The organism is Streptosporangium sp. NPDC020145 (assembly GCF_040631275.1).
In the GTDB taxonomy this organism is placed as follows: Bacteria; Actinomycetota; Actinomycetes; order Streptosporangiales; family Streptosporangiaceae; genus Streptosporangium.
Window position 1 is genome coordinate 1 of the sequence record NZ_JBEXZT010000033.1, and the last position, 56,790, is coordinate 56,790.

General features: G+C 71.0%; 50 protein-coding genes (1 of these 50 only partly in view). 27 read left to right on the forward strand and 23 right to left on the reverse strand.

From position 1 onward, the window contains the following. Positions 1 to 144 precede the first annotated feature (144 nt). Positions 145 to 813 (reverse strand): hypothetical protein, encoded by a 669-nt coding sequence (locus ABZ463_RS36150; protein ID WP_362783548.1) that lies wholly within the window; start codon positions 811 to 813, stop codon positions 145 to 147. Between the two features lie 198 nt (positions 814 to 1,011). Here ABZ463_RS36150 and ABZ463_RS36155 point away from each other — a divergent pair, with 198 nt between their 5' ends. Next, positions 1,012 to 2,325, forward strand: a complete 1,314-nt coding sequence (locus ABZ463_RS36155; protein WP_352008442.1) for an FAD-dependent oxidoreductase — start codon at positions 1,012 to 1,014, stop codon at positions 2,323 to 2,325. A 57-nt stretch (positions 2,326 to 2,382) separates the two neighbouring features. Here the strand turns inward: ABZ463_RS36155 and ABZ463_RS36160 are convergent, their stop codons facing one another. From ABZ463_RS36160 to ABZ463_RS36170, 3 genes are all read right to left on the reverse strand, one after another. Continuing rightward, positions 2,383 to 3,057, reverse strand: coding sequence for a copper homeostasis protein CutC (locus tag ABZ463_RS36160; RefSeq protein ID WP_362783552.1), 675 nt, complete (start codon positions 3,055 to 3,057; stop codon positions 2,383 to 2,385). Positions 3,058 to 3,100: 43 nt separating this feature from the next. Continuing rightward, positions 3,101 to 3,742 carry a GNAT family N-acetyltransferase gene (locus ABZ463_RS36165; RefSeq protein ID WP_352008440.1) on the reverse strand — a complete coding sequence of 214 codons (642 nt, stop codon included), beginning with the start codon at positions 3,740 to 3,742 and terminating at the stop codon, positions 3,101 to 3,103. A gap of 212 nt (positions 3,743 to 3,954) precedes the next feature. After that, positions 3,955 to 4,701 carry a GntR family transcriptional regulator gene (locus ABZ463_RS36170; protein ID WP_352008439.1) on the reverse strand — a complete coding sequence of 249 codons (747 nt, stop codon included), beginning with the start codon at positions 4,699 to 4,701 and terminating at the stop codon, positions 3,955 to 3,957. 596 nt (positions 4,702 to 5,297) lie between these two features. Between ABZ463_RS36170 and ABZ463_RS36175 the strand changes: the two genes are divergently transcribed. The 4 genes from ABZ463_RS36175 to ABZ463_RS36190 all read left to right on the forward strand — a co-directional run bounded on the left by ABZ463_RS36175 (position 5,298) and on the right by ABZ463_RS36190 (position 8,303). Next, positions 5,298 to 6,179, forward strand: coding sequence for a histidine kinase (locus tag ABZ463_RS36175; RefSeq protein ID WP_362783557.1), 882 nt, complete (start codon positions 5,298 to 5,300; stop codon positions 6,177 to 6,179). Continuing rightward, on the forward strand, positions 6,176 to 6,589 hold the full coding sequence (locus ABZ463_RS36180; RefSeq protein WP_362783560.1) for a response regulator transcription factor: 414 nt from the start codon (positions 6,176 to 6,178) through the stop codon (positions 6,587 to 6,589). Before ABZ463_RS36175 ends, ABZ463_RS36180 begins: the two co-directional genes overlap by 4 nt. An 80-nt stretch (positions 6,590 to 6,669) precedes the next feature. After that, complete coding sequence (locus tag ABZ463_RS36185) at positions 6,670 to 7,560, forward strand: ATP-binding cassette domain-containing protein (protein ID WP_362783563.1); 891 nt, start codon at positions 6,670 to 6,672, stop codon at positions 7,558 to 7,560. Further along, the gene (locus tag ABZ463_RS36190; protein WP_362783567.1) at positions 7,557 to 8,303 is read left to right on the forward strand and encodes an ABC transporter permease; all 747 of its coding nucleotides are present in this window, start codon (positions 7,557 to 7,559) and stop codon (positions 8,301 to 8,303) included. The genes ABZ463_RS36185 and ABZ463_RS36190 overlap by 4 nt, the downstream gene beginning before the upstream one ends. Positions 8,304 to 8,388: 85 nt before the next feature. Here ABZ463_RS36190 and ABZ463_RS36195 read toward each other — a convergent pair whose 3' ends face one another. After that, positions 8,389 to 10,956: a glycosyl hydrolase family 18 protein gene (locus ABZ463_RS36195; protein ID WP_362783570.1), complete on the reverse strand. Its 2,568-nt coding sequence runs from the start codon at positions 10,954 to 10,956 to the stop codon at positions 8,389 to 8,391. A 171-nt stretch (positions 10,957 to 11,127) separates the two neighbouring features. Further along, a complete protein-coding gene (locus ABZ463_RS36200; protein WP_362783573.1) occupies positions 11,128 to 12,600 on the reverse strand; it encodes an MFS transporter in 1,473 nt (490 codons plus the stop codon). A gap of 197 nt (positions 12,601 to 12,797) precedes the next feature. Between ABZ463_RS36200 and ABZ463_RS36205 the strand changes: the two genes are divergently transcribed. Then, positions 12,798 to 14,099 (forward strand): DUF2252 domain-containing protein, encoded by a 1,302-nt coding sequence (locus tag ABZ463_RS36205; RefSeq protein ID WP_352008432.1) that lies wholly within the window; start codon positions 12,798 to 12,800, stop codon positions 14,097 to 14,099. Between the two features lie 47 nt (positions 14,100 to 14,146). Here the strand turns inward: ABZ463_RS36205 and ABZ463_RS36210 are convergent, their stop codons facing one another. Further along, on the reverse strand, positions 14,147 to 15,652 hold the full coding sequence (locus ABZ463_RS36210; protein ID WP_352008431.1) for a glycoside hydrolase family 3 N-terminal domain-containing protein: 1,506 nt from the start codon (positions 15,650 to 15,652) through the stop codon (positions 14,147 to 14,149). A 598-nt stretch (positions 15,653 to 16,250) separates the two neighbouring features. Between ABZ463_RS36210 and ABZ463_RS36215 the strand changes: the two genes are divergently transcribed. Continuing rightward, entirely contained in the window at positions 16,251 to 16,925 is a 675-nt protein-coding gene (locus ABZ463_RS36215; protein WP_352008430.1) for a TetR/AcrR family transcriptional regulator, read from the forward strand. Between the two features lie 9 nt (positions 16,926 to 16,934). Here the strand turns inward: ABZ463_RS36215 and ABZ463_RS36220 are convergent, their stop codons facing one another. From ABZ463_RS36220 to ngcE, 4 genes are all read right to left on the reverse strand, one after another. Continuing rightward, complete coding sequence (locus tag ABZ463_RS36220) at positions 16,935 to 17,810, reverse strand: chitosanase (RefSeq protein WP_362783577.1); 876 nt, start codon at positions 17,808 to 17,810, stop codon at positions 16,935 to 16,937. A gap of 80 nt (positions 17,811 to 17,890) precedes the next feature. After that, positions 17,891 to 18,757 carry a carbohydrate ABC transporter permease gene (locus tag ABZ463_RS36225; protein ID WP_352008428.1) on the reverse strand — a complete coding sequence of 289 codons (867 nt, stop codon included), beginning with the start codon at positions 18,755 to 18,757 and terminating at the stop codon, positions 17,891 to 17,893. Beyond that, on the reverse strand, positions 18,754 to 19,668 hold the full coding sequence (locus ABZ463_RS36230; RefSeq protein ID WP_352008427.1) for a sugar ABC transporter permease: 915 nt from the start codon (positions 19,666 to 19,668) through the stop codon (positions 18,754 to 18,756). The genes ABZ463_RS36225 and ABZ463_RS36230 overlap by 4 nt, the downstream gene beginning before the upstream one ends. A gap of 6 nt (positions 19,669 to 19,674) precedes the next feature. Continuing rightward, positions 19,675 to 21,042 (reverse strand): N-acetylglucosamine/diacetylchitobiose ABC transporter substrate-binding protein, encoded by a 1,368-nt coding sequence (gene ngcE, locus ABZ463_RS36235; RefSeq protein WP_352008426.1) that lies wholly within the window; start codon positions 21,040 to 21,042, stop codon positions 19,675 to 19,677. Positions 21,043 to 21,196: 154 nt separating this feature from the next. On the opposite strand from ngcE, the gene ABZ463_RS36240 reads away from it, so the two are divergent. From ABZ463_RS36240 to ABZ463_RS36260, 5 genes are all read left to right on the forward strand, one after another. Beyond that, positions 21,197 to 21,865, forward strand: coding sequence for a MerR family transcriptional regulator (locus ABZ463_RS36240; RefSeq protein WP_362783581.1), 669 nt, complete (start codon positions 21,197 to 21,199; stop codon positions 21,863 to 21,865). Positions 21,866 to 22,031: 166 nt separating this feature from the next. Then, complete coding sequence (glnII, locus tag ABZ463_RS36245; RefSeq protein WP_352008424.1) at positions 22,032 to 23,045, forward strand: glutamine synthetase; 1,014 nt, start codon at positions 22,032 to 22,034, stop codon at positions 23,043 to 23,045. A 282-nt stretch (positions 23,046 to 23,327) separates the two neighbouring features. Then, complete coding sequence (locus ABZ463_RS36250) at positions 23,328 to 24,179, forward strand: helix-turn-helix domain-containing protein (RefSeq protein ID WP_352008423.1); 852 nt, start codon at positions 23,328 to 23,330, stop codon at positions 24,177 to 24,179. Positions 24,180 to 24,256: 77 nt separating this feature from the next. Further along, positions 24,257 to 25,942 (forward strand): FAD-dependent oxidoreductase, encoded by a 1,686-nt coding sequence (locus ABZ463_RS36255; protein ID WP_352008422.1) that lies wholly within the window; start codon positions 24,257 to 24,259, stop codon positions 25,940 to 25,942. A gap of 10 nt (positions 25,943 to 25,952) precedes the next feature. Next, on the forward strand, positions 25,953 to 27,371 hold the full coding sequence (locus tag ABZ463_RS36260; RefSeq protein WP_362783586.1) for an ATP-binding protein: 1,419 nt from the start codon (positions 25,953 to 25,955) through the stop codon (positions 27,369 to 27,371). A gap of 4 nt (positions 27,372 to 27,375) precedes the next feature. Here the strand turns inward: ABZ463_RS36260 and ABZ463_RS36265 are convergent, their stop codons facing one another. After that, positions 27,376 to 28,698 carry an alpha/beta fold hydrolase gene (locus ABZ463_RS36265; RefSeq protein WP_362783589.1) on the reverse strand — a complete coding sequence of 441 codons (1,323 nt, stop codon included), beginning with the start codon at positions 28,696 to 28,698 and terminating at the stop codon, positions 27,376 to 27,378. A 254-nt stretch (positions 28,699 to 28,952) separates the two neighbouring features. Between ABZ463_RS36265 and ABZ463_RS36270 the strand changes: the two genes are divergently transcribed. From ABZ463_RS36270 to ABZ463_RS36295, 6 genes are all read left to right on the forward strand, one after another. Beyond that, complete coding sequence (locus ABZ463_RS36270; protein ID WP_362783592.1) at positions 28,953 to 30,407, forward strand: BTAD domain-containing putative transcriptional regulator; 1,455 nt, start codon at positions 28,953 to 28,955, stop codon at positions 30,405 to 30,407. 215 nt (positions 30,408 to 30,622) lie between these two features. After that, positions 30,623 to 31,249, forward strand: coding sequence for a 5,6-dimethylbenzimidazole synthase (bluB, locus tag ABZ463_RS36275; protein ID WP_362783595.1), 627 nt, complete (start codon positions 30,623 to 30,625; stop codon positions 31,247 to 31,249). An 81-nt stretch (positions 31,250 to 31,330) separates the two neighbouring features. Continuing rightward, entirely contained in the window at positions 31,331 to 31,600 is a 270-nt protein-coding gene (locus tag ABZ463_RS36280) for a GntR family transcriptional regulator (RefSeq protein WP_352008417.1), read from the forward strand. An 84-nt stretch (positions 31,601 to 31,684) separates the two neighbouring features. Next, positions 31,685 to 32,941 carry a serine hydrolase domain-containing protein gene (locus ABZ463_RS36285; RefSeq protein ID WP_362783599.1) on the forward strand — a complete coding sequence of 419 codons (1,257 nt, stop codon included), beginning with the start codon at positions 31,685 to 31,687 and terminating at the stop codon, positions 32,939 to 32,941. A gap of 105 nt (positions 32,942 to 33,046) precedes the next feature. Further along, positions 33,047 to 35,350, forward strand: coding sequence for a serine/threonine-protein kinase (locus tag ABZ463_RS36290; protein WP_362783602.1), 2,304 nt, complete (start codon positions 33,047 to 33,049; stop codon positions 35,348 to 35,350). Then, complete coding sequence (locus ABZ463_RS36295) at positions 35,347 to 35,712, forward strand: VOC family protein (protein WP_362783605.1); 366 nt, start codon at positions 35,347 to 35,349, stop codon at positions 35,710 to 35,712. Before ABZ463_RS36290 ends, ABZ463_RS36295 begins: the two co-directional genes overlap by 4 nt. Here ABZ463_RS36295 and ABZ463_RS36300 read toward each other — a convergent pair. Then, positions 35,697 to 36,635 (reverse strand): zinc-binding dehydrogenase, encoded by a 939-nt coding sequence (locus ABZ463_RS36300; RefSeq protein WP_352008413.1) that lies wholly within the window; start codon positions 36,633 to 36,635, stop codon positions 35,697 to 35,699. The genes ABZ463_RS36295 and ABZ463_RS36300 overlap by 16 nt on opposite strands. A 100-nt stretch (positions 36,636 to 36,735) precedes the next feature. On the opposite strand from ABZ463_RS36300, the gene ABZ463_RS36305 reads away from it, so the two are divergent. Together ABZ463_RS36305 and ABZ463_RS36310 are read left to right on the forward strand one after the other, a co-directional pair. Then, complete coding sequence (locus ABZ463_RS36305) at positions 36,736 to 37,338, forward strand: helix-turn-helix domain-containing protein (protein ID WP_362783609.1); 603 nt, start codon at positions 36,736 to 36,738, stop codon at positions 37,336 to 37,338. Between the two features lie 315 nt (positions 37,339 to 37,653). After that, entirely contained in the window at positions 37,654 to 39,351 is a 1,698-nt protein-coding gene (locus tag ABZ463_RS36310; RefSeq protein WP_362783612.1) for a CHAP domain-containing protein, read from the forward strand. Positions 39,352 to 39,359: 8 nt separating this feature from the next. On the opposite strand, the gene ABZ463_RS36315 is transcribed toward ABZ463_RS36310, so the two are convergent. Then, positions 39,360 to 41,156, reverse strand: a complete 1,797-nt coding sequence (locus ABZ463_RS36315) for a trypsin-like peptidase domain-containing protein (protein ID WP_362783615.1) — start codon at positions 41,154 to 41,156, stop codon at positions 39,360 to 39,362. 154 nt (positions 41,157 to 41,310) lie between these two features. Here ABZ463_RS36315 and ABZ463_RS36320 point away from each other — a divergent pair, with 154 nt between their 5' ends. Both ABZ463_RS36320 and ABZ463_RS36325 read left to right on the forward strand, forming a co-directional pair. Next, complete coding sequence (locus ABZ463_RS36320; RefSeq protein ID WP_362783618.1) at positions 41,311 to 42,132, forward strand: HipA family kinase; 822 nt, start codon at positions 41,311 to 41,313, stop codon at positions 42,130 to 42,132. After that, a complete protein-coding gene (locus tag ABZ463_RS36325; protein ID WP_352008408.1) occupies positions 42,129 to 42,506 on the forward strand; it encodes a DUF3037 domain-containing protein in 378 nt (125 codons plus the stop codon). The genes ABZ463_RS36320 and ABZ463_RS36325 overlap by 4 nt, the downstream gene beginning before the upstream one ends. A 9-nt stretch (positions 42,507 to 42,515) precedes the next feature. On the opposite strand, the gene ABZ463_RS36330 is transcribed toward ABZ463_RS36325, so the two are convergent. Next, positions 42,516 to 43,358 (reverse strand): DUF4081 domain-containing protein, encoded by an 843-nt coding sequence (locus ABZ463_RS36330; protein WP_352009434.1) that lies wholly within the window; start codon positions 43,356 to 43,358, stop codon positions 42,516 to 42,518. Positions 43,359 to 43,440: 82 nt separating this feature from the next. Beyond that, positions 43,441 to 45,000, reverse strand: a complete 1,560-nt coding sequence (locus ABZ463_RS36335) for an alpha/beta hydrolase (protein WP_362783622.1) — start codon at positions 44,998 to 45,000, stop codon at positions 43,441 to 43,443. Between the two features lie 132 nt (positions 45,001 to 45,132). Between ABZ463_RS36335 and ABZ463_RS36340 the strand changes: the two genes are divergently transcribed. Further along, positions 45,133 to 45,516, forward strand: coding sequence for a RidA family protein (locus tag ABZ463_RS36340; protein WP_352008406.1), 384 nt, complete (start codon positions 45,133 to 45,135; stop codon positions 45,514 to 45,516). A gap of 83 nt (positions 45,517 to 45,599) precedes the next feature. Here the strand turns inward: ABZ463_RS36340 and ABZ463_RS36345 are convergent, their stop codons facing one another. From ABZ463_RS36345 to dxr, 4 genes are all read right to left on the reverse strand, one after another. Then, a complete protein-coding gene (locus ABZ463_RS36345; RefSeq protein ID WP_352008405.1) occupies positions 45,600 to 46,061 on the reverse strand; it encodes a hypothetical protein in 462 nt (153 codons plus the stop codon). Positions 46,062 to 46,262: 201 nt separating this feature from the next. Beyond that, entirely contained in the window at positions 46,263 to 46,766 is a 504-nt protein-coding gene (locus ABZ463_RS36350) for a GNAT family N-acetyltransferase (RefSeq protein ID WP_362783626.1), read from the reverse strand. A gap of 40 nt (positions 46,767 to 46,806) precedes the next feature. Then, positions 46,807 to 47,976, reverse strand: coding sequence for a flavodoxin-dependent (E)-4-hydroxy-3-methylbut-2-enyl-diphosphate synthase (ispG, locus tag ABZ463_RS36355; RefSeq protein WP_352008403.1), 1,170 nt, complete (start codon positions 47,974 to 47,976; stop codon positions 46,807 to 46,809). A gap of 34 nt (positions 47,977 to 48,010) precedes the next feature. Then, positions 48,011 to 49,195 (reverse strand): 1-deoxy-D-xylulose-5-phosphate reductoisomerase, encoded by a 1,185-nt coding sequence (dxr, locus tag ABZ463_RS36360; RefSeq protein ID WP_352008402.1) that lies wholly within the window; start codon positions 49,193 to 49,195, stop codon positions 48,011 to 48,013. A 124-nt stretch (positions 49,196 to 49,319) separates the two neighbouring features. Here dxr and ABZ463_RS36365 point away from each other — a divergent pair, with 124 nt between their 5' ends. Next, positions 49,320 to 50,438, forward strand: coding sequence for a hypothetical protein (locus tag ABZ463_RS36365; protein ID WP_352008401.1), 1,119 nt, complete (start codon positions 49,320 to 49,322; stop codon positions 50,436 to 50,438). A gap of 45 nt (positions 50,439 to 50,483) precedes the next feature. On the opposite strand, the gene ABZ463_RS36370 is transcribed toward ABZ463_RS36365, so the two are convergent. Then, a complete protein-coding gene (locus ABZ463_RS36370) occupies positions 50,484 to 51,911 on the reverse strand; it encodes an aldehyde dehydrogenase family protein (RefSeq protein WP_362783630.1) in 1,428 nt (475 codons plus the stop codon). 214 nt (positions 51,912 to 52,125) lie between these two features. On the opposite strand from ABZ463_RS36370, the gene ABZ463_RS36375 reads away from it, so the two are divergent. Next, positions 52,126 to 52,752 (forward strand): TetR/AcrR family transcriptional regulator, encoded by a 627-nt coding sequence (locus tag ABZ463_RS36375; RefSeq protein ID WP_352008399.1) that lies wholly within the window; start codon positions 52,126 to 52,128, stop codon positions 52,750 to 52,752. Between the two features lie 16 nt (positions 52,753 to 52,768). Here ABZ463_RS36375 and ABZ463_RS36380 read toward each other — a convergent pair whose 3' ends face one another. After that, complete coding sequence (locus ABZ463_RS36380) at positions 52,769 to 54,256, reverse strand: PucR family transcriptional regulator (RefSeq protein WP_362783634.1); 1,488 nt, start codon at positions 54,254 to 54,256, stop codon at positions 52,769 to 52,771. A 92-nt stretch (positions 54,257 to 54,348) separates the two neighbouring features. Here ABZ463_RS36380 and gabT point away from each other — a divergent pair, with 92 nt between their 5' ends. Both gabT and ABZ463_RS36390 read left to right on the forward strand, forming a co-directional pair. Continuing rightward, positions 54,349 to 55,701, forward strand: coding sequence for a 4-aminobutyrate--2-oxoglutarate transaminase (gene gabT / locus ABZ463_RS36385; RefSeq protein ID WP_352008397.1), 1,353 nt, complete (start codon positions 54,349 to 54,351; stop codon positions 55,699 to 55,701). A 179-nt stretch (positions 55,702 to 55,880) separates the two neighbouring features. Further along, the gene (locus tag ABZ463_RS36390) at positions 55,881 to 56,126 is read left to right on the forward strand and encodes a hypothetical protein (RefSeq protein ID WP_352008396.1); all 246 of its coding nucleotides are present in this window, start codon (positions 55,881 to 55,883) and stop codon (positions 56,124 to 56,126) included. Positions 56,127 to 56,145: 19 nt separating this feature from the next. Here ABZ463_RS36390 and ABZ463_RS36395 read toward each other — a convergent pair whose 3' ends face one another. Continuing rightward, positions 56,146 to 56,790 carry the 3' portion of a saccharopine dehydrogenase C-terminal domain-containing protein gene (locus ABZ463_RS36395; protein WP_362783638.1) on the reverse strand. The gene runs 582 nt beyond the window's last position, so the window shows 645 of its 1,227 coding nt (coding positions 583-1,227); its start codon lies off the right edge, out of view; it ends in the stop codon at positions 56,146 to 56,148.

Genomic DNA, 56,790 nt, shown 5'->3' on the forward strand with positions numbered 1-56,790 from the left:
CGGTGCCGTGCGTGAGGGGTTTCGGCTTGGGCGCGTCGGTGTCTGGACTGAGGAGTGAGGGAGCGAAGCGGACGAACGACGAGGGAAGACACCGACGCGCCCAAGCCCGCGCCGCCGCAGGCGGCGCAAAAAGGCACAGCACAACTACATACCGATCGCGAACACGAACGCCGCTGAGAGGACGGTCAGGGCCACCACGGCGCAGCGGCTCAGGGAGCGGCCCCTGCGTAGTGCCAGGAGCAGTCCGATCACGAACACGGCCACGAGGAGGGTGTCCCAGGGCCAGAATCCCCGGATGTACTCGGGGCCGCCCCGGAGGGTTTTGTCGAGCCCGTCGATCGCGACGATTCCAACGAGCGCGCCGCTGGCCAGGTCGCCCCACACGTCACGTCGTCCGCTGAAGTAGGCGAGTACTCCGAAGGTCGCGAGGGTGGCGACGGTGAGGTTCACCGTCGGGCCGTTGCTGCCGAGGACCATTCCCGGCCCTCTGGCGGTGAAGTTGAGCAGGTTCGCGCCCGACTCGAAGATCGTGGCGGCCAGCAGTGCGATGAGGGGGCCGAAGCTCGCCAGCGCGCTGGTCAGGGCGGCCCAGCCGAATCCCGCGGCGGTGCGTCCCACGATCACGACGAACAGGACGTACGCGTACGGCTCGTAGAGCGAGTGGATCAGTTGTGGCCCGTAGGAGAGCAGCGCTCCGGCCGCGCCGAGGATCATGCCGACCAGGAGGGAGAGCACCATGTGCAGAAGGATTGCCCGCTCCTGCCGGTCTCCGGCGAGGTAGTCGTATTCGAGCGTATGGTCCGATCCCGCCAAGGTCAGTGATCCCCCGATCGCATTGCCCCCATAACCATGCAAAGCATATCTGACCTGCAAGAATGACCCAAATACCCCAAGAGATGGTCAAGAGGAGCGCCGGGAACCCGGCCCGCGCAACGGCCGCGTCACCCTGGCCGCCCGGCGCCGTGGTGGGACAGAATCACCCTCAGGGGCGGTCACCGCTTGGGAGGCGACATGGCACCGGAGAACAGGCCGTTGAGGGTCGCGGTCGTCGGCTCGGGACCGGCCGGTCTCTACACGGCGGAGGCCCTGACGAGGCAGGCCCCCGGAGCCGTCGAGGTGGACGTGCTCGAACGGCTGCCGACGCCGTACGGGCTGGTGCGCTACGGCGTCGCCCCGGACCACACCTCGATCAGGTCGATCGCCGACTACCTGCGACGGGTCCTCGAACTGCCGAACGTCCGCTTCCTCGGCGGTGTGGAACTCGGCCGGGACGTCTCGGTCGCCGACCTGCTGGCCTGCTACGACGCCGTGGTCTACTGCACCGGTGCGCCGGTTGACCGGCGGATGGGCGTGCCGGGCGAGGACCTGCCGGGAAGCGCGGCGGCCACGGACTTCGTGAACTGGTACTGCGGCCATCCCGAGGTGCCGGCCGACCGGTTCACCCTCGACAGTCCCGAGGTCGCGGTGGTCGGCGTCGGCAACGTCGCGGTGGACGTGGTGCGTGTCCTGGCCAAGTCCGCGCGGGAGCTGCGCGCCACGGACGTGCCCGAGGAGGTGCTCGCCCGCCTGGCGGCCAGCCGGGTGCGGGTCATCCACATGATCGGCCGCCGGGGGCCGGAGCACGCCAAGTTCACCCTGAAGGAGCTGCGGGAGCTCGGCGAGCTGACGAACGCGGACGTGCACGTGCGTCCGGACGAGTCGGCGGCCGACCTGTCCCGGGCTTCGCGCCAGGTCAGGGGGAACGTCGAGGTGCTACGCGGCTGGGCGGCCCGCACCCCCGCCGGTCGTCCCCGGCGGCTTGAGGTCCGGTTCTGGATGCGGCCCGTGGAGATCGTCGGCCGGGACCGGGTCGAGGGGCTCAGGCTCGAACGGACCAGGCGGACCGAGGACGGGATCGTCGGGACGGGCGAGTTCGAGACCCTTCCCGTCGGGATGGTGCTGCGCTCGGTCGGCTACCGCAGCCTCCCGCTGCCCGGCGTGCCCTTCTCCGAGCGGACCTCGACCGTGCCGAACGAGGCCGGCCGGGTCCGTGACCGCGAGTACGTCGCGGGCTGGCTCAAGCGCGGCCCGACCGGTGTGATCGGCACCAACAAGTCCGACGCCGCGGAGACCGTCCGCACGCTTCTGGCCGATCTCGCCGGCCGTGCGCCCGTACCGCGCGGCGGCCTGGACGCCCTGCTCGCCTCACGGGGCGTCTCCCCCGTCACCTACGACCGCTGGCTGGCCATCGAGGCCGCGGAGATCGCCCTGGCCAGGACGCTGGGCCGGGGCGAACGCGTCAAACTCCTGGGCCTGGACGCCATGCTCGACGCCGGCGGCCGGTGACCTCACCCGGCTCGGCGGGCCCTCCCCGACGCGTGGGCCGCGACGAGGAGGGCGACGTCAGTCGATCAGGGCCCGCCACTCACGGACCCTGCGCGCCTCGACCGGGTGTGCCCACGAGGCCCGTACGGCACCTCCGACGTGGAAGGCGCGTACGCCGTATTCGAGCAGCGCCGGGACGTGTGTGGGCTTGAGCCCGCCACCGGCCATGATCAGTGGCCCGTCCCCCGCCTCGCAGCGGGTCTTGAGCACCCGCAGGCCGTCCCCGACGCCGCTGGGCGCGCCCGAGGTGAGCACGGTCGCGAGGTTGGGCAGCAGCCGTACGGCCCGCCACCCCGCCTGGACGTCGGCCGCGTGGTCGACGGCCCGGTGGAAGGTCCAGGGCAGCGGGGCGACGGCGTGGATGAGCGCCTCGGTCGCGGCGAGGTCGACCGTCCCCGCCTGGTCGAGGAAGCCGAAGACGAACCCGGCCGCGCCCGCCTCCGCGAGGGCCTTGGCGTCACGCCGCAGGCTCTCCAGAGTCTCGGGCCCGGCCAGGAAGGAGGCCTCGCCGCGCAGCATCACCATCTGCGGCAGCGCGCACTCCTTGGAGATCGCCGCGACCGTCTCCACCGCCGGGGTGAGCCCGTCGGACGCGATGTCGGCGACGACCTCAAGACGGTCGGCACCGCCCTCCTCAGCCGCGACGGCGTCGCGGACGTCGAGCGCGATCACCTCAAGCAAGGAACCGGTCATGGGGTGAGGCTATCGGATGACTTTGTCCTGGGATCGCCGTGGTTCAGACATGTTCGGCGAGGGAGGAGTCGTGGCTGCTCACAAGCGGTCCACGGCGTCCGCCGAGCCCGCGCCGGTCGGTGAACGGCAGCGCCGTGCCGAGGCCGCCGCGCACGCCTCCGGGCCGCTGGAACAGCGCTCCCGAGGCGCGGTGCGGGAGGTCCACGGTGCGCAGGTGGGTGAAGCGCTGGCCCCGGTAGTAGTCCTGGAGCCTCATGTTGTCCTTGGAGCAGTCGAGCCTGAGCCAGCGCCCTCCGGCGGCCACCACCCGCAGGCCCGCCCAGTCGAGCAGGGCCCGCCCCAGACCGAGACCGGAGCAGGAGCGGGCGACCGACAGCTTGTGGACGTACAGCGCGGCGCCGGGGAGGTCCTCCGCCTGCCAGAACTCGGGGTCGGCGTTGCCGTCGAGGGCGATGGTGGCTACCACGCCCCGCTCGCCCTCCACCAGATACATGTCACCCGTCTCGATCAGCGGGGCTATGCGCGCGGCGGGGAAGCCTCCGGCGGGCCACTGCCGTACGCCTCTGCCGTTCAGCCAGTCGGCGGTCTCCGCCAGGAGGGTGAGGACCTCCCCGAGGTCGGCGGCGGTCGCGGTGCGCAGCGCGAGCGGACGCGCGGTGACGGTACCGACGGTGTTGGAGTGCATGATTGATCCCTTCGTTGCACAGGGTGCGTGAAGAGGCACGGAGAGTAACCGTTCGATGACGCACGGTGTCCATGCCGGCCCAGGCGAATGCCTAGGGGTCCAGGGAGGGCGGGGGCAACGGCCCGCGCCCTGCCGCCTTGGGCGGGCGGCCCGGCAGGCGCCCGCGGCGCGGGCGTGCTGGGAGCCGGCCCGGCCGGGCGGTCACGGAGATGTCAGCGGCTTTCCAGCTCGTACCTGATCAGGTGCTTGTCCGCGGGGAGCACGGAGACGGCGACCCGGACGGGGGTGTCTCCCTCGTCGTAGCCGACCCTGATGTAGACGACGACCGGCGTGCCCGACTGGAGCTGCAGGCGGTGGGTCTCCGAGGTGTTCGGCATCCTGGCCCAGATGTCGTCGACCATGCGGACCTGACGGTGGCCCAGCTCGGTCAGCACCCTGTTGGCGCCGCGCGTGATGTCGCCGGGACGGGCGATCTCGGAGTCGGCGACCAGGGACAGCGGGAAGTAGGAGTCGTTGGTGTTGTACGGCTGGCCGTCGACGAAACGCAGCCTGCGGCGGACCACGGCGAACTCGTCGTCGGCCAGTTCCAGCCTGCTGGCGATCTCCTCGGCGGGCTGCACGATCGCGACCTCGATGTGCTGGCTCGGCACGCGCCCCTCCTGGGAGACCGCCCAGGCGAAGGCCTCCTTGGTCTCCTCCGGCTGCGGCTGGAGCTCCCGCTGGGGGTGGATGAGCAGCGGCCTGCGTTCCCTGACGACGGTTCCCCTGCGGGGGGTGCGGGTGATCAGGCCCTCGTTGACCAGCTCTCCGAGGGCGAGCCGTACGGTGTTGCGGCTCACCTGGTGGATGCCCATGAGCTCGACCTCGGTCGGCAGCTGATCGCCCGGCCGGAGCGCACCGGAGTAGATGGCCCTCCGGAGTTCGGAGGCCACCAGCTGATACAGCGTTGACCGCGGCATTAAGTCCCCTTTGTGCCAACAAAACTAGACGATTTGGTTTTACCGGGGAACAGCCTCTTGACCCAACCTCTCGTTACCCGCATCATCCAATCGTTGGTACAAATCCATCGAAAGGTCGGCAAGGGGGTGAACGCCGGTGCCATCGGTCCGCGTGGGCGCGCCACGCCCGTCCCGGCGCGACCTCGGCGGTCCGACGCGCCTACTGCGCTGCGCGTCGCCCCGCCACGGATTCCCCCACACCTACCAGAGCGATGGGGACGGCACACGAGTGCTTTCGGTACCGACAGATCTGACCCTTTGGTGGAGAAATAGGTTTTTTGTCCGAAATGAGAAAGGCGGCATCCGCCCTCTCTTCCGGCGCCACCAGGGTCCGGTCTTCGGCGACACCCCCTCCGGGGAGGCGCGGGTTCCTCAGGTCCGCGTCTCCCCTGTCACCGGCCCCCGGCGCGGGTAACCGGTTCGAGGACCCCAACCCTCGCCGGGGTCCTCGCATCGCCGCGCCGGGCAGGAGCGCGTCCTGGCGGGTCCCCCACGCCCGCCAGGACGCGTCTCCGCTCTCCCGCCCGTCCGGCGGCTCCGGCGACTAAGATCACCCCATGCGGTCGGGGCGGAAAGTCGGGCTGCTCCTGGGTCGTCCCCAGATCTTCGACGTGACGCTGGTCGTGCTCCTCTGCCTGCCCTCGCTGATCGTCCTGCCCTTCACCCTGCTGGACGACGATCCGGACACGGCCATGAGGGCGGGGCTGTTCCTGCTCGCCGTCCCGCCCCTTCTGGCGCGGCGCCGCCACCCGGTCCCGGTCGCCGTCGTGATCGCGGCGCTCGACATCGCGGGGCGCCTGACGATCACTCCTTCCCTCTCGATCCTCGCGGCGATCGCCCTGTACGGCCTCGGCCGCCACACCACGACCAGGAGGGCGTTGGCCGCCTCCCTCCTCCCGGTGACGGCCGCCTACGCCGTCACGTCCTCCGCGTCCCTCACGGCGGGCCCCCAGTCCTCCGGCGCGTTCGCCTTCGGTGCCCTCTTCCCGCTGGTCCTCACCGGCGCCGGTCTGCTGGCGCGATCGAGGGCGGAGACACGACGGCTCAAGGAGAGCATCCGGACCGAGGAGGCGGTGCAGGCCGAACGCCGCCGCATCGCCCGTGAACTGCACGACGTCGTCGCCCACCACATCACCGTGGTCAGCGCGCTGGTCGGCGGGGCCAGAGTGAACCTGCCCACGGAGCCGCCCGAGGCCACGCAGGCGCTGCTGGCCGCCGAGCAGAGCGCCAGGCAGGCCCTCACCGAGATGCGGCACCTGCTGAAAGTGCTACGGGCCGACGGCTCCGGAGGCGACGACGGGCCCGTGACCGTCCCGTCCTCCCCCGGCGGCTTCGGCCTGGTGGGGATGGCCGAGCGGGTCGCGCTGTGCGGGGGAAGCCTGGACGCCGGACCGGGACCGGCGGGCGGCTTCCGGGTCCACGCGAGGCTGCCGCTGTGATCACCGTGCTGCTGGCCGACGACCACACCCTGGTCAGGACCGGATACCGGCTCATGCTGAACGCCCAGCCGGGCATCACCGTGGTCGGCGAGGCCGCCGACGGCCTGGAGGCCGTGGCGCCGCGTCTGCTCCTCGGCCTCATCCGCACCCACGTCAGAGGCGCCCCGTCCCAGGCGCCCGCCCGGATCCGGGGCCGGACCCCTCTCGACGGGCTCACCGCGAGGGAGCTGGAGGTGCTGACGCTCATCGGCGGGGGCCGCTCGAACGCCGAGATCGCCGACGCGCTCGCGATCTCACCGAACACCGTGAAGAACCACGTGACGGCGTTGTTCGCCAAGATCGGCGCACGGGACCGGGCGCAGGCCGTGATCGTCGCCTACGAACGGGGCCTGGTCAGACCAGGAGAGTAGGACCCGGCTCCCTGTCCGGGCCGCCGCGGACGGTCCCGTGGCAGGAGGAAACGCCCGCCCCTGCCGGAGAGCCTTGGGGCATGACAGCGATACGGGCCATCGGCCTCACCAAGGAGTACGGCGGAACCACGGCCGTCGCGGGCCTGTCCTTCGACGTCAGACCCGGTCTGGTGACCGGTTTCCTGGGGCCGAACGGAGCGGGCAAGTCGACCACGATGCGCATGACCCTCGGCCTCGACCGGCCGACCTCGGGGACGGTGACGGTCGGCGGGGTGCCGTACGGCGAGCTCAGGCACCCGCTGCGCAAGGTCGGCGCGCTGCTGGACGCCAAGGCCGTGCACGGCGGGCGCAGCGCCCGCGACCACCTGCTGGCCATCGCGCGGAGCAACGCGATCCCCGCCTCCCGGGTCGGGGAGGTGCTGGAGACGGTCGGGCTCGGCGGGGTGGCCGGGCGGCGGATCGGAGGGTTCTCGCTGGGCATGTCGCAGCGGCTCGGGATCGCCGCGGCGCTGCTGGGAGACCCGGAGATCCTGCTGTTCGACGAGCCGGTCAACGGGCTCGACCCCGACGGGATCCTGTGGATCCGCACGCTGATGCGTGACCTGGCCGCCGAGGGGCGCACCGCCTTCGTCTCCAGCCACCTCATGAGCGAGATGGCCCAGACCGCCGACCGTCTCGTCGTCATCGGCAGGGGGAGGCTGATCGCCGACGCCGGGATGGAGGAGTTCATCGGGCGCAGCTCGCAGGGGTACGTCCGGGTGCGCTCGCCGTACCTGGCGGAGGTGGCCGGGTTGCTGCCCGGTGCCGAGACGCACGGGGACCACCTGCGCGTCACCGGGCGCTCTCCCCTTGAGGTCGGGACCGTCGTCGCCGCGCGGGGGCTGGCGGTCGAGGAACTGACCCTCGTCAGGCCGACCCTGGAGGCCGCCTACATGGAACTGACCAAGGACAGTCTGGAGTACTCCTCATGATCGACGTGATGCGGTCCGAGTGGACCAAGGTGCGCTCGGTGCGCTCGACCGTGTGGACCCTGGGCGCCGTGACGGCGCTGATGGTCGCGCTCGGCTCGGCCGGGGCGCTGGTCGCCGTGAGCGCCGGGGACGGCGGGCGCCTGTCCGACCCGGTCTCCGTCAGCCTGATGGGCATCATGCTCGCGGCGCCGGTGACGGCGACGCTGGGGGTGATCGTCGTCTGCGGCGAGTACCGCACGGGCTCGATCCGCGCCTCCCTGGTCGCGGTGCCGGACAGGCTGAGGTTCCTGGCCGCCAAGGCCGCCGTGCTCACCGGGGTCACGTTCGTCGTGGGCGTCGTCGCCTCCTTCGCCGCCTTCCTCGCCGGTCAGGCCGTGTTCGCCGGGCGGGCGGCGGCGGTCTCCCTGGCCGATCCCGGCGTGTTGCGGGCCATCGTCGGCGCCGGGCTCTACCTGGCCGCGGGCGGGCTGCTCGGGCTGGCGCTCGGCACGTTGATCAGGCACACCCCGGGCGCGATCGTGGCGGCCTGCGCGCTGCTCATGGTGCTGCCGACGCTGGTCGCGTTCGTGCCCGGCGAGCTGGGCAGGAGGCTGGTGGAGCTCACCCCCTCGAACGCGGGCAGCCGGATCGCCCTGGTCAGTCCCGTCGGGATGGGGCCCTGGACCGGCTTCGCCGTCTACCTGGCCTGGATCGCGCTCCCGCTCGTCGTCGCCGTTCCCCTGTTCAGGCGCCGTGACGCCTGAACAGGCCGGCACGCGAAACGGGCTGTCCTCGCGGCGTCGCAGGTCGCGGGGACAGCCCGTTCTGATGGGGATTACCCCCGATCGATTACTTCAGGCCCGCGTCCACGGCGTTGGTCAGGGTGCCGGGGTCACCGGACATCTCCCAGATCATCACGCCGAGCAGGTTCTTGCTGCGGAGCCATGCGGTCTTCTTCGCGATCGTCCACGTGTCGTCGAAGGTCCACCACTGGCCGCCGTTGCCGGTGTAGCAGTAGGTCGCGACCGACTGCTCGTCGTGCTTGATGGTGCACCCGGGGACGCTGGCCAGCAGGTTGCTGTATCCACGGGTACCGGCCTCGTCTTGGAACTGGCCGGGCGCGGCGCCGGTCGCCGACTGCCACTCACCGGACTTGCCGCCGTCGGCGACCCCCTGCCAGCCACGCCCGTAGTAGGCGAGACCGATGGCGATCTTGCGGGGGTTCACCCCGGCCTGCAGGTAGGCGTTGACGGCGTTCTCCACGCTGAAGTGGAAGTTGTACGGGTCGTCGTTGTCGGCGTACAGGTTGGCCTGGTGGCCGGCGACGTTGGGCTCCCACGAGTTGTCGCTGCCCGATCCGTGGAAGTCGTAGCCCTGGACGTTGAAGATGTCCAGCGACTTGGCGACCTCGGCGAGCTCCCAGCCGGCCTCGATCTTGGCGGGGTCGGCGGGGGTGAAGGCGGTGAGCTGGTAGCGCTTACCGGTCTCGACGGTCAGGGCGTCGAGCTGCTTGCGGAACTCGGCGATCAGCAGGGTGTTGTTCTGCTTGTCGTTGGCGCCGATGTGGTTGCCCGGGTGGCCCTCCGCGCCCGGCCACTCCCAGTCGAGGTCGATGCCGTCGAAGATCCCGGCAGCGCTGCCCGGGCCGCCGGCGGCGTTGTAGGTGGGCAGGTTGCCCTTGATGTAGGTGTCGATGCAGGAGGAGACGAACTTCTTCCTGGCGGCGTCGGTGGCGGCCACGTCCGAGAAGTACTTGGAGTAGGTCCAGCCGCCGAGCGAGATCAGGATCTTCAGGTTCGGGTACTTCGCCTTGAGCTTCTTGAGCTGGTTGAAGTTGCCGCGCAGCTTCTCCCAGCCGGTGTCGCCGACACCGTCGACCGACTGACCGGCGCTCATCGGCCTGGCGTAGTCGGCGTCCGCGTCGCCGGAGCCGTCACCCTGGTTCGGGTCCTGCGGGTTGCCGCTGGTGCCCTTGGTCACACCCTGCAGACAGGTCAGGTTGACCGGGTCGATGTTGCCGAAGGCGTAGTTGAGGTGGGTCAGCTTCGCCGCGACGCCGGTGGTGTCGAGGTTGCGGACGAAGTACTGACGGCCGTAGATGCCCCACTGCACGAAGTAGCCGACCCGGGCGTAGCCACTGCCGATGATGTCGTCGGTGGTGACCTTCACCGCGTTGCTGGCGTCGGAGACGTTGTCGTAGGTGTCGCGGGCCTTGACCGTGAAGGTGTACTCGGTGGACGGCGAGAGGCCGGTCACCGTGGTCGAGGTCGAGGTCGAGGTGGTCAGCAGGGTCGAGCCGCTGTAGATCTCGTAGTTCGCGACCTCCTCGTTGTCCGTGGAGGCACCCCAGGTGAGGTTCACGGTCGAGGAGGACTTGCCGGTGCTGCGCAGGTTGGTGGGCGCGGTGGGCGGCTGGGTGTCGTCACCGGCGTTGTTGGTCGTGACCTTCAGCGGAGGAGTGGCCGCGGAGAGCGTGCCCTTCCTGTCCTTGGTCTTGACGGTGAAGGTGTACTCGGTGTTCGGGGTCAGGCCCGAGACGGTCGCGGTCGTCCCGGTGACCGTGGCCGCCACGTCGCTGCCCTTGTAGACCTGGTAGCCGACGATGGGCAGGCTGCCCTGGGTGGCCGCGTCCCAGGCCAGGGTCACGGTCTTGGTGGTCTTGACCGGCGAGCGCAGGTTGCCGGGGACGCCGGGCGGGGTGTCGGCGGCGCCGTCACACCTGACGTCGTTGATCCGGCAGTTGTCCGGCTCGGCGGAGGCGCTGCTGAGCGTGAAGGTCGGGCTGTAGGGCTCGGTCGAGCCGTGGGCCGCGACGTTGGTGTTGTAGTGGGCCGGGCTCAGCGTGACCGAACGGCCGCTCTGGCTGATCGAGCCGTTGTCGGCGGAGCTGGCGGTGACACCGGCGGGCAGGTCGAAGGTGATCGTCCAGCCGTTGAGCGCGGCGTCGGTGTTGTTGTTGACCACGAACTTGCCACGCGACCCGCTGGCCGAGTAGGTCGCGGTGACGGGCGCGTCCGGCGGGGGCGGGTCGCCGCTGCCGTCACAGTTGGCGTTGTTGATGGTGCACTTGGTCGGCTGGACGGCCGAGCTGAGCGTGAAGGTCGGGCTGTAGGGCTCGGTGTTGCCGTTCGCCTTCACGGTGTTGATGTAGAAGGCGGGGGTCAGCTTCACCTTGGTGCCAGTCTGCGAGATGGTCGCATTCTGGGCACCGCTCGCCGTCACCCCGGAGGGGAGTTCGAAAGTGATCGACCAACCGGTCACAGCGGTGCTGTTGGGGTTGCTCACCACGAACTTGCCCTGGTTGCCGGTGAGGGTGAAGGCGGCTGTCAGGCGAGCGGCTGCGTGGGCGGGGATCGACAATGCGGCCATCGCGGCCGCCATGGCGAACACCACCAGCACAGAAGCTAATCGGCGCATGTTGATGCTCTTTCCTTTAGGAAAGTTTCCTAATAATTATGCGGATCGTAACCCTGACCCCCGGGCTCTACAAGACCCAAAATGGTTGTAAAAACGGCGGGAGGCCGCCCCGGCCCTGGGCGGCCTCCCTTATGAAAACCGTTCTCGGAAAATGGAACGCTCCCGTACGGCTCAGCGGTCCGCGCGGGTCCGCCCACCGTCCTCCCCGCCCTCGGAAACGGTTTCCGGATCGGCCTTGGAAAGGGTTTCGGACAACGGCCGTCCCCTTCTCGGCATCACCAGCACGGCCGGCACGCCGAGCACCACGACGACCGTCATCGCCAGGAAGACGTGGTGCACGGCGAAGGCCAGGGCCGAACGGGCGGCCTGCGCCCCTGGACCGTCCAGCGCGGCGGCGACGTCGTCGACCGAGCCGACGGAACCGGACGACAGCAGGGACAGGCTCGCGACCGCCGCGAAGACCGCCGTGCCCACCGCGCTTCCCGCGCTGCGGAAGAACACCACCCCGCCCGTGACGACGCCACGCCGTTCCCAGCCGACCACGGACTGCGCGCCGACGAGGCAGGAGACCGAGACCAGGCCGAGCCCGGCGCCGTTGACGAACGCGCACAGGCCCGCGTAGACGAGCGGCGAGGCCGGGCCCAGCAGCGTGAACATCACCGCCGAGACGACGACGAGCACCATCCCGGCCAGGGTCGTGGCGCGGAAGCCGTACCTCAGATAGAGGCGGTCGGCCAGTCCTGCGGCCAGCGGCCAGCCGATGGACTGCGTGGCGAGTGCGAACCCGGCGGCGACCGCGCCGACCCCGAGCACTCCCTGGGCGTAGGTGGGCAGGTAGAGGGCGGGGGCGATCAGCACCACGCCGACGAGCGCGCTGCCGAGGAACGAGCCGAGCAGCATCCGGTCACGCCAGACCCACGGCGGCACGACCGGCTCGGCCGCGTGCCGCTCCCAGCGCAGAAAGGCCGCGAGCAACACCAGACCGGGCGCGATCAGCCACCAGACGGTCTCCTGGAGCCCGATCATCACGGTGACGACGCCCGCCGCGAGCAGGGCGGTGCCGAACAGGTCGAGGCGGTGCGGACGGCGTTCGACCGACTCGCGCAGGAACACGGTGACCATGGCCAGCGCGGCCACCCCGATCGGGAGGTTCAGCAGGAAGACCCAGCGCCACAGCCCGAACTCCGACAGCAGGCCGCCCAGGGCCGGGCCGAGCAGCGCGGAGCCTCCCCACACCGTGGACATCAGCGCCGAGATGCGTCCCCGCTGGGCCAGTGGGTAGAGGTCGCCCGCGATCGTCTGGGTGATCGGCAGGATCGCTCCCGCCCCGATCCCCTGCACCGCCCGCGCCACGATGAGGACGGGCATGCTCCAGGCCACACCCGCCAGCAGCGACCCGGCCAGGAAGGTCGCCGCGCCCACGAGCAGCATGGGTTTGCGGCCGTAGACGTCGGCGAGCCCGCCGTAGATCGGGGTGCACACCGCCTGAGCCAGCATGTAGACCGCGATGACCCAGGGGAAAAGGGAGAAGGCCCCCAGGTCGCGCACGATCGCCGGGACCGCGGTGGCCACGATCGTGGCGTCCATCGCGGCCAGGGCCGTGCTGAGCATGAGCCCGGCCACCACCGGTCCCCGTCGTGTCACAGCCGCGTCACCGTCTCTCCCCGTGAGGACACCGTGGTCGGAGTCCTCTCTCCCCAACAGACGCGGGCGAACGCCTCATTCCATGGCATGTCCCCTTGTTTCCCCGGACATCGCTTCTGCCGGGAAGCCGCCGCTGTGACGGCCCTGTGACGTCTTCGCCTGGCGGAGCCGGGCCGGTGGGCCCTAACGTGCGCACCATGACCACAGATGGGCGCTCGGCGCACATTCTCGACGTCCTGATCACCGAGTTCGGCGAGTCGATCAGGCGTGACCCCCCGGCCTTCCGGCGCAAGTTCAGGAAGATGGCCGCCTCCCCGTTCGCCTTCTACCGCGGCAGCGCCTGCCTGTTCTACGCGGACATGGCCGGCTCCTTCGCCGACACGGCCTTCCTCGACGACCAGACGAGCCGGGTGTGGATACACGGCGACCTGCACGCGGAGAACTTCGGCACCTACATGAACGCCTCCGGCGTCCTGGTCTTCAACGTCAACGACTTCGACGAGGCCTACGTCGGCCCCTACATCTGGGACCTCAAGCGGTTCGTGGCCAGCGTCGCGCTCATCGGCTACGCCAAGGCGCTGTCGGACGAGGTGATCACCGACCTGGTCTCGGGGTTCGCCAAGGCCTACCTCACCGAGCTGACCGGCATCTCCGAGGGCGGGGACGAGGCGATCGGCTCACTGACGCTGGAGACGACCACCGGTGTGCTGCACCGGGTGCTCCAGGTCGCCCGGCTCAACACCCGGGTCGCGCTGCTCGACGTCGAGACCACGATCGACAACTTCGAGCGCAGGTTCGCCATCATGGACGGCCGTTATCCGGTCGACGAGGAGACCAGGCACGCCGTCGAGGCCGCCTTCGCGGAGTACCTCACCACGCTCCCCTCGTCGGTCCCCGCGGTCGAGCACAGGATCAAGGACTTCGCGCTCCGCATGGGCGTCGGCATCGGCTCGGCGGGCCTGCCGTCCTACAACATGCTCCTTGAGGGCCACACCCAGGCCCTGGAGAACGACGTCATCCTCTACATGAAGCAGGCCCAGGTCCCGGCCGTCGCCCGGTACATCACCGACGAGAAGGTACGCGGCTACTTCAGGCACCAGGGGCACCGTACGGCGGAGTCACAGCGGGCCCTGCAGGCCTACGCCGATCCCTGGCTCGGCCACACGACGCTGAACGGCGTCGGCCAGCTCGTCGCCGAAGTCTCCCCCTACTCGGCCGACCTCGACTGGGGCGACGTCAACGAGCCGGAGGAGCTCGCCTCGGTGATCGGCGACCTCGGCAGGGCCGTGGCCCGCATGCACTCCGTCGCCGACGACGAGTCCAGCCACGACCTGGTCGACTTCTCGACCGAGGACGCGATCGTGAACGTGATCGGTGCCGACGCCGCCGGGTTCACCCGTGTGCTCGTCGACTTCGCCCACGCCTACGGCGCGCGGGCCAGGGCCGACCACCAGCTGTTCGTCGACCTGTTCCGCAACGGCCGGCTGCCCGGCCTGTGAGCGTGTTCCGCCGTTCCCGCGGCCCGGGGGCGGCGGAACACGCTGGATCAGGCGTCCCCCGCCAGCACCTCGGCCGCGGCCTGGCCGCACACCTTGGAGGAGCCGTGGGTGGCGATGTGGACGGCGCCGAGGTCGGAGCGTCCCGGCAGGCCCATCTCGACCACGACGGCGTCGGAGCGCGCCGCCAGCAGGTGCTGCAGGGCGTCCATCTGCCAGGGGTGACGGTGGGCGTCGCGGACGACGGCGACCAGCGGCCGGTCGGTGGCGGCGGCCAGCACCCCCTCTACCGCGCTCCCGGTCGCCCCGGAGGCGTCCAGGCGCGTCACCGTGGTGCCGGGCAGCAGCTTGCCGAGCGGCTCACCGACGCCCCAGGGCGTGTCCTTCTCGATGGCCAGGTTCATCTCGGGGGCCAGTTCGAGCACGTGGGGCGGGGCGGCCAGGGGAAGGGAGGCGCTCGCCGAGCGGCGGGTGATCCGCAGCGCCCGCCTGGCCGCCTCAAGGCCGATGGAGACGTCTCCCGGACGCGAGGGCGCGGGGTCCTGCCGCCTGGGGGCCGAGGCCGCCCACAGGGCCAGTTCGCACACCCGCCGTGCGGCGTCGGCCAGTCTCTCCTCGGGAAGCCTGCCCTCGATCACCGCGTCCACGATGGCGTCGCGGACGTCGATGGCGGTCTGCTCGTCGGAGTTCTGCCCGCCGATGCAGATCGCGTCCGCGCCTCCGGCGATGGCCAGCGCCGAGGCGCCGCCGATGCCGTACGGGCCCGAGACGGCGGTCATCTCGATGCCGTCGGTGATGATGACGCCCTCGAAGCCGAGTTCGACACGGAGCAGGTCGTGCAGCACCTTGCCGCTGAGCGTCGCGGGCACGCCCGGGTCGAGAGCGGAGACCAGCAGGTGGGCCGTCATGACCGTGCGCACGCCCTCGGCGATCGCCGCGCGGAAGGGCCGCAGCGCGACCTCGCGCAGTTCCTCGGCGGTCGCCGTGACCAGCGGGACGCTGTGGTGGGAGTCGACCGAGGTGTCCCCGTGCCCGGGGAAGTGCTTGGCGCAGGCGGCGACGCCCGCCGACTGCAGGCCCCGGATCCAGGCCGCGGTGTGCCGGGAGACCAGGTCGGGGTCCGCGCCGAAGGAGCGCAGGCCGATGACCGGGTTGTCGGGGTTGGAGTTGACGTCGGCCGAGGGTGCGAAGTTGAGGTTGACGCCGGTCAGCGCCAGATCGCGGCCGAGGTCGGCGGCGAGTTCCTCGGTGAGCGCGACGTCGTCGACGACTCCGAGGGCGAAGCTGCCGGGGCGCGTGCTCCCTGCCGCCGCCTCAAGCCGGGTCACCTCTCCCGACTCCTCGTCGATGCCCACGAGAACCTGCGGGTTCTCCGCGCGCAGCGCCGCGGTGAGGTCGGCGACCTGGGAGGGGGTGGCGATGTTCCTGGAGAAGAGCACCACCCCGGTCAGGCCCTCGCTCAGGCGTCTGCGGACCCAGTCGGGCGGTGACTTGCCCTCGAATCCCGGGAGAACAACCGTGTCCGCCAGACGAAGCAGCTCTTGGCCGCGCTTCATGCACCCTCCTCGCCTCATGGCCGGCCGGCATCTCATGCCGAGGACACGCGGACACCATGTTGTGTTCACAGGCGTGGGAGGAAGCGCTCCCATCGGCCTTGCGCGCAAATCTAATAGGAAACTTTCTTTATCGCTAGGGGGCTGACCATGGGCCTTCCGTCAAGATCCTGCGATCCGGAGTGACACCTGGTACCCGGGAACGCTCCAGGGGCGGCAGGGGGAACGGTCACCGGAAGCCACGGGACGTGCCGGGTGCGTCACCATGGGCGATCTTTGAGCGAAACCATCCGTGTGGCGCGCGCCAGCGAAGCCGGATCCGTCACGAGCCCCCTCCAGAGGCCGGACGCGCTCCAAGAAAGAGGAGGCATGTCCAGAGAAGTGACGTTTATGAGTTTTGTCGGTAAGGGAAGGCTTTCCCCTCCCCTTACGGAAAACCGAAACCCATCCCGCGCCCACCCGGGCACGAGCCGTACGGCGCGGCGCCGGAGAGCGGCCCCGTCACGCCGTTCCGGACAGGCGCCCGGCACGGGGCGAATGCCGCGATGAGCTGGTTCGTTCGCGCGAACAAGCGATTACGCAAAGACTCATAATGGAGGACGTGAACACGAGAAAGAACTCCGGCGCCACGACCACCTCCGTCAGACGCCAGGGTGCGACCAGGCGCGCGGCCTCATCCGGCTCCGCCTCGGAGCGCCGCGAACACCTCGTGAAACTCGCCGCCGACCTCTTCGCCCGCAAGGGATTCCAGGCGACAACCGTCCGCGAGATCGCGGAGGAGGCCGGCATCCTGTCCGGCAGCCTCTACCACCACTTCGACTCCAAGGAGACGATCGTCGACGAGGTGCTGACCACCTTCCTCGACGACCTCGTCGGCCGCTACCGCACGGTGCTCGACCGGCGGGAGGACCCCCGCACGACCCTGTCGGAGATGGTCCGCGTCGCCTTCGGCACGCTCGAACCACACCGCGCGGCGATCACCGTCATGCAGAACGACTGGAACTACCTGCGCTCCCTGCCCGGCGACCGCTTCGACTACCTGGTCAGGACCGAGGAGGAGGTCGAGCGCATGTGGGTCGAGCAGATCAGGCGCGGCCAGGCCGCCGGGCAGCTCCGCGGGGACATCGATCCCAAGCTCACCTACCGCATGGTCCGCGACAGCATCTGGGTCACGGTCCGCTGGTTCAGGCCGGGGGGACGCCTGAACACCGCGGGACTCGCCGACCACTACATCACGGTCCTCCTCGACGGCCTGACGACCGGCGAGCGGGCCTGAGCCGGACGGCTACTTCTTGATCCGGTAGGAGTCGCCGTAGACCTTCCACGACAACGGCGTGTTCAGGTCGAGGTTGCCCTTCCTGAGGAAGACCCGCTGTGCGGTGTCCACCCTGCTGGTGTCCTCGTGGGCCGACTCGGCCTTCATGGCGACCTTGCGGGCGTCGAGGAAGGCGTTGAGGTAGGCGGTCTCGTCACCGCCCTGCGACGGCGGCTTGGCCTTCTTCAGCGCGTTCCTGCGGATCGCCCCGAAGCTGAGCGAGTCGTCGCCGCCGCCGTGCATGACGATGGCGTCGTAGTAGACGAACTGGCCGAGGGCGCGCAGGCCGTCCTTCTTGGCCTGCCGTACGGCGGGGCGGAAGTAGAGCCGGTCGCGTTCGTGGTTCTGCGCCTTCCTGAAGGCCTTGTCCTTCGCCGCACGGGCCCAGGCCTTGGTGAAGCCGGGGTCGAGGCCCTTGTGCGAGTCGGTGCCGTTGACCCGGCGCAGGGCGGGGAGGTACTTGGCCAGCGGGTTGTGCGGTTTGTACCGGGTGTAGAGCTTGACCAGGTCCAGCATGTCCCCGGTGCCCGAGCAGAAGCCGACGATGCCCGCCGTGTAGCCGCGGTCGTCGTCGATGTCCTCGATGTACTTGTACTGTGCCCGCCAGTTGAGGGAGGAGTTCTCCGCGCTGGAGACCAGCTTCATCGCGATCTCCTTCTTGGCCGGGTCGTCGAGCCCCGGTGCCGAAGCCGAGGCCGAGACTTCGGAGATCACCGTGGAACGTGCCGGGGCGGCGTACGCGGCCTGGCCCGGGGCGAGCGGGACGGCGGCCCCGGCGGCCACCACGGGCGCCAGGAACAGCCCGAGAAGACGTCGACGCCCGCCGAGGCGGGCGGAGGAGGTCACAGACAGGGTGTCGGTTGCCCGATATGTCGTCAGTGTCACTCCAACAGTTAACCCAATCTCCGTGAACGGCAAAATCCGATCTACTTGAACGCCCCCGCGGTCAGCCCCCTGCGGATCTGTCCCTGAAGGAGCGCGTGGACGACGATCATCGGGATGATCGCCATGCCGAGCGCGGCGAACAGCGCGCCCCAGTCGGCGTCGTAGCCCGCCGTGGTCGAGATGTCGGCGATGCCCTGCGTGAGCAGCCAGCTGTCCCGGTCGGAGGGCAGCAGCACGAGGGGAAGCTGATACTGGTTCCACTGGCCGAGCACGTTGAAGACCGTCACGCTGACGACACCGGGCCTGGCCATCGGAAGCATGATCTGGAAGAACACCCGCGTGTGCGAGGCGCCGTCCACGAAGGCGGCCTCCGCGACCGTCTCCGGCAGGGTCCCGAAGAAGGCGGTCAGGAAGAACACCGTGAACGGCAGGGAGAAGGCGATGTAGACGAGGATCAGCCCGCCGTGGGTGTTCAGGCCGATGAACGGGCCGACCAGCGGCAGCGCCCCGGTGTTCCTGACGACGAAGAACAGCGGGGTCAGCACCAGGTAGACCGGCAGGGCCAGTCCCGCGACGAACAGCGCGTGCACGATCCGGCTGCCGCGGAAGCGGTAGCGGGCCAGCACGTAGGCCGCCATCGCGCCGAACAGCATGGTGCCCGCCGTACCGCACGCCACGACGACGACGCTGTTGAGCATGTAGCGGCCCACGTGCGCCTGCTGCCAGGCGCGCGCCCAGTTGTCGAGGCGGATCGTGGCCGGCGGCGACCAGGCGTCGCCGAAGATCTCCCGCTCGCTCTTCACCGAGGCCAGGAAGGTCCACGCGATCGGCACCGTGACCAGGAGCGTCCACCAGAGCAGGACGGCGTGCGAGAGGAGCGCCGTGAGGCGGGCGCGGGCCGCGCTCACCGGAACTCGATCCGCTCGCGCCGGGTCAGCCGCAGGACCAGCACCGCGAACCCGGTGGTGAGCGCGAACAGCACCACACCCATCGCACAGGCGTAACCGAACCTGGAGTAGTGGAAGGCGTTGCGGTAGACCTCCGCCGCCATCACCGTCGTGGAGTGGTCGGGACCGCCCTGCTCGGCCGTCATCACCCACACGACGGCGAAGACGTCGAGCGCGGCGACGCCGAGATAGACCCAGCCCGCCTGGACCGTGTCCCGCAGCAGGGGAAGGGTGATCCGCAGGAACAGCCGTCCGCCCCTGGCGCCGTCGATGGCCGCGGCCTCGAACAGCTCGCGCGGGATGGAGACGATGGCCGCGGAGAAGAGCACGACGTAGAACCCGACCGCCTGCCAGACCAGCACGAACAGCACGGCCCACAGCGCCAGGCGGGTCTCCGCCAGCGGCCCGACCGGCTCGAACCCCAGGGCGGTCAGCGGGCCGTTGAGCATCCCGCTCCTGTCCGGCCTGAGGATCTGCCGGAACAGGACGGCGACCAGGACGACGGCCAGCACCTGCGGGAAGAAGAAGACCACCCGGTAGAACCCCGCTCCCCTGACCGCTCCCCCGCCCGTGCGCCCGGCCGCCCCGTCGCCGGTCAGCAGCCAGGCGAACAGCAGGGCGAGCCCGATCGTCAGCGGCGGCACCAGCGCCAGCAGCAGCAGGTTGTGGCCGGCGGCCCGCAGGAAGACCTCGTCGCCGAGGAGCCTGCGGAAGTTGTCCGCCCCCACGAAGCGCGGGACGGCGTTGACCCCGCGCCAGTCGGTGAGCGCGATGACGAGGGCCTGCGCGCAGGGGGAGAGCACGTAGACCGTGTACAGCGTGACCGGGACGGCGAGGAACCCGGCGACGAATCGTCTCCTGTGCTGGTTCATCGGCGGCTACCTCGTGAACTTCCGCACCGAGGGGTCGGCCCTGAGCGCGTCGGCCTTGCGCTGGGCCCGCTCGGCCCACCGGTCGGCGCTGATCGCCCCGCTCATCAGCTGCCCCGAGGCCGCGGCGACCTCGTCGTGCAGTTCGGAGTACCACCTGCGGAACATGAAGGTGACGACGTTGCCGCCGGCGGCGGCGAGGGCGGCGCGGGCGCTCTCCAGGCCGGGTTCGAGCCTGAGACCGTCGGCCGCCCCCCTGACGACGGTGAGCGTCGAGACGGCCTCGGTGAACCTCCCCGCCGCCCGCCGGGAGAGCATGGCCCGCAGGTATTCGAGCCCGGCCCCGGGGTTGGCCGAGCGCGCGGGCACGATGTACTCCTCACCCGGCTGGGCGTGCAGCGTGCCGTACGGCATGGCGTCCGAGGGGCCGAAGTCGGGCAGCGGGAACATCGCGTAGCCGAAGCCGTCCGGGGCTGAGCCGCGTTGCTCGTTCTCCAGCCAGGAACCGCAGGGCAGCATGGCGACCAGCCCGCGGTTCTGCGCGATCTGGGTCTGGACGTGGTCGAGGCCCGCGGTGCCCTCAAGGAGGTGCCTGGCCCCGATCTCCGCGAACGCCGCGGCGGCCCGCCGTACGGGCTCGGCCTGCCAGGCGCCCTCGGCGAGGTTGTCGATGTCGGTCAGCACCCGCCTGCCGCCGATCTTCGCCGCGAGTGTGAGGATGGGCTCGTAGATGTACTGGGGGTGGGTGCCCGCGTAGGTGAACGGCGCCATCCCCGAACGCCTGATCTCCTCGCAGAGGTCGAGGAAACGCGCCCACGTCCTGGGCGGTCGCCACCCCCTGGCCTCGAAGAGCGGCCGCGAGTACCAGATGCCCCAGACGGTGTTGGTGTAGTTCATGACGTACGGCCTGCCGCCGTAGCCGCCCAGCTCGATCGCCATGGGATCGACGGTCTCGCGCACCGTGACGGAGGGGTCGTCCCAGCTGGGCGCGTCGTACAACGGTGTCAGGTCGGTGAGCTGGCCGTCCTGGACCAGGGCACCCAGGTCCATGGCCCCGGCCCCGGAGTCGTCCACGACCTCGGGCGGGTCCCCTCCGACGAAACGCGGCTGGAGGGTCCTGGAGATCTCCTTGGTCGCGTTGTGGCTGATCCTGAGGCGGGGGAAGCGGGCGGCGACCAGCGGTTCGTGAATGGTCCTGGCGTAGTCGTCGCCGAGCCCCCCGTCGAAGATCCAGATCTCCAGGGGGCCGTCCTCGTCGAGACGGGGCGCGCCCGCGGTGGACGTCGGAGGCGCGCCGCCGACGGGGAAGGCGCAGGAGGACAGGGCCAGCGGGCCGAGCCCGGCCAGGGCGCCGCGCAGCAGCTCGCGCCGGGACACGCCCCGCCACCCGGTTCGCCGCCCGGCTCGCCACCCGGAAGGGAGAGAGGGGGAGTTCACGATCACCCTTTCATGACGTACGGTGACCGTCACGCTACCCTCCGCCCCCGACGGGAACAACGACGCACCTATTGGGTAGTTGTACTATCCGGCTATGCGGATTTCCCAGCTCAGCGCCGAGACGGGCGTGCCCATCCCCACGATCAAGTACTACCTGCGGGAAGGTCTGCTCCCCTCCGGCGAGCAGACCTCGGCGACCAGGGCCGAGTACGGCGAGGCCCACGTGCGCAGGCTGCGGCTGATCCGCGCACTGCTTGAGGTCGGGCGGCTGCCGATCGCCTCCATCGCCAAGGTGCTGGCCGCGGTCGACGACGAGGAACTGAGCATGCACCGTGTGCTGGGCACCGCCCACTACGCCATCGCCCCCGCGCCCGCGCCCCGGCCCGACGGTGAGGAGTGGCGCCGCGCCCGCGCCGAGGCCGACCGGCTGATCTCCGGCCTCGGCTGGCGGACGGAGCCCTGGGCCCCGACGCTCGACGAGCTGGCCCAGGCCCTGTACGCCCTGGCCCGGCTCGGCATGCCGATGGACGAGGAGGCCCTGCGCCCCTACGCGCGGGCCGCGGAGACGCTGGTCGAGCACGAGTTCGGCGTCCTCCCCCTGGACGGGCCCCGCGAGACGGCGGTCGAGACCCTGGTCATCGGCACCGTCATGCACGGCCGGGTCCTCGACGTGCTGCGCCGCCTGGCCCACGAGTCCGCCTCGGCCCGTTTCTTCGGGATAGAGCCCGGCGACGACGGTGACAAGGCTCACACGACCCCGTGACGATCTCCGTTTCCGCAGCTCAGCCCCTGTTTTCACGGGAATGTGAACACCGTGCCGGGTGAACCGGACCTGAGTAACATCCCGTTCACATAAGGGCAACAGATGCGAAATCGCGACTTGCGAGTCTTTGGGGCAGCAGACCCCTCCCCTAGCAAGGACTCCGGCGATGACCTTCAAGGCTGAGTACATCTGGATCGACGGCACCGAGCCGACCGCCAAGCTCCGTTCGAAGACAAGGATCCTCGCCGACGGCGCCGAACTGCCGCTGTGGGGCTTCGACGGGTCCAGCACCAACCAGGCCGACGGCGGCGCCTCCGACCTCGTGCTCAAGCCGGTGTTCACCTGCCCCGACCCGATCCGCGGCGGCGACAACGTGCTTGTCCTGTGCGAGGTCCTCACCATCGACATGAACCCGCACTCCAGCAACACCCGCGCCGCCCTCGTCGAGGTGGCCGAGCGGTTCGCCGAGCAGGAGTCCTGGTTCGGCATCGAGCAGGAGTACACCTTCTTCAAGGAGGGCCGTCCGCTCGGCTTCCCGATCGGCGGCTTCCCCGCCCCGCAGGGCGGCTACTACTGCGGCGTCGGCGCCGACGAGGTCTTCGGCCGCGACGTCGTGGAGAAGCACCTCGACCTGTGCCTTGAGGCCGGTCTGGCGATCTCCGGCATCAACGCCGAGGTCATGCCCGGCCAGTGGGAGTTCCAGGTCGGCCCGGCGGGCCCGATCGAGGTCGCCGACCAGCTCTGGATCGCCCGGTGGCTGCTCTACCGCGTCGCCGAGGACTTCAACATCGCCGCCACGCTCGACGCCAAGCCGGTGAAGGGCGACTGGAACGGCGCGGGCGCGCACACCAACTTCTCGACCAAGGCGATGCGGGAGGGCTACGACCCGATCATCACCGCCTGCGACGCCCTCGCGGCGAACGCCCTGGAGCACGTCAAGCACTACGGCGCGGGCATCGAGGAGCGCCTCACCGGCCACCACGAGACCGCCCCCTGGAACGAGTTCAGCTACGGCGTCTCCGACCGCGGCGCCTCCGTGCGCATCCCGTGGCAGGTCGAGGTGGAGAAGAAGGGCTACATCGAGGACCGTCGCCCCAACGCCAACGTCGACCCGTATCTGGTGACCCGTCTCATCGTCAGCACCTGCTGCTCCGCCCTTGAGAAGGCCGGCCAGGTCTGACAGGCACGTCCGCGCGGGGCCGCGTCCACCCGGAAGGGGCGGGCGCGGCCCTTCCGCGTTCCCAGGACATGGCCCACCGTGTTCCAGCGTGCGGAACGTTTTCTGAATCCCGATGAAGTTGGTCGCCGGTCCGGCCTTCACCGGCACGATTGGAAAAAGCGCTGGTCAGCGGCAACTTTTTCCACACTCCATTGGGAAACACTCCAAAACGATTAATTTCGTACTAAATAATGTTCGTTACGACAACGCCCAACAGGCATGGCGAGCCGTACCATAACTCCGATGCGGGACGTCGTGGAGCAGTTGCAGCGCCTGGGCATGTCCGGTTACGAGGCCAAGGCCTATGTGACGTTGGTCGTCGCCGGGCAACCCCTCAACGGTTACGAGGTGGCCAAGCGCTCCGGCGTGCCACGAAGCACCGTCTACGAGACGCTGGGCAAGCTGGTGTCCAAGGGCGCGGCCTACGAGCTGCGCGGCCCCGAGGAGGCGGTCGGCTACCTGCCGCTGCCGCCCAGGTCCCTGCTCGAACGCATGCGCAGGGAGTTCGACGACTCGATCGAGTCGCTCCAGTCCTCACTGCCCACGATCGTCGCGCCTCCCGGGGCGCACATCATCCACAACCTCAAGGGCACCGAGGCCGTCCTCGCGCGGGCGGAGGACGTGGTCGCCGCCGCGCGCACCGACCTGTTCCTGTCGATCTGGCCGGAGGAGATGAAGCAGCTCTCCCCGCTGGTCGGACGGGCGGCCGAGCGCGGGGTCGAGGTGTCGGTCGTGCACTTCGGCCCGGCCGAGACCCAGGTCGGCTACCTGTACGAGCACCGCTTCCCGGTGCCCGACTCGGTGGCCGACAACCTGGGCTGCGGCCTGCTGGTGGTCGTCGGCGACGGCCGCGAGGTCCTGATCGGCGGGTTCGTGAACGGCTCGGCCTGGGGCGTCTACACCGAGGACCCGGCCGTCGTCCTGATGGCGGTCGAGTACATCAAGCACGACATCGCCCTGCAGATCATCGCCGACCGGATCGGGCACGGCACGCTGACCGACTTCTGGAGCAGCGATCCGGAGCTGATGCGGCTGCGCGCCGCCCACGGCCACCCCGCGGCCCTGCTGCGCGCCGTGGGCATGCCCGACCACTGAGACCGCGGTGGTCGGTCACCACAGGGGGATATGACATTCTTCGGAGGAAGATGTCACGCTTCGGGGGAAGGCTGGTCATGGACAAACCGGTCATCGTAACTGTCGATGACGATCCGGGCGTCTCGCGGGCCGTCGCACGCGACCTCAGACGCCGGTACGGCCAGTCCTACCGGGTCGTCAGGGCCGACAGCGCCACACAGGGCATGGACAGCGTGCGCGAGATGCGGCTGCGCGGCGACGACGTCGCGGCCATCCTCGCCGACTACCGGATGCCCCAGATGAACGGCGTCGAGTTCCTCGAACAGGCCATGGACCTGTACCCGTACGCCCGCCGGGTGCTGCTCACCGCGTACGCCGACACCGACGCCGCGATCCAGGCGATCAACGTGGTCGACCTCGACCACTACCTGCTCAAGCCGTGGGACCCGCCCGAGGAGAAGTTCTACCCGGTGCTCGACTCGCTGCTCGACGCCTGGCAGCGCGCCGAGCGGCGCGACTCCGACGAGCTGCGGGTGGTCGGGGCCCGCTGGTCGGCCAGGTCCTACGAGGTCCGCGACTTCCTGGCCCGCAACCAGGTCCCCTACCGCTGGCTGCTGGCCGACTCCCCCGAGGGTGTCCAGCTCCTGACCGCGGCGGGCGAGCGGACCGGGGAGGAGGACGCGGCCCACGAGGTCAGCCCGGCCAGGCTGCCGCTGGTCGTCACCGGCGAGGGCGCCAAGCTCGTCGCCCCGGACACCTCGACGCTGGCCTCCGCCGTCGGCCTGTCCACCGCCCCCGCGACCGACTTCTACGACCTGATCGTCATCGGCGGCGGTCCCGGCGGCCTCGGCGCCGCGGTCTACGGGGCCTCGGAGGGGCTGCGCACGGTGATGGTCGAGCAGCACGCCTCCGGCGGGCAGGCGGGCCAGAGCTCCCGCATCGAGAACTACCTCGGCTTCCCCGACGGCGTCTCCGGCGCCCAGCTCGCCGACCGCGCCCGCCGCCAGGCCCTGAAGTTCGGCGCCGAACTGCTCACCGCCCGTACGGTCACCAGCCTGGAGGTCAGGGGACAGGCCAAGGTCGTCGGGTTCGCCGACGGCGGCAGCATCGCGGCGCACACCGTGATCCTGGCCACCGGCGTCTCCTACCGCAGGCTGAGCGCCCCCGGTCTCGACGACTTCGTCGGCAGGGGCGTCTACTACGGTGCCGCGGTGACCGAGGCCCCCGAGTGCCGCGACCGCGAGGTCTACGTCGTCGGCGCCGCCAACTCCGCCGGGCAGGGCGCGGTCTACCTGTCCGGGTACGCCTGCAAGGTCCACCTGGTCGTCAGGGGCGAGGGGCTGGAGAAGTCCATGTCGCACTACCTGATCGAGCAGATCTCCCAGATCCCGAACATCGAGGTGCACACCGAGACCGAGGTCGTCGGCGCCGGGGGCGACGACCACCTGGAACGGCTCACGCTCAAGGGCCCCGAGGGCGAGCGCACGGCCGAGACCGAGTGGCTGTTCGTCTTCATCGGCGCCGAGCCGTTCACCGACTGGCTGGGCGACACGGTCGAACGCGACCGCAGGGGCTTCGTCCTCACCGGCCCCGACCTGACCGCCGCGGAGAACCGGCCGCGTAACTGGCCGCTGCGGCGGGAGCCGTACCACCTGGAGACCAACGTGCCCGGGGTGTTCGCCGCCGGGGACGTCAGGGCGGACTCGATCAAGCGGGTCGCCTCCGCGGTCGGCGAGGGGGCCATGGCCGTCGCGCTGGTGCACCGCTACCTGGAGAAGACGTGACGGAGGCCGCATGATCGACATCGACGTGCTCCGCGGGCTGTTCCTGTTCGAGAAGCTCGACGAGGAGAAGCTGCGGTGGCTGGCCTCGCACGGCGAGGAGCGTGAGTTCGGCGCGGGCGGGACGATCATCCGGCAGGGCGAGCCCGCCGAGCACTTCGTCGTCCTCATCGACGGCGAGATCGTCATGTCCACCGAGACCCCGGCCGGTGTGGTGACCATGACCCCCACCTCCCAGGTCGGGGTCTACGCCGGGGCGACCTCGGCCTACCTGGGCGAGCGCGCCCCGGAGACCTACGCCCACTCGCTGCGCGCCACCAAGCCCTCCCGGCTGTTCGTCCTGCCCGCCAGGAAGTACGGGAAGATGGTCGCCGAGTGGTTCCCGATGGCCGTCCACCTGCTCGACGGGGTGCGTCTGGGCGGTCTGGCCCAGCGCGAGCTCATCGACAGACGGCAGCGGCTGACCGCGCTCGGCACCATCACCGCCGGGCTCACCCACGAGCTCAACAATCCGGCCGCCGCGGCCGTACGCGCGGTCGGCGAGCTGCGGGAGAAGATCAAGTCGGCGCGGCGGGAGCTGGCCGACCTCACCGAGGCGGGCATCCCGCCCGAGCGGCTGCGCGCGCTGGTCGACCTGCAGGAGGGCTGCGCGGAGAGCGTCGGGAACGTGCCCGCCCGCACCCCGCTTGAGACCTCCGACGCCGAGGACGAACTCGGCGACGCCCTGGAGGCCGCCGGGGTCGAGGACGCCTGGGAGATCGCGGCGCCACTGGTGAGCGCCGGGTTCGGCCAGGAGGGCCTGGAGAAGGTCAGGGCCAAGATCGGGGAGGAGCACCTGGCCGGCGCGGTGCGCTGGCTGGCGGAGGCCGTCGAGATCTCCCAGATGCTCGACGAGGTGACCGACGCGACCGAGCGGATCTCGACGCTGCTCGCCTCGGCCAAGCAGTACTCCCAGATGGACCGCGCGCCGTACCAGCGGGTCGACCTGCGGGAACTGCTGGACAGCACGCTCACCATGTTCCGCGGCAAGATCCCGCCGGGAATCACCGTGGCCACCGACTACGACCCGGAGCTGCCACCGCTGCCCGGCTACGCCGGAGAGCTCAACCAGGTGTGGACCAACCTGGTCCACAACGCGCTCGACGCCATGGCGGGCGAGGGGACCCTCACCGTCCGCACCCGCCTCGAACACGGCACGACCGCCCTCATCGAGATCTGCGACACCGGGCCCGGCGTGCCCGAACACCTGCGCGACCGGATCTTCGAGCCGTTCTTCACCACCAAGGCCGTCGGGGAGGGCACCGGACTCGGCCTGGACATCTCCTACCGCATCGTCGCCGGACGCCACGGCGGCGACCTGCGCGTGGAGTCGGTGCCCGGCGACACCCGCTTCCAGGTACGGCTGCCGCTGACCGAGGTCCTCGCTCCCTGACTCCTCAGCCGTACACGCCCGTCATCGTGTCCATCAGTCGGGCGAGCACGCGTTCGCCCGAGACCCGCACGCCGTCGTGCTCCCACTCGCTGGTCACCCAGGTCCGCACCTCACCGACCTCGGCGGCCGTCCGCATGGACAGGCCCTCGTCGACGTACATGTCGTTGTAGTAGACGGCCGCGGCGACCGGGACCCGGTTGGCGGCCAGCCGTACGGGGTCGTACAGGTGGGGCCAGGAGTCGTCGGCGGCGAGGATCTCCACCGCGCCCCTGAAGGGACGCAGGGCCGCGATCTCCTCGAACATCCAGGGGTAGATCATCTCCCCGGTCGGCAGCAGGGGCCGGGCGTCCTCGGCGAACTCGGCGGGCAGCAGCCGGTGCGCGGCCCACGCGGTCGCCGCCCCCTGGGCGTAGATCGACTCGTGCATGACCGCGTAGAGGGGGTTGCCGACGAACCCGGTGGCCATCATGACCTCGTAGCGGAACAGGTCGGACAGCTCCCGCCCGGTCCACGCCTCGTCCAGGAGCCAGTGCAGGTACTCGGCGCCGTCGCTCATCCCCAGGCACATGCCCAGGCTCTGCAGACGGCGCACGGTCAGCACGTCCCCGTCGGGAAGCCTGACCTCCTCCTCGCGCAGCCGGTCGGCGACGGCGTCCAGCCTGGCCGAGTCCCCGGGATAGCGGGCGAAGAAGCGTTCGACCTTGGCGCGGACCCGGGGGTAGGTGAGGGAGTAGACCTCCGCCGCGTCCGCCGCGAGCCCCGGCAGCCCACCGCACACGTAACACGCCGCCAGCCCCTCGGGCGCCCTGGAGAGGTAGGTCAGCGTGATGAACCCGCCGTAGCTCTGCCCAAGGGTCTCCCACGGCCGGTCACCGGCCAGCTCCCGCCGGATCAGCTCGGCGTCGGCGACGATCGCGTCGGCGCGGAAGTGCCGCAGCCTGGCGGCCACCTCGACGTCGGTCCCGGTCAGCGTCGCGGCGGTCATCGGGGTGCTGCGGCCCGTCCCCCGCTGGTCGAGCAGGAGGACCCGGTGGGTGCGCAGCGCGCGTGCCAGCCAGCCGTCCGCCGCGTGCGGCCGGGGCGACTTGCCGCCGGGACCGCCCTGGAGGAAGACCAGCCACGGCAGGTCGTCCCCCCGCCTGGCCGGGTCGACCGCCTCACGGGCGAAGACCTCGATCGTCTCCCCGCCGGGATCGGCGTGGTCGAGAGGCACGGTGAACACATGGTCGGTGAGCGCCACCCCGGGCAGGTGGACTGTGCCTCTTCGCGGCGCCTCCGGCACCGCGGGCTTGGGCGCCTCGGGTCGGTGTCTTCCCTCGTCGCTCATCCGCTGCGCTCCTTCGCTCCTCAGTCCAGACACCGACGCGCCCAAGCCGAAACCCTTCACACACGGCGCCGAAGCGTCAGACCATGCTTCTTCCCGACGCCTGACGGTGGCACGGACTTGGCAGCCCTGAACCGACGGCTTCCCTGCACGATGCCTTCGACATCGGCGCGTCCGAACCATACCTCCTCGCGTTGTCTCTGACAGCACGCCGAAGGGCAGACGAATACTGGACGAAAGCTGCCATACTCCACCGCGTGGACTTTCTCGTGCTGGGGAACCTGACGATCACGCACCAGGGGCAGTCCACCGCCCCCACCGCCGCCAAGGATCGTGCCTTCCTCGGTGAACTGCTCGCCCACCCCGGCGAGACCGTCTCGACCGAGCACCTCGCCAACGCGCTGTGGCCCGACCGGCTGCCCGCCGACCCGGCCAACGCGGTCCAGGTCCGGGCCTCCCGGCTACGTGCCCTGCTTCGCTCCCTCACCGGACCCGTGGAGACGGAACCCGTCCTGTACAGCAGGGCGGGCGGCTACGGGCTCAACCTCGGCGAGACCGGCACCGACCTGGCGCGGATACAGCGGGCGCTGTCCCTGGCCGGTGAAGAGCGCGACCCGGAGGCGGCGGCGAAGACCCTGCGGGAGGGGCTCGACCTGTGGCGCGGGGAGCCGTTCAGCGACGTCCCGCAGACACCGTGCGTCCTCGAACGGGCGGCGCACGCGCAGGAACTGCGGCTGTCCGCCATGGAGCTCTACGCCGAGCTGACGTTCTCCGGAGAGGCCGCCCTGGGGACCCTGGTCGCCGAGCTGACCGAACTGACGAGCCGTAACCCGCTGCGCGAGACGCTGCACCACCGGCTGATGCGCGCCCTGCACGCGACCGGGCGGTCGGCCGAGGCGCTCACGCTCTACGAACGGCTGCGCAGGACCCTCCGCGACGAACTCGGCGCCGACCCCGGTCCTGAGTTGCGCGACCTGCACCGGGAGATCCTGGCCTCCGGCTCCGACGGCGCGAAGACCGTGGAACCCCGTCCTGAGCCTGCCGAGACCGGGTCCGCGACCGACCCGGCGCCGCCCGCGAAGCCTGTGGAGCCTGTGGAGCCTGTGGAGGCCGTGGACCCCGCGCCCCCGGTGGGGTCCACGATCCCGGCGGTCCTGGCGGACGGGTCCTGGGGGTGGTCCTTCAAGGAGACGGTTCCCTGGGGGGTGCTTCTCAGGAGACGGTTCTCCGGAAAACGGGCGCGGCTGACGGCCGTCGTGGCCGTGGTCGTCTGCCTGCTCCTCGGAGCGGCCCTGTGGCTGTGGCTGCCGCGCCCCGAGGAACTGCCCCCCGAGACCCATCTGGTCCGGCCCATCCCCGGCGACCGGTCACGGCTCGCCAAGGACGTGACCTACCCCGACGGCAGCACGGTCCGGGTCGGTGAGACATTCGTCAAGACCTGGCAGATCGACAACATCGGCACGGTCCCGTGGCGGGACCGCTACCTGTACCGGCAGTGGCCGTGGGACGGCGAGGACCTGTGCCAGACCGAGCACAGGAGTGTGCGCATCCCCGACACGGAGCCCGGCGAGTCCGCGCTGGTGAGCGTCGAGGTGCGGGCCCCCAAGGAGCCGGCCCGGTGCAAGGTCTACTGGAAGATGGTCGACGTGGACGGCAACCAGTACATGCCCCACCTCAGCGGCATCTTCTTCGACGTCACGGTGGTGCCCTGACCTGGGCCTTCACTCGGCCCGTGCCCGCCGTACAGGAAACGTGCAGGGCCGCCCGGCAGGCTGACCGCGGTGGTGTCGCCCTCGGCTGAAGGGGGGCGCGTCCGCCGTACCTCTTCTCCGGCCACGAGAGGGCGCGGGGGCCCACGGGGGCGTGGCCGGGAGAAGAGGTACGGCGGGCGTACCGGTGCGCGGCGCGACACGAGATGCTGGCGATCATGCCTGAGTTCTACGACGTGATCTTCGAACGACGGGACGTGCGCGGTGAGTTCACCGGCAAGGACGTGCCCGAGGAGGTCCTGCTACGGATCCTGGGGGCCGCTCACGCCGCGCCCAGCGTCGGCCTCTCCCAGCCCTGGGACTTCATCGTGGTCCGCGACCGGGAGATCCGCGAGGCCTTCGCCGGCCATGTCCAGCGGGAGCGCGCCGTCTTCGCGGCCACCCTCGACGCCGAGCGGGCCGCGACGTTCGCCACGATCAAGGTGGACGGGGTGCGCGAGTCGACGCTCTCCGTCGTCGTCACCTACGACCCGGCGCGCGGGGCCCCGGCCGTCCTCGGCCGCCACTCGATCGCGGACGCCGGGCTCTACTCGGTGTGCCTGGCGATCCAGAACCTCTGGCTCGCGGCCACCGCGGAGGACCTGGGGGTCGGCTGGGTGTCCTTCTACCGGGAGGAGTTCGTCGGCGACCTGCTCGGCATCCCGGAGGGGGTCCGCCCGGTGGCCTGGCTCTGCCTGGGACCGGTGACGCACCGGGAGCGCGTGCCCGACCTCGAACGCAAGGGGTGGCGCGGACGCGTCCCCCTGGCCGACCTCCTCCATCGGGACGGCTGGCGGGGACGCTGAGCCGTACAAAACGTCTGTCAACCGTCGTCCCTGTTACGGCACACCTGGGACACGAAGCCGTACGGCGGGCATCCAGGACATATGGCCGCGACCATCGAGCCCGGTGACCCGGGCGACTCCGTCCCCGCCCACCTGCGGCTCGCGGGCATCCTCCGTGCGCGGATAACGAGCGGTGAGCTCCAGCTCGACCGCCCGCTCCCCTCGGAGGAGAGCCTCCAGCGGAGCTACGGCCTCGATCCGGGCAGCGTACGGCGCGCGATCCAGGTCCTGTCCGACGAGGGCCTCGTCTACACCGTGGAGGGCGGGGGCGCCTACGTGTCCTCCCGCGCGGAGGAGACCGGCGGGGGCTGAGGGTCCCGGGTCGCTCCCGGGCGTTGTTAGGCTCAACGCCCGGCGGGTTTTCCGCGCTCACATGCGTTTTCACAGGAGTGGACGATGGCGGTTCACGGATGGTGCCATCCTCGGTTCTCGCGGGTGCGCGAGGTGTTCCGCCAGAATTTCGCCGGTGACGGGGAGCTCGGCGCGGCCTTCTCCGTCTTCCTTGACGACAGGCCTGTCGTGGACCTGTGGGGTGGTGTGGCCGACCGCCGTGACGGGCGTCCCTGGGAGCGTGGCACCCCCACGCTGGTCTACTCGTGCACCAAGGCGGTGACCGCGACGGCGGTGCTGCTGCTGGCCGAGCGCGGTCTGCTGGACGTCACGGCACCGGTCGCCGAGGTGTGGCCCGAGTTCGCCCGCGCGGGCAAGGAGCGTGTCACCGTCGAGCACCTGCTCACCCACCAGGCGGGGCTGCCGGTGATCGAGGAGCCGGTGCCGGTCGAGGAGTTCGAGGACCAGGAGGCCATCGCCGACCGGCTGGCCGGGCAGGCGCCGTTGTGGGAGCCGGGGACCGGGCACGGCTACCACGCGCTGACCTACGGTTTCCTGCTGGGCGAGGTGATCCGCCGGGTCTCCGGCAAACGGGCGGGTGAGTTCGTGGCCGCCGAGATCGCCGACCCGCTGGGGCTCGAACTCTGGCTCGGCGCGCCGGACGACGTGGCGGCGCGGGCGGCCCGGCTGTCCGGCGGGCTGCGTCTCGGGGCCTCGACACCGGCGACTTCGGAAAAGCCGGCGACACCCGGGAAGCCTGCGGCACCCGGGGAACCGGCGGCTTCGGGAACCCCGGCGGCGCCCGGGAACGTGACAAACCCCAGTGCCGACGCCGGGGAGGCGCTCGGCAGGGCCATGCGGGACGGCGAGAGCCTGACCGGCCGCGCCATGGGCAACCCGCAGGTCACCAAGCTGCGCGGCGGCGCCAACCACCCGGTCGTCCTGCGCGCGGGCTGGCCCGCGATCGGGGTCGTCGCCACCGCCCTCGGCCTGGCCGGGTTCTACCGTCATCTGGTCGCCGGGCGGATCCTGCGCCCGGAGACCCTGCGGGACGCCGTCAGGCCCCGGGTCTCCGGCCCCGACCGGGTGCTGCTCCTCGACAGTTCCTTCGGCCTCGGCTACATGCGGCCCGCACAGGCCTTCCGGGTCCCCGAGCAGGGGATGCGGACCGCCTTCGGCCACACCGGCATGGGCGGTTTCCTCAGCCTCGGCGACGTGGAACACGGCCTGGGCATGGCGTACACGATGAACAGGATGACCGACGCCGTCGCCGGCAGCCCTCGTGCCCACCGGCTCGCCGAGGCCGTCTACGCGTCTCTTTAGACCGGTCTCCCACATAGCGATTTCCTTACGAAATTCGCGAACCGTGACAACCGACGGCAGGGGTGAGACCGTCGAACAAGCGACGGCGCTCGGAGGGGGACTCCATTGGTTCCGGGATACCACGAGGTTCGAGACCTCGGTGCGGGAGGCGGCGGCCGGGTGGTGCTGGCCACCTACACCGCGACCGGCGCCTACGTGGCGATCAAGTATCTGAACGCGGCCCTGCGGGGCGACCACAGGTTCCTGGCGCGCTTCCGCGAGGAGGCGCGCGTCATGGTCGAGCTGTACGACCCGAACGTGGTCCAGTTCTACGAGTACTACGAGGACACCCGCGACGCCGCGATCGTCATGGAGCTGGTCGACGGCGTCTCCCTCAGGAGGATCCTGGCCGAGCACGGCACCACCAGCCCCGAGGCGGCGCTCGTCGTGCTCAAGGGCTCGCTGCTCGGACTGGCGTTCGCGCACTCCTCGGGGATCGTGCACCGCGACTACAAGCCCGAGAACGTGCTGATCCAGGCGGACGGCGCCAGCAAGCTGACGGACTTCGGCATCGCCGCCCGCACCGGGGCCTCCGACGCGCCCCAGGGCACCCCGCCGTACATGGCCCCCGAGCAGTGGGCCGGGCATCCGGCCACCCCGGCGAGCGACGTCTACGCGGCCACCTGTGTGCTCTTCGAGTGCCTCACGGGGCACCGGCCCTACCGGGCGGAGAACGGGGCCGCGCTGATGCACCAGCACCAGCGGGCGCCGATCCCGATCGAGGCCGTGCCGAGTTCGGTGCGGGGCCTGGTCGCGCGGGGCATGGCGAAGAATCCGGCGGACCGGCCCGCGACGGCGGAGGCGTTCGTCCTCGAACTCGAAGCCGCCGCGACCGCCGCGTACGGACCGGAGTGGGAGCAGCGGGGGCGGCGGCACCTGGCAGAGCTGGCCACCCTGCTGGCGCTGTCGTTCCCGCTGGCCAGGCCGGCCCAGCGGGCGAGCACCTCGCTGGCGAGCACCGTGCTCGGCAGGGGCGGCGGCAGGCGCCGTCCCCGTCTCGGCCCCAGGCTGCTCGCCGGGGTCGTCGTGATCACCGTCGCGGTCACCGTCGGGCTGGTCGCCTCGGGGCGGTCGGCCGACAGGCTCTCGGCGAACTCGATCTTCACTCCGCCCGCGCATGTGCCCGGGGCCGGGAAGACCCCGCCGGACGGCGCGGGCGGCTCTCCCCCGCCGGAACCGGCCCGGCCTCCCGTCAAACGGCCGCACACCGGAACGGAACGGACCTCGGCCAGGTCGGAGAGCACGCCCCCGAAGGCCCACCCGACGCCGCGCAGGACCCCGACGTCGTCCCCGAGCGCGCGGCCGACCCCGATCACCGACCCGTCGCGGACGCCGTCCCCCACCCCGACCTCCAGCCCGGGGGTCGACGACCTCGCGATCACCCGGTTCGACGCGGGCGGGGCGACGCTCAGCCTGCGCTCCTCGACCCCGGCCTCCGTCGTGCTGACCGTCTCCTTCGCCCAGGGTGAGGAGCGTGACGACCTGACGAAGGTGGCCACGCGGAGCTTCACCCTCAGGGGCAACGGCGTCCACTCCCAGCCCGTTCCCTACGCCTTCACCGCCCCCGCCTGCGAGCAGACCCTCTACCGCAGGGTCATGGCCTCGACCTCGCCCCGGTTCTCCGGCGGGGAGCTGAGCCGTACGGTCGAGGTCAGGGGCGGCCCGTGCCCGGCCCCCGAGGTGCGCAACGCGGAGATCACCTCCTGGGACGGCGAGACGGCCGTCGTCAAGGTCCGCGCGGGCGGTCCGGGCAGGGTACGGCTCACCGCGTCCTTCACCCGCAAGGACGACGAGGGCGGCGTCAGCACGCTGGACACCGTGACCAGGACCCTGTCCGGGGAGACCGGCTACTCCGTCGAACTTCCCGCTCCCCCGGCCGAGGTGCCGTGCGGCGGGCGGGCCGTGCTCGGGGTCACGGTCACCACGGACCGTCCCGCGGGCAACGGCGCCCAGTACGCCCAGACGGTGGTCGAGGGTGAGGAGTGCGTGCCCCCCGCCGTCACGATCACCTCCTTCGACGGCACCTCCGTCGGCTTCCGGGTGCGCGCCTCCGGCACCTCCCCGGTGACCGTACGGCTGGCCTTCACCCAGCAGGTCCCCGGCGCCGACGGCGGGACGACCGGCAGCGCCAAGACGATCGAGTTGTCCGGCCGCACCGACTACACGCGCACGGTGACCGGCGAGTTCGCCACGCTGCCCGAGTGTGGGCAGTACGCCCGGCGGACCGTGACGATCACCACGGTGCCCGCGGGTGAGAGCCGTTCGAGCCAGGCCCGGGTCGACCTGCCGCCCTGCGAGCAGGAGCCCGGCCCCTCCGACCCCTCGGAGGCGCCGCAGGACGTCCCCTCCGTTCCCGGGGAGCCGGGATGACCTCTCCCCTGGAGGCCGGTGTGAGCAGGCTCGGCAACGTGCTGGTCCCCGTCGAGGACATGGACGGGGCGATCGCCTTCTACTCGGGTGCGCTCGGTCTCGCGGTGCGCTTCCGTGACGGCGACCGGTTCGCCGCCCTCGACGGGGGCGGCGTCACCGTCGCGCTGGTCGGGGCGGCCGAGCGGGTCGCGGGCGACGTCACCGCGCCCTCCTACCGGGTGGCGGACGTGGCGCTGGCCGTACGGGAGCTGACCGGGGCGGGCGCCGAGGTCGTCCAGGAGCCCGAGAGGGGGCCGCACGAGGTCAGGGCGGTGCTCCGCGACCCCTCCGGCAACGTCCTGGTGCTCTACGCCCCGCTCTGACCCGCCCGCCACGGTTCGACGTCCAGTACGGCCTTGCCCGCGACCTGGCGTCCGAGCAGGGCCTCGGCGGCCTCCGCGAGGCGCTCCCAGGTGTCTCGCAGGCCGATCTCGGCGGAGAGCCTGCCCTCGGCGGCCAGGCCGAGCAGGGTGGCCAGGTCGGGACCGAAGGCCGTGGCGTCGCCGAACGTGCTGATCGTCCTCGACCGGCCGAGGAAGAACAGTGAGCCCGGCGCGAACACGGCGGGTTCTCCCGAGGCCCAGCCGATGCTCTGGAGGTCGCCTCCGGGGGCCAGCAACGGCCAGGCGGCGACCAGTTGCGCCCCGCCGACGTTGTCCAGGATCAGGTCGAAGGAGCCGTCGATCCCGTCGAGGCCGACGACCACCTCGCGGGCGCCCAGTCCGGTCAGCCCCTCCCCGCGTGCCGCGGAGCCGACGGAGGCCACGACGTGTGCCCCGCCCAGCGCGGCCAGTTGCACCGCGAACCGGCCGATCCCTCCCGCCGCCCCGGTGACCAGGACCCTGCGGCCCAGGATCGGGCGGGTCCGCAGCGCCCGCAGCGCGGTGACCCCCGCCATCGGCAGCGCCGCGGCGTGGGCCAGGTCGACGGCGTCGGGGACCTCGGCGACCGCGTCGGTGTCCACCGCGACGCGCTGCGCCCAGGCGCCAGGCCCGAAGGCGACGACGCGGGTGCCCTCCGCGGGCCCGCTGCCGTCCGCGGCGGCGCGTGCCACAACGCCCGAGGCGTCGTAGCCGGACACCGTTCCCGGGGGAAGACTCCCGGCGAAGGCCACCTCGCCCCGGTTGAGTGAGATGTGCCGCACGTCGATCAGGACCTGGCCGGGACGTGGTTCGGGGTCGGCGACCTCGGCGATCCGCAGCGCGGCCCGTGCCCGGGGGTCGGTGACGACGGCGCGAACGGTCATGGGACTTCCCTCCGTGGGGATCACTGCAGCGGACCGTCGGTCCGCTTACCTGGACGCTAGAATATTCGGACCATCGGTCCGCTTGTCAACGGGAGAGCCCATGGCCGAGCAGCGTCAGGAACGCGCCGACGCCGCACGCAACCGGAGAGCCGTCCTGCGGGCGGCCGAACGGCTGGTGGCCGAGCACGGCGGCGACCACGTCTCCCTCGACCGGGTCGCGGCCGAGGCGGGGGTCGGCAAGGGGACCGTCTTCCGCAGGTTCGGCAGCCGAACCGGCCTGCTGCGCGCCCTCCTTGAGGAGCGCTCGCTCGCGCTGCGTGAGGCGATCGTGGACGGCCCCCCGCCCCTGGGGCCGGGCGCGCCCGCGCGGGAGCGCCTGACGGCCTTCCTCGACGGGCTCTGCGGGATCGCCGAGGCCAACGCCGCCCTGCTGACCGCGCACGAGCAGGCGTGCGCCGACGCCAAGTACACCGAGCCGAGCTACCTGTTCTGGCACGACCACATCGCGACCCTGGTGGCCGAGGCGCGGACCGGCCTCGACACGGACTTCGCGGGTTTCCTCGCCCACGCCCTGCTCGCCGTGTTCGACGGTGAACTGGTCCGGCGGACGGCGTCGCCCGAGGAGCCCCGGCGCTTCACCCGGTCCGTCACCGAACTGGCCCTCGCCCTGCTCGACGCCCCCGCCCCACCGCGGATTTCGTGATTCGCCAGATCTTTTTTGGCTGGGCGTTTACAGTGGAAAAATCATGAAAACGCCTTTGACGTCGGCTTTTGCCGTCCGGTGCACCATAGCTCGTTCCGGAGCGGGTCCCGGACCGTCTTGACCTTCCCTTTAAGGGAGGTAACCTCCCTCGTCACGGAAGACAACTGGCCAATGGTGCCGCCACACGTGTCTCGGCCGCCTCGCCGGTCGGTCCCGTGACGCACCATCGCTCGACCCCCGTCTTCCGGCGGCCAGGTCGCGAGGGCGGCGCGACCATGCTTCGACGGCCGTCGGAGGATGACCGGAAACTTCCAGATGACACCTGAGACGTACAAGTTCATCGAACTGCTGGAGAGCCAGCTCGGGTACTCCGAGCGGGGCAGCGGCTACACCAAGTTCGGCGATTGGTACAACACCGTCGAGTTCGACGCCGACTACAGCACGGCCCCCTGGTGCGACATGTACCTGTCCTGGGCGGCCAAGAAGCTCGGATACGAAGACTGGGTGGGGCAGTTCGCCTACACCGTCCACCACGCCAAGTGGTTCCGCCAGCAGGACGCCTGGGGCACCGTCCCCAAGCCCGGCGCCCTCGTCTTCTTCGACTGGAGCGGCGGCAAGAAGCTCGACGGCATCGACCACGTCGGGATCGTCACCCGGGTCGAGGGCAAGAAGATCCACACCATCGAGGGCAACATCGACGGTGGCGTCGCCAAACGCAAGGTGCGCGACACCGACAAGGTCGTCGGATACGGATACCCCGAGAAGATCAAGGCCCGTCTGGACGAGGAGGCCGCCCAGCAGCAGGAGATCGTCACGGCGTCCCCCCGCCCGGACAACTCCGTCGCCCTCACCCGTAACCCCGACCTGCTGTCGCAGGCCCCGCCCGCCACGGTGCGGGAGAACCTGCCGCCCTCCCCACCGGTCAGGACCGGCCCCAAGCACGCCAAGCCGGAGACCGGGGCCCACGCGAAGGACCCCTCAGCGGCACAGGCGAAGTCCCAGCCTCCCGCCAAGCAGACCGCGAAGACCGCGCCGCCCGCCACCACGCAGGCCGCGGGCCGTACCGGAAAGCACGCCAAGCCCGCGACCGCGGACACCAACGCGATCGCCGCCGCCCCCGCCGCCACGAGCCTGCGCCTGCCCTCGGAGGCCCCCCAGCTCGGCACCCCCGCGATCCTCGCGCCGGTCCTGCTGACCGCCGTCGCGCTCATCGCCCACGCCAAGACCAGGCAGCTGAAGGCACGCCCAGCGCTCGCCATGGCCGGTGCCGGGAGTACGGCCGGCACCCGCCGGGCGCCCGGCCGCCGTCGCGCCCCGGGACGCCGCCGCGTCACCCGCGCCGTGCCCGTCACGGCCCTCGCCACAGCACCTGCCGCAGTACCCACCGTGGCGCCCACTGTGGCACCCACTTTGGCGCCCACTGCGGCGCCCGCCGTGATGGCCACCACGGCGCCTGTCACGGCGGCCGTTCCCGTGCCTGCCCCTGTGTCGGCCACGGTTCCCGCCGGGCTGTCCGCCACGGCGCCCGCCGTCGCGGAGACCACGTTCAGGTCCGCCCAGACGACGGGGTTCCCCTCGGTCACCGCTCCGCCCGCGCGTGTCGAGGAGCCGGAGGCCCTCGACCTCCCCGGCGACGGACGGCACACGCGGCCCCACACCGATCCGCTCCGCGCCGCGGAGCCGGGCACGGTCCGCCGCTACGACGGCCCCCGCCTGCCCTACCAGGGGAGGCGCCGCCTGCGCGAGCACCCGGTCACCGAGTCCTCCACCCTGTCGCCCGGTTTCGCGCAGGACGCCCCGCTGCGGGGCAGGCGGCACCGCAGGCCCGAGACCCCGGTCAGCACGACCATGCGGTCCACACGGCCGACCCGGCCCGTGCACGCCCGTCCCGCGACCACCCCGGCCGCCGTCCAGGACGGGCCGGTTCCCGTACTGACGGCGCCGCTCCCCGCTGACGACCCGGCCCTGCGCCGTCCCTACCAGGGGCGGCGCAGGGCCAGGGTCACCGTCTGAGGGAGGCGTCAGCGTCGCTCGGGCGGGCGCTGCTGCCCCATGCTGCGGCGCAGTTCCTCAAGTTCCGCCTCAAGCCCGGCGATGCGGGTGTTCGCCCCCGGCCCCTGCCCCTGTGCCCGAGGAGTCTGAGCCTGAGGGGCCTGGGGACCCTGAGCCTGGGGGCCCTGGATCTGGGGCGGCGCGCCGTACTGCTGGGCATGGGGGCGGACCGAGCGGGTCTCCTCAGAGCCGGGCGGCAACGGGTAGGGCGGCCGCTGCTGGTAGGCCTGCGCCCCCGCGGAAGGCCCTCCGAGCGCTCCCCCGGGTGCCCCGCCGTACGGCTGGCCGTACCCCGGTCCCTGCGGCGAGTGACCGGGCTGGGCGCCGTAGGACACGGGCGGGAACGAGGTGGGCGGTGTCTTCACCCGGCGCCTGCCCTTACCGGCCATGGCCACCAGGGCGCCGACCACCAGCAGGGCGGCCGCCCCGCCACCGCCCCACAGCACCCACGGCAGGATCGGTGAGGAGCTCTCGTCCTTGCCCGCGGTGATGGCCTGCTGGGAGTCGGTGATGTACTTGGCCACGTAGGGGTGGTTCGGCTGCAGCGCCTGGACCTCACGGAACTTCGGCAGCGCCTCGGAGTAGTGGTTGGCGAAGAACAGGTCGAGCGCCTCGTTGTAGGCCTTCGTCGTGGCCGACTCTGCGGGCTTGATGTTCTTCTCGTTGAGCTTCTCCTTGACGATGCTGACCGGCAGCACGAAGCTCTCGCCCTCGGTCGAGCCGCCGTCCTGCTGGATGAGACCGCCGACCAGGATGCCGATGACCTTGCCGTCCCTGCTGAACACCGGCCCGCCCGAGTTGCCCGGGTAGGACGGGGCCTGCGTCTGGATGTACGGCACGCCCTCCGGGGTCTGCCTGCTGGCGTTGTAGGGGCCCTCGGTGAAGGCCGGGTCGAGCTTGGACTCGACGTTGAAGATCGAGGTCTGCGTCACCGTACCGGGGAACCCGCTGATGTAGAGCGTGTCACCGACCCGGACGTCGGAGTCCTGACCGAGCGGAACGGTCGGCAGGTTGTTCTGCCCGTTGGCCTTGAGGATCGCCACGTCCTTGCCCGGGTAGACCGTGCCCTTGGCGACCAGTTCGATGGGGACCGACTTGGCCGTCTTGTCCACCCCGCCGCCGGGCAGGCTCTGCAGCAACGAGAGTGAGCTCTGGACGTTGCGGATCTTGATGTTGTCCGCGTTCCAGACCTGGAAGATCTTGGAGGCGGTCCTGACGATCTCGTCGTCCGAGGCGGCGTCGCCGAGATCGGCGATCAGGTCGGCGGCGTCCTTCTTGTTGACCTCGGTGAGCGCCTGCTCCGCGAAGGTCTGCGCCAGCTCGGTCTCCTCCTGGCCGACGCAGTGCGCCGCGGTCACCATGTAACCGTCGGGGGTCACCCACCAGCCGGTGCACAGGCCGCCCGCGCTCGCCTCGACGACGCGCTCCGGCGTGCCCGGCGAGAAGTAACGCCCCGGCTCCTTGGCCATCTGCTGGACGACCCACCGGTAGATGCTGTTCTCGTCCGCCGAGATCTTGCCCGACTGGACGGCGGAGATGCCCTGCTGGGTCAGCTGCTTGATCGCGTCCAGGTTGGCGACCGGCGTCGGCACGGCCACCTCCGCGGTGTAGGACACCGAGGTCAGCTGCACGGCGGGATGTGTCCTCGCCGCGAGCCACGTTCCCACGGGAACGTCCAGTTCCTTCGGCTTGGCCATGGCGGCGCCCGGCAGGGCCAGCACCCCGGCCATGGCCAGTCCGGCGACGGCGCTGAGTCTTCGCCACATTTTCTTACTCTCCCCAAACTCGCTTCCCAGGCGAGAGCATGGCCCGCCGCACTTGGGGGGCACTTGGAAGCGACTGGGACATTCGTTAACAGCTACCCATATGTCGTGACACGAGTGGCGATAGAGGACCGTGACCATCCGCTAGCCTGGCGGAGTGCTGGAACAGATCACGGCCACCCGATACGTGACCCCGCTGCGCGAGGGCGGGTCGCTTCCCGGCGTGGTCGAGGCGGACGACCTCGGGACCTACGTCGTGAAGTTCCGGGGCGCGGGGCAGGGCCGCAGGGTGCTCGTCGCGGAGATCATCGCCGCCGGGCTGGCCCGCCGCCTCGGCTTCCGCACCCCCGACCTGAAGGTGATCGACGTCGATCCGCAGCTCGGCGTGCGGGAGCCCGACGAGGAGATCCAGGACCTGCTGCGGGCCAGCGCCGGGCTCAACCTGGCGGTCGACTTCCTGCCCGCGGCCCTCGGCTTCGAGCCGCTCACCTGGCCGCCCGACCCCGGCTTCGCCTCCCGGCTGCTCTGGTTCGACGCCCTGATCCACAACGTGGACCGCAGCTGGCGCAACCCGAACCTCCTCGTCTGGCACGGCGACACCTGGCTGATCGACCACGGCGCCGCCCTGTGGTTCCACCACAACTGGCCGGCCGCCGACCCGGAGCGCCCCTTCGACGGCTCCGACCACGTGCTCGCCCCCCACGCGACCCTCCTCCCTGAGGTCGACGCCGAGCTGAGCGAGACGATCACCCGGGACCTCCTCGACGGAGTCGTCGACGAGGTCCCCGACGAGTGGCTTGAGGACGAACCCGGCTTCGACGGGGCCGAGGCCGTACGGCAGGCCTATGTGGAGCATCTGCTGGCAAGGGCGCAGGCCCCCAGGCGGTGGCTCCCCCAGGAGCTTCCCCAGGGGGCTCCCGGGGCACGGCAGGACGGCAAGACCGGCTCGGTGGGCGCGTTCTGGAAGGACAACCGGTGAGAGACGTCTACGAGTACGCCGTGATCCGGGTCGTCCCCCGCGTCGAACGCGGCGAACTGATCAACGCCGGGGTGCTGCTGTACTGCCAGCCGCGCGACTACCTGTGCGCCGGGATCGAGCTTGACGAGGCCAGGCTGCGGGCCCTCGACGCGAACGCCGACGTCGAGGGCGTACGACACGCTCTGGGCGCCTACCGGCGTTCCTGCCTCGGCGAGGAGGGTCCGCTGACGGGCGAGTCGCTCGGCAGCCGGTTCCGCTGGCTGACCGCCCCGCGAAGCACGATCGTGCAGACGGGCCCGGTGCACGCGGGTCTCACCGCCGACCCCGGCGCCGAACTGGAACACCTGCTGACCAGGCTCGTCCGGGCCCTGTGAACCCGCTCCTCAGAAGAGGACGGACATGAAGGTGCCGACCTCGCGGAACCCCGCCCTGCGGTAGGCCGCCCTCGCGGGGGCGTTGTAGTCGTTGACGTACAGCGAGACCACCGGCGCGAAGCATTCGAGGGAGTGCTTGAGCACCGAGGCCATCCCGGCGACCGCGTGGCCCCTGCCCCTCAGCTCGGGGTGGACCCAGACCCCCTGGATCTGGCACGCCTGGGGGGTCACGGCGCCGATCTCGGCCTTGAAGACGACCCGGCCGTCGTCGATCCTGGCGTAGGACCTGCCGATCCGGATCAGCTCGGCGACCCGTGACCGGTAGAGCGCGCCCCCGTCGCCCACCTCGGGCGAGATGCCGACCTCCTCGGTGAACATCGCGACGCAGGCGGGCAGCAGGATCTCGAATTCCTCCGGCCTGACCCGTCTGACCAGGGGGTCGGCCGGGACCGGGGACGGCTCGGTCGCCTCCATCACCGGCTGGGTCCACCGGATCGCGCGGGCCGCCCCCCAGTACGGTTCGAGCCGCTCCCAGAGCGGCTCGACCGCGTCGGACGGGCCGACGATCGAGGAGCAGCGGCGTCCCTGCTTGCGGGCACGCTCGGCGAAGGCGTGCACGGCCTCGGCGCCGGCGTTGACCGGGACCAGGTTGGCTCCCGCGTAACAGAGCGAGGTGAGGCCGCCGCGCGGGCCGAACCCCCACATCTGGCCGCCGAGCCTGGCCGGGCTGAGACCGACGGCACGAACCCTGGAGGCGACGAAAACGTTGGAGACGGGGTCGGCGTCCAGGATCGCCAGCACCTCGTCACGATCGTTGTCGTCGAGCACGCGCGACGCCATTGTGCGCAGCATCACGCGCCCAGCCTACGCGACCCCCACGATTTTGGCAGGAACCAACACAGAGCCTGTCATCTACCCTGGGTGGCCTGTGTTGTCACCCGGCCGCGGCCGGTGCCTGCGAGGTCGCGGCGCAGCGGGCGTCCGGTCCTCGCGCCGCCCGCCTGGCCGGGCCGAAGAGCGTCCCGTCCCTGAGGTAGGCCGCCAGCCTGCGGTCCACACACTGGTTGCCGCTGAAGGTGGCCCCGTGGTTTCCCCCGGCCACGGCCAGCATCCTGGAGCGCCCGAACACCGCCCGCATGCGCAGCGCCCCCCGGTACGGCGTCGCGGCGTCGCGCTCCGCCTGAACGATCATGATGGGCGGCAGCCCGGCGTTGTCCTTGAGCGTCACCGGGGTGCCCCCGCGCTCGGGCCAGAACACGCACGGCGCGTTGTACCAGGCGTTCGACCAGGTCAGGAAGGGGGCCTTGGCGTGCGTCCTGGACATGTCGGCGCGCCACTTGCTCCACTGGCCGGGCCAGGCGGCGTCATGGCACTGCACCCCCAGGTAGACGGCGTAGCCGTTCTCGTCCTCGGCGTCGTTCTCGGCGTACCTGTGGTAGGCGGCGAGCAGCGGGGCGTCGTCCCCCTTCTTGACGTAGGTGGAGAAGGCCTTGGCCAGCTGAGGCCAGACGAGGTCGGAGTAGCCGCCGAGGGTGTAGATGTCGTCGAGTTCACTCGGCCCGACCACCCCGCCCGCCGGGCGGACACGCAGCCGGTTGCGCATGGCGTACCAGGCGAAGGAGACCATCCTGGTCGTCCGGCCGAGCCGGTAGACGTCGTTGTGACGGGCCGTCCAGCGCAGGAAGTCCCGGTGGCGCCGGTTGAAGGCGACGTCCTGGGCGAGGTTGGAGCCGTACCAGATGCCCTTCGGGTCGACCACGCTGTCCATGACCATCCGGCTCACCCGGCCGGGGAAGAGGGTGGCGTAGACCGCGCCGAGATAGGTGCCGTACGAGTAGCCCAGATAGCTGATCTTCTCCTCGCCCAGCGCCTTCCTGATCTCGTCCATGTCCCTGGCGCTGTTCTCCGTGCTCAGGTGCGGCAGCATCCAGTCCCACCGGCTCTGGCAGGCCTCGGCGTACCGGCGGGCCCTGCCGAGCAGCACCGCCTCCTGTTCGGCGTTGCCGGGAACGTTGTCCGGGCGGGGCGGGGCGTAGTACTCGGCGGGATCGACGCACCGCAGCGCGGGTTCGCTGTGGCCGACCCCCCGCGGGTCGAACCCGATCACGTCGAACCGTCCGGCGAGGTCGGGGGGAAGCTGGGCGGCGACCCGCCTGGCCAGGCTGAGGCCGGAGGCCCCCGGCCCTCCCGGGTTGACCAGCAACGCCCCCAGATGGTTCCGCGAGTCCCCGCCCCTGACCCGGTTCAGCGCCAGGCTGATGGTCCGGTCAGGATCGGCGTAGTCGAGCGGGACCCTCAGGGAGGCGCACTCGACCGCCACACCCGCCTGTTCACCGCTCCCTGAGGAGGCGTCCGCGTCCGACGAGGCCTTGCCCGGTGTTTCGCAGGGCCCCCAGACCAGATCGTCCCGTTCCTGCGCCGCCGCCTCCTGCGGTAGCCCGGCCATGGCGGCGAACACCGCGAAGCCCACGGCGACCCCGACAACCCTTTTCACGAATTCCCCCTACTCGTACGGCAGAGGCGATGGTCTCCCAGCCGGTGACCCGGCCACGGGCGGTACGACGAGATCCTTGCCATCCCGTGACCGTCACGTTGCCGTCCGGGAGCCCTGGCTAGCATCCATCACATGACGGAGCGATATGCGATCTTGAGCGGTTCCACCTTCGAGGAGGAGATCGGTTACGCGCGCGCGGTGGTCGACGGCGACCGGGTCCACGTGTCCGGGACGACCGGGTTCGACTACGCGACGATGACGATCTCGGACGACGTGGTCGAGCAGGCCGAACAGTGCCTGCGCAACATCGAGAGCGCGCTGACCCAGGCGGGCTGTTCGTTCGCCGACGTCGTGCGCGTGCGCTACATGCTGCCCGACCGCGCGGACTTCGAGCTGTGCTGGCCCGCCCTGCGCCGCCGTTTCGGCGAGGTACGGCCCGCGGCGACGATGATCGTCTGCGGCCTGTCCGATCCGCGGATGAGGATAGAGATCGAGGTGGACGCGCGACGCCCCTGAACACCTGGCCGGTCCGGGAGACGCCGTGGGGCGGCCCCGCGCGCCCGCGCGGAACCGCCCCACGAGACAACCCGCCCGCGAACCTACTCCTCCCGGTGGACCTGGCCCTGCAGGCGCCCGAGGCCCGGGGCCCTCAGGGCGAGGTTGGCCTCGCCCACGCCGTCCCGTTCGCAGGTGGGACGGTCGAGCAGGACCGAGAAGCCGAAGGTGGTCCAGGTGATGCCGGGCCGGTCCGGGTTGAACCGGTGGCGCCGCGACCCGGAGGAGCGCCCGTCGAGGACGACCTCGACCCGGTCGTCCTGGAAGGAGACGATCGCCTCGACCGTCTCGTCACTGAGCTCGGCACGGAGGTTTCCCCGGTAGACGGCGTGGCCGCCGTCGATCCACTCGCCTAGCTCGCGACCGCAGTCGTCGGCCCCCGCCACGGTGGTGTGGACGGGGGTACTCGACACGGCGGCCGAGGCGGAGGAGGCGGGCACGAGACCGGCCAGACCCGTCAGAGCCGCCAGGGCCAGGGTCGCCGCGCGGGCAGAGGTGCGGAACATGCGCTTCCTTTCAACGGAGGACGACGCCTTGCCTCCCCGTCGCGGAACGTGACGACGAGTGAGGACCGCAACCAAATCAAGCCCAGCGACCAAGGGTAGTCAATGGCGACTCTGAGTTATGGCCCCAGGTTGTTCACCCGACACATTCGCCCCGTTCGCCCCAGAGATCAGGAGATCTCACCTTTTCCACCGGCCGTCCGGTCACCCTCCGGAGCCACCCAGGGGCTTGGCCATGACGATCTCCCTGCTCCTGCCGTCGTCGAGCAGGTCGCCGAGTTCCCCGGTGTCCTTGAAGCCGTGGCCCCGGTAGAGCGCGATGGCCGCGTCGTTGTCCGGCATCACACACAGGCGCAGGGTCGCGGTGCTCCGCAGCGCCGCCCATCGCTCGATCTCCTGGATCAGGTGGCCCGCGACCCCCCGGCCCCGGGCCTGGGGGCCGACCCACATCGAGATCAGCTCGACCGTGTCCGCACCGCCGGCGGGGACACCGCTGGCCATTCCGGCGAGCACTCCGTCGAGGACCGCGACCACGTTGTGCGAACCGGGTATCTCAAGGCGTCCCCGCCAGCGGTCCTCGCGGTCGCCGTCCCCCTGCCAGTCGGCCAGTCTCGCCCCGAAGGCGGCCGGCGCCTCGGCGAGGGCCGCCAGCCTCAGCTCCCGCCACAGCGGCCAGTCGTCCGAGCTCAGGACACGTACTTCGATCATGACGTGAACCCTGCCCTGTCCGGGCAGGGACGGCAACGGATTAACGGACGACGACCTCGGGGCCGGGGGCGTCCTCGTCGTCGAAGTCGATCTCCACACCCATCTCCTCGGCAAGCCGCAGGGCCTCCTCGATGAGGGTCTCCACGATCTGCGACTCGGGGACGGTCTTGATGACCTTGCCCTTGACGAAGATCTGGCCCTTGCCGTTGCCCGAGGCCACCCCCAGGTCGGCCTCCCGCGCCTCGCCGGGACCGTTGACCACGCAGCCCATCACCGCGACCCGCAGCGGGACCTTCAGGCCGGTCAGGCCCGCCTGGACCTGCTCGGCCAGGGTGTAGACGTCGACCTGGGCGCGTCCGCACGAGGGGCAGGAGACGATCTCCAGACCGCGCTCGCGGAGGTTCAGCGACTCCAGGATCGCGGCGCCGACCTTGACCTCCTCGACCGGAGGGGCCGACAGCGAGACCCGGATCGTGTCGCCGATGCCCTCGGCCAGCAGGGCGCCGAAGGCCACGGCCGACTTGATCGTGCCCTGGAAGGCGGGCCCCGCCTCGGTGACGCCCAGGTGGAGGGGGTAGTCGCAGCGCTGCGCGAGGAGCCGGTACGCCTGCACCATCACGACCGGGTCGTTGTGCTTGACCGAGATCTTGATGTCCTGGAAACCGTGCTCCTCGAACAGCGAGCACTCCCACAGCGCCGACTCGACCAGCGCCTCCGGGGTGGCCTTGCCGTACTTCTGCAGCAGCCTGGGGTCCAGGGAGCCGGCGTTGACGCCGATCCTGATCGGCACGCCGTGGTCGGCGGCGGCCCTGGCGATCTCACCGACCTTGTCGTCGAACTTCTTGATGTTGCCCGGGTTGACCCGGACCGCCGCGCAGCCCGCCTCGATCGCGGCGAAGACGTACTTCGGCTGGAAGTGGATGTCGGCGATGACCGGGATCTGGGATTTCCTGGCGATGATCGGCAGCGCGTCGGCGTCGTCCTGGGACGGCACGGCGACCCTGACGATCTGGCAGCCGGACGCGGTCAGCTCGGCGATCTGCTGGAGCGTCGCGTTGACGTCCGCGGTGAGCGTGGTGGTCATCGACTGCACGCTGACCGGCGCGTCACCGCCGACAGGAACGGAACCAACCATGATCTGACGGGATTTGCGTCGCTCGGCGATCGGCCTGGTCCTCACGGACGGGATCCCGAGAGCAACAGAAGTCATTTTCAGCCCTTGGTGAGTCGGGGACATCTCCAGTCTAGGCAGTAGCCGTGAGCTCCCGTGCCCGAATCCGTGCCCATTCGTCAGCGTCCAGCACCTCTGCGACCGTCTCCGCCGAGGTCACGGCGTGCTCGGAGACGACCGCGGCCACGGTGTCCACGATGCCGGTGAACGGCAGCCGTCCGGTGAGGAAGGCCTCGACGCAGACCTCGTTGGCGGCGTTGTAGACGGCCGGGGCCGTACCCCCCGCGGAGCCGACGTGACGGGCCAGTGCGACGGCGGGGAACGCCTCGTCGTCGAGGGGCTCGAAGGTCCAGGTGTGGGCCCTGGTCCAGTCGACCGGAGGAGCCGCGGCCTGGACCCGTTCCGGCCAGCCGAGGGCCAGCGCGATCGGCAGCCGCATGTCGGGCGGGCTGGCCTGGGCGACGACCGAGCCGTCGACGAACTCGACCATCGAGTGCACGACCGACTGCGGGTGGACCACCACCTCGATCCGGTCGAAGCCGATGTCGAAGAGCAGATGGGCCTCGATGACCTCAAGGCCCTTGTTGACGAGTGTGGCGGAGTTCACCGTGACGACGGGCCCCATCGACCAGGTCGGATGCGCCAGGGCCTGCTCCGGGGTCACCCCGGTGAGCTGCTCCCTCGGCCTGCCGCGGAAGGGGCCGCCGCTGGCGGTGACGACCAGCCGCCGTACGGCGGAGGCGTCCGGCCCCTGCGGACCCGCGGCCCACAGGCACTGGGCCAGGGCGGAGTGCTCGGAGTCGACCGGCAGCAGTCTCCCGGGTTTGGCCAGCCTTTTGACCAGGGGACCGCCGATGATCAGCGACTCCTTGTTGGCCAGGGCGAGCACCCGGCCCGCCTCAAGCGCGGCCAGCGTCGAGGTCAGTCCGAGCGCCCCGGTGACGCCGTTGAGGACCACGTCGGACGGCCAGGCCGCCGCCTCGGCGACCCCCTCTGGCCCGGCCAGGACCGTGGGGCTCACCCCGTGCCCGGCCAGTGCCCGCCGCAACTCGGGCAGGGCGGCCGGATCGGCGACGGCCACCACGTCGGGCCCGAACTCGGCCGCCTGGCGGGCCAGCAGGTCGACCCTGCCACCCCCCGCGGCCAGGGCCACGACCCGGAACCGGGCGGGATTGCGGGCGATGACGTCGAGGGCCTGGGTCCCGATCGAGCCGGTAGAGCCGAGCAGGGCGACCGAACGCGTGGTGTCTGGCTGCACGGGCCCATTCTCCCGGATGGCCCCTCCCGGTCGGACCGCCGCCGAGGGTACGCAGAGCGCCGACAACCCTCGACTTTCACCGAAAGTAGCAACAAGAACACATCTGGTAGTGCAAACTCGGCCCATGACTTCGAGCCTCCCCCTGCTCCTGGGTGCCGTGCTCGTCGCCGGGCTGCTCGGCGCCCCCGCGACCGGCACGACGGCCCCCGAACACCGGCAGACCTCGCACGGACTGGCCGAACACCTCGCACAGCCGGCGACCCCGGGTGGAGACGACACCGGCGTCGCCGGGCACACGGGCGCGGGAAACTCCGCCGAGCAGCGCCGTGTGCTCGCCTACTGGACGCCCCGCCGGATGGCCGCCGCCGCCCCCATCGGCCTGCTCGGGCCGGTGACCGGCGTGCTCGGCGCGGTCACCGGCCTGCTCGGGCTGAAGGCCTCCTTCGAAACGCCCGGCACGAGACCCTCCGTCGTGAGACTCGCCGCGAGACCCGGCGGAAGGTCCGCCGTGCGGTCCGTCAAGGCCCCGCCGGGCGCGACCCGCACCCGGTACGGCGCGCGGGTCGGCGGTGCACGCTGGGGCGCGGGCGGGCAGGTCGCCCGTACGACGGGGCGCGTGTTCATGACCCTCGGCGGGACCGACTTCGTGTGCTCGGCGAGTTCGGTCAGGAGCGCCAACGCGGACCTGGTCGTCACCGCGGGCCACTGCGTCAAGAACGGCACGGGCGCGTGGGCGGACAACTGGGTCTTCGTGCCCGGCTACGACCGGGGGCGACGGCCGTACGGGCAATTCACGGCCCGGCGCATGTTCGTGACGGGCGCGTGGGCGCGGGGCGGTGACGACAGCCACGACATCGGCATGGTCGCGGTCAACCCGCGGGGCGGCAGGCACCTGGCCGAGGTCGTCGGCGTCCAGGACATCGCCTTCGACACCGCCAGGGGCCGTCAGACCCACGGTTTCGGCTTCCCCGCCGACCTGCCCTACGACGGCGAGAACCTGGTCTTCTGCGCGGGGACGGTCCGTGACGACCCGCACGGCCAGACCAGCGACCAGGGCCTGCGCTGCGACATGACCGCCGGGTCGAGCGGCGGCCCCTGGCTGAGCGGCTTCGACCCCGTGACCGGGCACGGCACGGTCACCTCGGTGAGCAGCTTCAAGTACAGCGACGACCGCGGCACGATGTACGGCCCCTACTTCGGTGAGACCGCCAGACGGCTCTACGCCGTCGCCCAGAGATCATGAGGGTACGGCCCGCGCCCCAGGGTGCGGGCCGTACCTCTCTGGGGCCTACAGGGAGAGCCCGGTCAGGACCATGACCTTCTCGTAGGTGAAGTCGGCGATGGCGGAGCGGATGCCCTCGCGGCCGACGCCGGACTCCTTGATGCCGCCGTAGGGCATCTGGTCGGCGCGGTAGGACGGAACGTCCCCGATGACCACGCCGCCCACCTCAAGTTCGCGGTTGGCGCGGAAGGCGACGTCCAGGTTGCGGGTGAACACCCCGGCCTGCAGACCGTACTTGGAGTCGTTGACCGTGGCGAACGCCTCGTCCACGCCGGAGACCGACTGGACGATCATCACCGGGCCGAAGACCTCCTCGCAGGAGACCTTGGCGTCGTGCGGGACGTCGGCGAGCACGGTCGGGGCGACGGTCGCGCCCTCGCGGGTGCCGCCCGCCAGCAGCCGGGCACCGGCCGCCACGGCCTCCTTGACCCACTGCTCGACGCGCTCCGCGGCCTCGACCGAGACCAGCGGCCCGACCTGGGTCCGGTCGTCGGCGGGGTCGCCGACGACCAGGGCCTCGACCGCGGGCACCAGCCTGGCCAGGAAGTCCTCACGCGCGGACTCCTCGACGATCACACGCTGGACGGCGATGCAGCTCTGCCCGGCCTGGTAGTTGGAGAACAGCGCGACCCTCGAAGCCGCCCAGTCGAGGTCGGCGTCGGCGAGCACGACCGCGGCGGCGTTGCCGCCGAGCTCCAGGGTGACGTGCTTGCGCGGCACCTGGTCCATGATCGCGTAACCGACGGGGCCGGAGCCGGTGAAGGAGACCACCGGCAGGCGCGGGTCCTCGACCAGGGCGCCCGCGCGGTCGTTGGGCACCGGCAGCACGGAGAACATGCCCTCGGGCAGGTCGGTCTCGGCCAGGATCTCGCCGAGCACCAGGGCGGAGAGCGGGGTCGCGGGGGCCGGCTTGACGATGACCGGCGCGCCGACCGCGATGGCGGGGGCGACCTTGTGGGCCACCAGGTTGAGCGGGAAGTTGAACGGCGTGATCGCCAGGACCGGGCCGTGCGGGACGCGCGAGATGTAGGCGAGACGGCCCGCGGAGCCGGCCTCGGTGTCCAGGCGCATGACCTCGCCGCTGAGCCTGCGGGTCTCCTCGGCCGCGAACCTGAAGGTGGAGATCGCGCGGTTGACCTCGCCACGGGCCCAGAAGATCGGCTTGCCGTTCTCCTCCATGATCAGCCGGGCGAGCTCCTCGGCGCGCTCGGCCAGGCGGCGCGAGACGTGGGCGAGGGCGTCGGCCCGCACGTGGATGGGGAGCGCGGCGGCCTGCCCGCGCACGGCCACCGCCGCTGCGACGGCCTCCTCGACCTGGTCGGCCGTCGGCACTGAGCAGAGGCCGACGACACGGCCGTCGTGTGAGTTGGTCACGGTGAGCTCGGCGTCCCCGGTGGCGGGACGGCCGGCGAGCCAGAAGGGGCGCACGTCCATGCTCAGACGGTATGCCAACCGCCGCGACGGGGCGTTACTCCAGGGCGTACAAGACGGTCAGCGCGATGCGCCGTTCCGTATGTCCTCTTCTCTCTTGGGGGCTGTAACGAAACCGGCCCGCTTTATGGATATTCCTATATGACGACGGTTTGAACGATCTTCGCTCTGGCTAAGTCACGGTTGCAACTCCCTCACAGCGGAAGGGCGTGGCCGCATGACCTCTCCGGCGCCGCGCGGGCTGCAGGGTGCCTATCACCTCGGCGAACGGGCGGGCCAGGACGAGCTTCGCGGACGGCTCCTCGACGTGGCCAGTCAGCTTCTCGTCACCGTCGGCCCGGAAAGCCTGTCGATGCGCCGCATCGCCACCGAGGCCGGGTGCTCGACGACGGTCGTCTACACCATGTTCGGCAGCAAGGAAGGGCTGGCCGAGGCGCTCTACCTTGAGGGGTTCGAGCGGTTCAGACGGCGCCTTGAGGCCGTGCCTCCGCGCAGGAACGCCCTTGAGCACCTCACCGCGCTCGGTCCCGCCTACCGGGAGGCCGCCCTGGCCGAGCCCGGTTACTACGCCCTGATGTTCGAGCGGGCCATCCCCGGTTTCGTGCCGAGTGAGCGGGCCAGGACCCTGGCCAGGGCCGCGCTCAACATCCTCGACCGGGTGATCGCGGACTGCATCTCCGCCGGATACATCATCCCGACCCAGCCCAGGAGGATCGCCGACGCCCTCTGGGCCGCCGCGCAGGGCGCCATCAGCCTGGAGCGGTCGGGTCACCTGCGGGACGGCGAGACCTACAACGCGGTCACCTACGCCACCATCTCCCGTTATCTGACCGAGAAGCCGTGACCTGCGGAGGACGTGGTCATCCCGCCGTGGTCAGCGCGACCCAGAGCTCCGCGCGGGCGCCGGGGTCGTCGAGGTCGCGGCCGAGAAGCTCGGCGACACGGCGCATACGGTAACGCAGGGTGTGCCGGTGCACGCCGAGCCGTTGCGCGGCGGCGTCCCAGTGGCCGTTACAGGCCAGGTAGGCGCGCAGGGACTCCAGCAGGTCGGCGCGCGAGCCGTACTCGCGCAGGGGGGCGAGCAGCGCGGCGGAGAACGCCTCGGCCGCCTCGGCGTCCAGCAGGGACAGCAGACCCTGGCCCGCCAGGTCGGCGAAGCGCGTCACACGCTCGGTGCCGCGACCGGCCGCGGCCAGTGCCCGGTCCGCCTGGCCGAGTCCGGCGTGCAGGTCGTCGAGACCGACCGGGGCGCCGAGACCGACCTCGCCGTACTCGGCGAGTGCCTGGGCCACCTCGTCCGCGAGGCCCTCGGGGGCGAGGACGACCACCCGCTCCGCGTCCGGCGCGGCGAAGACTCCGGTGGGGGCCCCGGCGAAGCCCGCCGCGACGGCGTCGAGCACCGCCTCCCGGTCTCCGCGGACGGCCAGCACGACCAGCCGGTCCACGGGCAACGTCTCCCCCAGCAGGTCCAGGACCTCCCGCCCTGCCTCGGCCTGCCCGGCCAGCAGCAACCGCAGCACGGCCGCGCGGATCCTGCGCTCGGCGGCCAGATGTTCCCTGCCGTGCTCGATGGCCAGCGTCAGCAGCGACCCGGCGGCGTTGACCACGGTGTGCGCGACCGGTGTGAACGGCCGCTCCGCGCCGACCGCGAAGAACCCCCTGACCCGGCGGGCGCCGAGTGGTTGCACGACGATGTGCTCGGCCGGGGTGGACAGTGCCAGGCTCGCCGGGGCACCGCGTCCCGCGGGTTTCCTGAGCCGCTCCAGTTCGGGCAGCAGCCTGGTGACTTGGGAGGCGTCCCTGCCCGCCGCGTGCCGTACGGCCCCCGCCTCGTCGAGCAGTGCGGCCCAGCCGCCCAGTTCGTGGGCCAGGCGGTCGATCACCGCGGCGGCCCCCTCCGGGCGGAGCGCGGCGCGGGTCAGGCGTCCCTGGGCGGCGAAGGCGCGGCTGATCTCCTCGTACTGCTCGGCGGCGATCAGGTCGCTGACCAGCTTGCTGATGGCCACGAACGGGGTGTCGCGGGGCACCTCGATCAGCGGCAGGCCCGCCAGCGCCGCGGCCTCGACCAGCCCGGCGGGGATCTCCTCGTGCCCGAGGCCGACGCCGAAGCCGAGACCGGTGACGTTCCTGGCCACGAGCCTGCCGACGTAGGGGGCCGCGTCCGCCTCGTGCAGGCGCATACCGGTGGTCAGCACCAGTTCGCCGCCCTCAAGGAAGGGGGTGGGGTCCTCAAGCTCGCTGACCGCGACCCAGCGGACCCGGCTGTCGAGCGCGTCGTGCCCGGCCAGCACGGCGAGTTTGAGCGGCAGACGCCGCACGACGGTGCGGAGCGTCGGTGCCACGATCACCCCCGGATTTGTACGTTACGGCAAGAGTGCCGTCGGTAATTTTGCCATAGTGCATCATCCGCATCCCGGTACGCGCGACATACCGTCACAGCATGAGCACCGTCACCCAGGGCGGCCCCTCGCTTCCTCAGGAGCGCCGGGTCGTCACCGAGATTCCCGGCCCCAAATCCCGCGAGCTGTTCGCGCGCAAGCAGGCCGCCGTTCCTCCGGGCATCGGCACCACGCTGCCCGTCTTCGTGACGCAGGCCGGGGGCGGTGTGGTCGTCGACGCCGACGGCAACTCACTGATCGACTTCGGCTCCGGCATCGCGGTGACCAGCGTGGGCAACTCCGCCCCGCGCGTGGTCGAGCGGGTGACCAGGCAGGTCGCGGACTTCACGCACACCTGTTTCATGGTCACTCCCTACGAGTCCTACGTCCGGGTCTGCGAGAGGCTCAACGAGCTGACCCCGGGTGACCACGAGAAGCGCACCTTCCTGCTCAACAGCGGCGCCGAGGCCGTGGAGAACGCGGTCAAGGTGGCGCGGCACGCCACGGGGCGCCAGGCGGTCGTCGTCTTCGACCACGGCTACCACGGCCGCACGCTGCTGACGATGACGCTGACGGCCAAGAGCATGCCGTACAAGCACGGGTTCGGGCCGTTCGCCCCCGAGGTCTACCGGATGCCGCTGGCCTACCCCTTCCGCTGGCCGACCGGCCCGGAGAACTGCGCCGAGGAGGCCGCGGCCCAGGCGATCGACCAGATCGGCAAGCAGATCGGCGCGCAGAACGTGGCCGCCGTGGTGATCGAGCCGATCGCGGGCGAGGGCGGCTTCATCGAGCCGGCCAAGGGCTTCCTGCCCAGGATCGCGGAGTTCTGCCGGGAGAACGGCATCGTCTTCATCGCCGACGAGGTCCAGACCGGTTTCGCGCGCACCGGCCACCTGTTCGCCTGTGAGGACGAGGGCGTCGTCCCCGACATCATCGTCACCGCCAAGGGCATCGCGGGCGGCCTGCCCCTGTCGGCCGTCACCGGCAGGGCCGAACTGCTCGACAAGGTCCACGTCGGCGGTCTCGGCGGCACCTACGGCGGCAACCCGCTGGCCTGTGAGGCGGCGCTGGGTGTGATCGAGACCATCGAGGCCGAGGACCTGACCGGCAGGGCCCGTCACATCGGCGAGGTCATGCTCCCCCGGCTGCGGGCCGTGGCGGAGCGCAACCCGGTGATCGGTGACGTGCGCGGCCGGGGCGCCATGATCGCGATCGAGCTGGTCGTCCCCGGCACCAAGGAGCCGCACCCGACGGCGGCCGGCGAGATCGCCGCCAGGTGCCACGCGGAGGGGCTGCTCGTGCTGACCGCCGGCACCTACGGCAACGTTCTGAGATTCCTTCCGCCGCTGGTCATGCCCGACCACCTGCTCGAAGAGGGACTGACGATCCTGGAGAAGATCATCAGCGAGATCTAACGGTTTGGATCACCGCAAAAGGGGCACCCGGCTTAAGACTGGGTGCCCCTTTTATTGCGTTATGGAAGGCGCACAGGGAGTGATTTAACCACCGCTTGACACTTACCACACTGATCACGGACGGAAACGGCGTTATAACGGTTCCGGTATAAGACTTCGCGATCAAGACGGGAGACGTGATGGACTGGCGGCATACCAGGGCGGCACGGATCACGGCGACGTTCGACCCGGAGGGCCTCACCCGGGCTCAGTGCGAGGGCGACGCCTGTGTTACCTGCCACAAGAGATGGCCCCGGCCAAGGATCAGGATCGGCAGGCTGCCCAACGACTCCCCGCTGTTCGCCTGCGACGAGTGCGCCGAGGCACTGGTCCAGGAGACCGAGGAGAACATCTACCACCTGCCCCGCCGCGCGGCCTTCTTCTGAGGCTCGCCTCCGCGCCGTCTCAGGCGGACAGCAGCGCCCCGTGCGTCTGCTCCCGCATCCTCCACGGCGAGCCGTAGTCATCGAGCAGGTCCAGGAACGGCACCGCGTCGAACGCCTCGGGTCCCAGCACCCCCGAGCCCGCCCAGACCCCGCTCGCCAGCAGTTCGAGCGCGACCACCGGGTGCAGTGCCGTCTGCCACACCACGGCCTGGCAGCCGTACTCCCGCATCGACCACGCGTTGTCCACCACGTGGTACAGGTAGACCTCCCTGGGCGCGCCGTCCTTGCCGACGCCCTTCACCCAGGTGCCCGCGCACGTCTTGCCGCGCATCCGCTCGCCGAGCGTCGCCGGATCGGGCAGGGCCGCGGCGACCACGTCCCTCGGTGAGGCCTCGACACCGCCGACCCGGATCTTGCCCGCGTTGTCCAGGCCGAGCTTGCGCAGGGTCTTCAGGACGCCGATGAACTCCTCGCCGAGACCGTACTTGAACGTCACCCGCCCGGCGTCGATCCAGCGCGGCACGAGCAGGACCTCCTCGTGCTCGACGTTGACGCACTCGACGGGGCCGATCCCCTCGGGGAAGTCGAACACCTCGGGTTCGCTGAACGGCTCGGTGGTGTGCCAGGCGCCGTCCTCCCAGACCACAGGAGGGTTCAGGCACTC

Bases quoted from the DNA above. Each gene is read 5' to 3' on its own strand.
- ABZ463_RS36280 (WP_352008417.1), top strand. From the start codon at position 31,331: ATGGCCGCGACCATCGAGCCCGGTGACCCGGGCGACTCCGTCCCCGCC.
- ABZ463_RS36165 (WP_352008440.1), bottom strand. From the start codon at position 3,742: ATGCACTCCAACACCGTCGGTACCGTCACCGCGCGTCCGCTCGCGCTG.
- ABZ463_RS36330 (WP_352009434.1), bottom strand. From the start codon at position 43,358: ATGCTGCGCACAATGGCGTCGCGCGTGCTCGACGACAACGATCGTGAC.
- ABZ463_RS36370 (WP_362783630.1), bottom strand. From the start codon at position 51,911: ATGGACGTGCGCCCCTTCTGGCTCGCCGGCCGTCCCGCCACCGGGGAC.
- ABZ463_RS36255 (WP_352008422.1), top strand. From the start codon at position 24,257: ATGGACAAACCGGTCATCGTAACTGTCGATGACGATCCGGGCGTCTCG.
- ABZ463_RS36260 (WP_362783586.1), top strand. From the start codon at position 25,953: ATGATCGACATCGACGTGCTCCGCGGGCTGTTCCTGTTCGAGAAGCTC.
- ispG (WP_352008403.1), bottom strand. From the start codon at position 47,976: ATGACTTCTGTTGCTCTCGGGATCCCGTCCGTGAGGACCAGGCCGATC.
- ABZ463_RS36340 (WP_352008406.1), top strand. From the start codon at position 45,133: ATGACGGAGCGATATGCGATCTTGAGCGGTTCCACCTTCGAGGAGGAG.
- ABZ463_RS36160 (WP_362783552.1), bottom strand. From the start codon at position 3,057: ATGACCGGTTCCTTGCTTGAGGTGATCGCGCTCGACGTCCGCGACGCC.
- ABZ463_RS36295 (WP_362783605.1), top strand. From the start codon at position 35,347: ATGACCTCTCCCCTGGAGGCCGGTGTGAGCAGGCTCGGCAACGTGCTG.
- ABZ463_RS36195 (WP_362783570.1), bottom strand. From the start codon at position 10,956: ATGCGCCGATTAGCTTCTGTGCTGGTGGTGTTCGCCATGGCGGCCGCG.
- bluB (WP_362783595.1), top strand. From the start codon at position 30,623: ATGCCTGAGTTCTACGACGTGATCTTCGAACGACGGGACGTGCGCGGT.
- ABZ463_RS36170 (WP_352008439.1), bottom strand. From the start codon at position 4,701: ATGCCGCGGTCAACGCTGTATCAGCTGGTGGCCTCCGAACTCCGGAGG.
- ABZ463_RS36155 (WP_352008442.1), top strand. From the start codon at position 1,012: ATGGCACCGGAGAACAGGCCGTTGAGGGTCGCGGTCGTCGGCTCGGGA.
- ABZ463_RS36250 (WP_352008423.1), top strand. From the start codon at position 23,328: ATGCGGGACGTCGTGGAGCAGTTGCAGCGCCTGGGCATGTCCGGTTAC.
- ABZ463_RS36350 (WP_362783626.1), bottom strand. From the start codon at position 46,766: ATGATCGAAGTACGTGTCCTGAGCTCGGACGACTGGCCGCTGTGGCGG.
- ABZ463_RS36345 (WP_352008405.1), bottom strand. From the start codon at position 46,061: ATGTTCCGCACCTCTGCCCGCGCGGCGACCCTGGCCCTGGCGGCTCTG.
- ABZ463_RS36190 (WP_362783567.1), top strand. From the start codon at position 7,557: ATGATCGACGTGATGCGGTCCGAGTGGACCAAGGTGCGCTCGGTGCGC.
- ABZ463_RS36305 (WP_362783609.1), top strand. From the start codon at position 36,736: ATGGCCGAGCAGCGTCAGGAACGCGCCGACGCCGCACGCAACCGGAGA.
- ABZ463_RS36205 (WP_352008432.1), top strand. From the start codon at position 12,798: ATGACCACAGATGGGCGCTCGGCGCACATTCTCGACGTCCTGATCACC.
- ABZ463_RS36175 (WP_362783557.1), top strand. From the start codon at position 5,298: ATGCGGTCGGGGCGGAAAGTCGGGCTGCTCCTGGGTCGTCCCCAGATC.
- ABZ463_RS36390 (WP_352008396.1), top strand. From the start codon at position 55,881: ATGGACTGGCGGCATACCAGGGCGGCACGGATCACGGCGACGTTCGAC.
- ABZ463_RS36375 (WP_352008399.1), top strand. From the start codon at position 52,126: ATGACCTCTCCGGCGCCGCGCGGGCTGCAGGGTGCCTATCACCTCGGC.
- ABZ463_RS36365 (WP_352008401.1), top strand. From the start codon at position 49,320: ATGACTTCGAGCCTCCCCCTGCTCCTGGGTGCCGTGCTCGTCGCCGGG.
- ABZ463_RS36240 (WP_362783581.1), top strand. From the start codon at position 21,197: ATGCGGATTTCCCAGCTCAGCGCCGAGACGGGCGTGCCCATCCCCACG.
- ABZ463_RS36315 (WP_362783615.1), bottom strand. From the start codon at position 41,156: ATGTGGCGAAGACTCAGCGCCGTCGCCGGACTGGCCATGGCCGGGGTG.
- ABZ463_RS36185 (WP_362783563.1), top strand. From the start codon at position 6,670: ATGACAGCGATACGGGCCATCGGCCTCACCAAGGAGTACGGCGGAACC.
- ABZ463_RS36285 (WP_362783599.1), top strand. From the start codon at position 31,685: ATGGCGGTTCACGGATGGTGCCATCCTCGGTTCTCGCGGGTGCGCGAG.
- ABZ463_RS36230 (WP_352008427.1), bottom strand. From the start codon at position 19,668: ATGAACCAGCACAGGAGACGATTCGTCGCCGGGTTCCTCGCCGTCCCG.
- ABZ463_RS36265 (WP_362783589.1), bottom strand. From the start codon at position 28,698: ATGAGCGACGAGGGAAGACACCGACCCGAGGCGCCCAAGCCCGCGGTG.
- gabT (WP_352008397.1), top strand. From the start codon at position 54,349: ATGAGCACCGTCACCCAGGGCGGCCCCTCGCTTCCTCAGGAGCGCCGG.
- ABZ463_RS36310 (WP_362783612.1), top strand. From the start codon at position 37,654: ATGACACCTGAGACGTACAAGTTCATCGAACTGCTGGAGAGCCAGCTC.
- ABZ463_RS36300 (WP_352008413.1), bottom strand. From the start codon at position 36,635: ATGACCGTTCGCGCCGTCGTCACCGACCCCCGGGCACGGGCCGCGCTG.
- ABZ463_RS36210 (WP_352008431.1), bottom strand. From the start codon at position 15,652: ATGAAGCGCGGCCAAGAGCTGCTTCGTCTGGCGGACACGGTTGTTCTC.
- glnII (WP_352008424.1), top strand. From the start codon at position 22,032: ATGACCTTCAAGGCTGAGTACATCTGGATCGACGGCACCGAGCCGACC.